Origin of the sequence: Herbaspirillum sp. CF444 (genome assembly GCF_000282135.1) — a bacterium.
GTDB lineage: Bacteria > Pseudomonadota > Gammaproteobacteria > Burkholderiales > Burkholderiaceae_D > Herbaspirillum.
This window is the reverse complement of the sequence record NZ_AKJW01000068.1, coordinates 1-57404: the sequence shown is the minus strand read 5'-3', so window position 1 is coordinate 57404 and position 57404 is coordinate 1. Positions and strand designations below refer to the sequence as shown.

55 protein-coding genes and 1 tRNA gene (1 of these 56 running past the window's edge) are annotated in these 57404 nt (G+C 59.6%); 20 read left to right on the top strand and 36 right to left on the bottom strand.

The window, feature by feature from the left end:
• The 13 genes from PMI16_RS16260 to PMI16_RS16205 all read right to left on the bottom strand — a co-directional run.
• A protein-coding gene (locus tag PMI16_RS16260) for a DegQ family serine endoprotease (RefSeq protein WP_034380908.1) crosses the window boundary here: on the bottom strand, window positions 1-363 show its beginning. The gene continues 1137 nt to the left of window position 1, outside the view; 363 of the gene's 1500 nt are visible here — the first part of the coding sequence; its start codon is at window positions 361-363; its stop codon lies off the left edge, out of view.
• Window positions 364-379: 16 nt separating this feature from the next.
• Entirely contained in the window at window positions 380-1405 is a 1026-nt protein-coding gene (locus PMI16_RS16255) for a MucB/RseB C-terminal domain-containing protein (protein ID WP_034380890.1), read from the bottom strand.
• 1 nt (window position 1406) lies between these two features.
• Window positions 1407-2054, bottom strand: coding sequence for a sigma-E factor negative regulatory protein (locus PMI16_RS16250; RefSeq protein WP_007881450.1), 648 nt, complete (start codon window positions 2052-2054; stop codon window positions 1407-1409).
• Between the two features lie 111 nt (window positions 2055-2165).
• Window positions 2166-2768 carry an RNA polymerase sigma factor RpoE gene (gene rpoE / locus PMI16_RS16245; RefSeq protein ID WP_007881448.1) on the bottom strand — a complete coding sequence of 201 codons (603 nt, stop codon included), beginning with the start codon at window positions 2766-2768 and terminating at the stop codon, window positions 2166-2168.
• Window positions 2769-2881: 113 nt separating this feature from the next.
• The gene (locus tag PMI16_RS16240; protein WP_007881447.1) at window positions 2882-3367 is read right to left on the bottom strand and encodes a protein YgfX; all 486 of its coding nucleotides are present in this window, start codon (window positions 3365-3367) and stop codon (window positions 2882-2884) included.
• A gap of 55 nt (window positions 3368-3422) precedes the next feature.
• Window positions 3423-4664 carry a beta-ketoacyl-ACP synthase II gene (fabF, locus tag PMI16_RS16235; protein WP_007881446.1) on the bottom strand — a complete coding sequence of 414 codons (1242 nt, stop codon included), beginning with the start codon at window positions 4662-4664 and terminating at the stop codon, window positions 3423-3425.
• Window positions 4665-4694: 30 nt separating this feature from the next.
• The gene (gene acpP / locus PMI16_RS16230; protein ID WP_007881445.1) at window positions 4695-4934 is read right to left on the bottom strand and encodes an acyl carrier protein; all 240 of its coding nucleotides are present in this window, start codon (window positions 4932-4934) and stop codon (window positions 4695-4697) included.
• A gap of 123 nt (window positions 4935-5057) precedes the next feature.
• Complete coding sequence (fabG, locus tag PMI16_RS16225; RefSeq protein WP_007881444.1) at window positions 5058-5831, bottom strand: 3-oxoacyl-ACP reductase FabG; 774 nt, start codon at window positions 5829-5831, stop codon at window positions 5058-5060.
• On the bottom strand, window positions 5828-6760 hold the full coding sequence (gene fabD / locus PMI16_RS16220) for an ACP S-malonyltransferase (protein WP_007881443.1): 933 nt from the start codon (window positions 6758-6760) through the stop codon (window positions 5828-5830). The genes fabG and fabD overlap by 4 nt, the downstream gene beginning before the upstream one ends.
• A 67-nt stretch (window positions 6761-6827) precedes the next feature.
• The gene (locus PMI16_RS16215) at window positions 6828-7814 is read right to left on the bottom strand and encodes a beta-ketoacyl-ACP synthase III (protein WP_007881442.1); all 987 of its coding nucleotides are present in this window, start codon (window positions 7812-7814) and stop codon (window positions 6828-6830) included.
• Window positions 7811-8902 carry a phosphate acyltransferase PlsX gene (gene plsX, locus PMI16_RS16210; RefSeq protein WP_034380886.1) on the bottom strand — a complete coding sequence of 364 codons (1092 nt, stop codon included), beginning with the start codon at window positions 8900-8902 and terminating at the stop codon, window positions 7811-7813. The genes PMI16_RS16215 and plsX overlap by 4 nt, the downstream gene beginning before the upstream one ends.
• A 144-nt stretch (window positions 8903-9046) precedes the next feature.
• The gene (gene rpmF / locus PMI16_RS25370) at window positions 9047-9229 is read right to left on the bottom strand and encodes a 50S ribosomal protein L32 (RefSeq protein WP_006463510.1); all 183 of its coding nucleotides are present in this window, start codon (window positions 9227-9229) and stop codon (window positions 9047-9049) included.
• 108 nt (window positions 9230-9337) lie between these two features.
• On the bottom strand, window positions 9338-9832 hold the full coding sequence (locus PMI16_RS16205; RefSeq protein WP_007881437.1) for a YceD family protein: 495 nt from the start codon (window positions 9830-9832) through the stop codon (window positions 9338-9340).
• Window positions 9833-9936: 104 nt separating this feature from the next.
• On the opposite strand from PMI16_RS16205, the gene PMI16_RS16200 reads away from it, so the two are divergent.
• Entirely contained in the window at window positions 9937-10572 is a 636-nt protein-coding gene (locus PMI16_RS16200; RefSeq protein ID WP_007881434.1) for a Maf-like protein, read from the top strand.
• Between the two features lie 62 nt (window positions 10573-10634).
• Here the strand turns inward: PMI16_RS16200 and PMI16_RS16195 are convergent, their stop codons facing one another.
• The 4 genes from PMI16_RS16195 to PMI16_RS16185 form a co-directional block, all read right to left on the bottom strand.
• Window positions 10635-11294, bottom strand: a complete 660-nt coding sequence (locus PMI16_RS16195) for a cysteine hydrolase family protein (RefSeq protein WP_007881433.1) — start codon at window positions 11292-11294, stop codon at window positions 10635-10637.
• Between the two features lie 59 nt (window positions 11295-11353).
• Window positions 11354-11545 carry a DUF1289 domain-containing protein gene (locus PMI16_RS25365; RefSeq protein ID WP_034380882.1) on the bottom strand — a complete coding sequence of 64 codons (192 nt, stop codon included), beginning with the start codon at window positions 11543-11545 and terminating at the stop codon, window positions 11354-11356.
• A 231-nt stretch (window positions 11546-11776) separates the two neighbouring features.
• Window positions 11777-11899 (bottom strand): hypothetical protein, encoded by a 123-nt coding sequence (locus PMI16_RS26685; protein WP_007881432.1) that lies wholly within the window; start codon window positions 11897-11899, stop codon window positions 11777-11779.
• 115 nt (window positions 11900-12014) lie between these two features.
• On the bottom strand, window positions 12015-13214 hold the full coding sequence (locus PMI16_RS16185; protein WP_007881429.1) for an HPP family protein: 1200 nt from the start codon (window positions 13212-13214) through the stop codon (window positions 12015-12017).
• Window positions 13215-13354: 140 nt separating this feature from the next.
• Between PMI16_RS16185 and PMI16_RS16180 the strand changes: the two genes are divergently transcribed.
• On the top strand, window positions 13355-13780 hold the full coding sequence (locus tag PMI16_RS16180; RefSeq protein ID WP_007881427.1) for a MarR family winged helix-turn-helix transcriptional regulator: 426 nt from the start codon (window positions 13355-13357) through the stop codon (window positions 13778-13780).
• A gap of 18 nt (window positions 13781-13798) precedes the next feature.
• On the opposite strand, the gene PMI16_RS16175 is transcribed toward PMI16_RS16180, so the two are convergent.
• Together PMI16_RS16175 and PMI16_RS16170 are read right to left on the bottom strand one after the other, a co-directional pair.
• Complete coding sequence (locus tag PMI16_RS16175; protein ID WP_007881425.1) at window positions 13799-15526, bottom strand: GGDEF domain-containing protein; 1728 nt, start codon at window positions 15524-15526, stop codon at window positions 13799-13801.
• A 268-nt stretch (window positions 15527-15794) separates the two neighbouring features.
• Window positions 15795-15884, bottom strand: a tRNA-Ser gene (locus PMI16_RS16170).
• Window positions 15885-16115: 231 nt separating this feature from the next.
• On the opposite strand from PMI16_RS16170, the gene PMI16_RS16165 reads away from it, so the two are divergent.
• Entirely contained in the window at window positions 16116-17999 is a 1884-nt protein-coding gene (locus tag PMI16_RS16165) for a GGDEF domain-containing protein (protein WP_237719878.1), read from the top strand.
• Window positions 18000-18098: 99 nt separating this feature from the next.
• Here the strand turns inward: PMI16_RS16165 and serS are convergent, their stop codons facing one another.
• Window positions 18099-19397, bottom strand: coding sequence for a serine--tRNA ligase (gene serS / locus PMI16_RS16160; protein WP_007881414.1), 1299 nt, complete (start codon window positions 19395-19397; stop codon window positions 18099-18101).
• 196 nt (window positions 19398-19593) lie between these two features.
• On the opposite strand from serS, the gene PMI16_RS16155 reads away from it, so the two are divergent.
• On the top strand, window positions 19594-20193 hold the full coding sequence (locus PMI16_RS16155) for a hypothetical protein (RefSeq protein ID WP_007881412.1): 600 nt from the start codon (window positions 19594-19596) through the stop codon (window positions 20191-20193).
• A 169-nt stretch (window positions 20194-20362) separates the two neighbouring features.
• On the opposite strand, the gene PMI16_RS16150 is transcribed toward PMI16_RS16155, so the two are convergent.
• The gene (locus PMI16_RS16150; protein WP_007881411.1) at window positions 20363-21658 is read right to left on the bottom strand and encodes a replication-associated recombination protein A; all 1296 of its coding nucleotides are present in this window, start codon (window positions 21656-21658) and stop codon (window positions 20363-20365) included.
• Window positions 21659-21851: 193 nt separating this feature from the next.
• On the opposite strand from PMI16_RS16150, the gene fdxA reads away from it, so the two are divergent.
• Window positions 21852-22187, top strand: a complete 336-nt coding sequence (gene fdxA, locus PMI16_RS16145; protein ID WP_007881409.1) for a ferredoxin FdxA — start codon at window positions 21852-21854, stop codon at window positions 22185-22187.
• A gap of 18 nt (window positions 22188-22205) precedes the next feature.
• Here fdxA and lolA read toward each other — a convergent pair whose 3' ends face one another.
• Both lolA and PMI16_RS16135 read right to left on the bottom strand, forming a co-directional pair.
• Window positions 22206-22868: an outer membrane lipoprotein chaperone LolA gene (gene lolA, locus PMI16_RS16140; protein WP_007881408.1), complete on the bottom strand. Its 663-nt coding sequence runs from the start codon at window positions 22866-22868 to the stop codon at window positions 22206-22208.
• A gap of 24 nt (window positions 22869-22892) precedes the next feature.
• Window positions 22893-25223: a DNA translocase FtsK gene (locus tag PMI16_RS16135; RefSeq protein ID WP_007881407.1), complete on the bottom strand. Its 2331-nt coding sequence runs from the start codon at window positions 25221-25223 to the stop codon at window positions 22893-22895.
• Window positions 25224-25570: 347 nt separating this feature from the next.
• On the opposite strand from PMI16_RS16135, the gene trxB reads away from it, so the two are divergent.
• Window positions 25571-26524: a thioredoxin-disulfide reductase gene (gene trxB, locus PMI16_RS16130; protein ID WP_007881406.1), complete on the top strand. Its 954-nt coding sequence runs from the start codon at window positions 25571-25573 to the stop codon at window positions 26522-26524.
• Window positions 26525-26595: 71 nt separating this feature from the next.
• Window positions 26596-27252, top strand: a complete 657-nt coding sequence (locus PMI16_RS16125; RefSeq protein ID WP_007881405.1) for a Smr/MutS family protein — start codon at window positions 26596-26598, stop codon at window positions 27250-27252.
• Between the two features lie 196 nt (window positions 27253-27448).
• Here the strand turns inward: PMI16_RS16125 and PMI16_RS16120 are convergent, their stop codons facing one another.
• Window positions 27449-28336, bottom strand: a complete 888-nt coding sequence (locus PMI16_RS16120) for a LysR family transcriptional regulator (RefSeq protein ID WP_034380879.1) — start codon at window positions 28334-28336, stop codon at window positions 27449-27451.
• A gap of 139 nt (window positions 28337-28475) precedes the next feature.
• On the opposite strand from PMI16_RS16120, the gene PMI16_RS16115 reads away from it, so the two are divergent.
• Window positions 28476-29480 carry an aldo/keto reductase gene (locus PMI16_RS16115; RefSeq protein WP_007881402.1) on the top strand — a complete coding sequence of 335 codons (1005 nt, stop codon included), beginning with the start codon at window positions 28476-28478 and terminating at the stop codon, window positions 29478-29480.
• A gap of 27 nt (window positions 29481-29507) precedes the next feature.
• Here PMI16_RS16115 and PMI16_RS16110 read toward each other — a convergent pair whose 3' ends face one another.
• From PMI16_RS16110 to PMI16_RS16095, 4 genes are all read right to left on the bottom strand, one after another.
• Complete coding sequence (locus tag PMI16_RS16110; protein WP_007881401.1) at window positions 29508-30683, bottom strand: PA0069 family radical SAM protein; 1176 nt, start codon at window positions 30681-30683, stop codon at window positions 29508-29510.
• 73 nt (window positions 30684-30756) lie between these two features.
• On the bottom strand, window positions 30757-31866 hold the full coding sequence (locus PMI16_RS16105; protein ID WP_272942490.1) for an ABC transporter substrate-binding protein: 1110 nt from the start codon (window positions 31864-31866) through the stop codon (window positions 30757-30759).
• 61 nt (window positions 31867-31927) lie between these two features.
• Window positions 31928-32266, bottom strand: a complete 339-nt coding sequence (locus PMI16_RS16100; RefSeq protein WP_007881397.1) for a P-II family nitrogen regulator — start codon at window positions 32264-32266, stop codon at window positions 31928-31930.
• 109 nt (window positions 32267-32375) lie between these two features.
• Window positions 32376-33989: an NAD+ synthase gene (locus PMI16_RS16095; protein ID WP_007881395.1), complete on the bottom strand. Its 1614-nt coding sequence runs from the start codon at window positions 33987-33989 to the stop codon at window positions 32376-32378.
• Window positions 33990-34064: 75 nt separating this feature from the next.
• Here PMI16_RS16095 and PMI16_RS16090 point away from each other — a divergent pair, with 75 nt between their 5' ends.
• Window positions 34065-35222 carry a GNAT family N-acetyltransferase gene (locus tag PMI16_RS16090; protein ID WP_007881394.1) on the top strand — a complete coding sequence of 386 codons (1158 nt, stop codon included), beginning with the start codon at window positions 34065-34067 and terminating at the stop codon, window positions 35220-35222.
• Between the two features lie 76 nt (window positions 35223-35298).
• Here the strand turns inward: PMI16_RS16090 and ppa are convergent, their stop codons facing one another.
• From ppa to hemC, 5 genes are all read right to left on the bottom strand, one after another.
• A complete protein-coding gene (gene ppa / locus PMI16_RS16085; RefSeq protein WP_007881393.1) occupies window positions 35299-35838 on the bottom strand; it encodes an inorganic diphosphatase in 540 nt (179 codons plus the stop codon).
• 169 nt (window positions 35839-36007) lie between these two features.
• Window positions 36008-37207: a heme biosynthesis protein HemY gene (locus tag PMI16_RS16080; RefSeq protein ID WP_007881390.1), complete on the bottom strand. Its 1200-nt coding sequence runs from the start codon at window positions 37205-37207 to the stop codon at window positions 36008-36010.
• 17 nt (window positions 37208-37224) lie between these two features.
• Window positions 37225-38403: a uroporphyrinogen-III C-methyltransferase gene (locus PMI16_RS16075; RefSeq protein WP_007881389.1), complete on the bottom strand. Its 1179-nt coding sequence runs from the start codon at window positions 38401-38403 to the stop codon at window positions 37225-37227.
• Complete coding sequence (locus PMI16_RS16070; RefSeq protein ID WP_007881388.1) at window positions 38400-39182, bottom strand: uroporphyrinogen-III synthase; 783 nt, start codon at window positions 39180-39182, stop codon at window positions 38400-38402. Before PMI16_RS16070 ends, PMI16_RS16075 begins: the two co-directional genes overlap by 4 nt.
• 38 nt (window positions 39183-39220) lie before the next feature.
• Window positions 39221-40174 carry a hydroxymethylbilane synthase gene (hemC, locus tag PMI16_RS16065; RefSeq protein WP_007881387.1) on the bottom strand — a complete coding sequence of 318 codons (954 nt, stop codon included), beginning with the start codon at window positions 40172-40174 and terminating at the stop codon, window positions 39221-39223.
• Between the two features lie 167 nt (window positions 40175-40341).
• Between hemC and ppc the strand changes: the two genes are divergently transcribed.
• The 3 genes from ppc (at window position 40342) to PMI16_RS16050 (ending at window position 45343) form a co-directional block, all read left to right on the top strand.
• Window positions 40342-43227, top strand: coding sequence for a phosphoenolpyruvate carboxylase (gene ppc / locus PMI16_RS16060; RefSeq protein ID WP_007881386.1), 2886 nt, complete (start codon window positions 40342-40344; stop codon window positions 43225-43227).
• Window positions 43228-43411: 184 nt separating this feature from the next.
• Window positions 43412-44341, top strand: coding sequence for a DMT family transporter (locus PMI16_RS16055; protein ID WP_007881385.1), 930 nt, complete (start codon window positions 43412-43414; stop codon window positions 44339-44341).
• Window positions 44342-44407: 66 nt separating this feature from the next.
• The gene (locus PMI16_RS16050; RefSeq protein ID WP_007881384.1) at window positions 44408-45343 is read left to right on the top strand and encodes a dienelactone hydrolase family protein; all 936 of its coding nucleotides are present in this window, start codon (window positions 44408-44410) and stop codon (window positions 45341-45343) included.
• A 134-nt stretch (window positions 45344-45477) separates the two neighbouring features.
• Here PMI16_RS16050 and PMI16_RS16045 read toward each other — a convergent pair whose 3' ends face one another.
• Complete coding sequence (locus tag PMI16_RS16045) at window positions 45478-46305, bottom strand: HDOD domain-containing protein (RefSeq protein ID WP_007881383.1); 828 nt, start codon at window positions 46303-46305, stop codon at window positions 45478-45480.
• Between the two features lie 331 nt (window positions 46306-46636).
• Here PMI16_RS16045 and argH point away from each other — a divergent pair, with 331 nt between their 5' ends.
• From argH to PMI16_RS16010, 7 genes are all read left to right on the top strand, one after another.
• Window positions 46637-48028 carry an argininosuccinate lyase gene (gene argH / locus PMI16_RS16040; protein WP_007881382.1) on the top strand — a complete coding sequence of 464 codons (1392 nt, stop codon included), beginning with the start codon at window positions 46637-46639 and terminating at the stop codon, window positions 48026-48028.
• Between the two features lie 409 nt (window positions 48029-48437).
• Window positions 48438-49604 (top strand): ABC transporter substrate-binding protein, encoded by a 1167-nt coding sequence (locus PMI16_RS16035; RefSeq protein ID WP_007881380.1) that lies wholly within the window; start codon window positions 48438-48440, stop codon window positions 49602-49604.
• Between the two features lie 242 nt (window positions 49605-49846).
• Entirely contained in the window at window positions 49847-50728 is an 882-nt protein-coding gene (locus PMI16_RS16030) for a branched-chain amino acid ABC transporter permease (protein WP_007881377.1), read from the top strand.
• Between the two features lie 4 nt (window positions 50729-50732).
• Window positions 50733-51623 (top strand): branched-chain amino acid ABC transporter permease, encoded by an 891-nt coding sequence (locus PMI16_RS16025; protein WP_007881372.1) that lies wholly within the window; start codon window positions 50733-50735, stop codon window positions 51621-51623.
• A complete protein-coding gene (locus tag PMI16_RS16020; RefSeq protein WP_007881370.1) occupies window positions 51623-52384 on the top strand; it encodes an ABC transporter ATP-binding protein in 762 nt (253 codons plus the stop codon). Before PMI16_RS16025 ends, PMI16_RS16020 begins: the two co-directional genes overlap by 1 nt.
• Complete coding sequence (locus tag PMI16_RS16015) at window positions 52381-53109, top strand: ABC transporter ATP-binding protein (protein WP_007881369.1); 729 nt, start codon at window positions 52381-52383, stop codon at window positions 53107-53109. Before PMI16_RS16020 ends, PMI16_RS16015 begins: the two co-directional genes overlap by 4 nt.
• 119 nt (window positions 53110-53228) lie before the next feature.
• Window positions 53229-54725: a cryptochrome/photolyase family protein gene (locus PMI16_RS16010; RefSeq protein ID WP_007881367.1), complete on the top strand. Its 1497-nt coding sequence runs from the start codon at window positions 53229-53231 to the stop codon at window positions 54723-54725.
• A 419-nt stretch (window positions 54726-55144) separates the two neighbouring features.
• On the opposite strand, the gene PMI16_RS16005 is transcribed toward PMI16_RS16010, so the two are convergent.
• Window positions 55145-56125 (bottom strand): SDR family NAD(P)-dependent oxidoreductase, encoded by a 981-nt coding sequence (locus tag PMI16_RS16005; protein ID WP_007881365.1) that lies wholly within the window; start codon window positions 56123-56125, stop codon window positions 55145-55147.
• A 155-nt stretch (window positions 56126-56280) separates the two neighbouring features.
• On the opposite strand from PMI16_RS16005, the gene PMI16_RS16000 reads away from it, so the two are divergent.
• On the top strand, window positions 56281-57177 hold the full coding sequence (locus PMI16_RS16000) for an AraC family transcriptional regulator (protein ID WP_007881364.1): 897 nt from the start codon (window positions 56281-56283) through the stop codon (window positions 57175-57177).
• A 5-nt stretch (window positions 57178-57182) separates the two neighbouring features.
• Here PMI16_RS16000 and PMI16_RS26500 read toward each other — a convergent pair.
• Window positions 57183-57404 (bottom strand): hypothetical protein (locus PMI16_RS26500; RefSeq protein WP_237719877.1); only part of this gene is annotated, 222 nt, incomplete at its 5' end.

Here is a 57404-nt window from a genome sequence, read left to right as displayed (position 1 = left end):
ACCGCGAGGCACTTCTTCCTGTGGCTGTGCATTTCCGCCCTTGCCCTTGTTGCGCGGAGCGTTGGGTGTATTGGGCGTATTCGGCTGCTGCTGGCGCGGAATCGGCACGCCGAAGAAACGGCGGAAAAATTCCTGCATCTCTTCGTCATCGGTGCCCGCCTGAGGCTGGCCGGTTTTGACGCGCTCCGTTGTGCGGATATTCACAACTCCCGGGCCGGTGCGATCAACGATATCGGCAAAATCGGGCAAACCCGCGACCGCGGGCGCAGCAACTGCTGCGCTCAGACCGAACAATGGCGGCGACAAAGCAAGAACAGACGCACTCAGCAGCGACGACAACAGAACTTTCTTTGCGGGGATCATCATGTGGATTTTTGTATTATTTGGATTTGAATTCTATTGAGTTTGACACTTGCCGAATCGCTGTGCCAGGCACTTCGCCAACGACGGTCAACCAGTAATCACCCTGGCGACGGCCGACGATGTTCATGGCGCCCTGCTGCATGGAGCCTTCAGTGCGGCTTTGCGAACCGGGTTCGATGAATACCGAAATCGCGGCAAGGCCGTCTGAAAACACGATCTGGGAGACTTCCCGCTGGGTTGTCACGCCATGCTGGGCCGTAGACGTGCCTGTGTTTTGCGTATCCGAAATCAGGCGTTTGACTTCCTGAATCTTCTTGAATCCCGGTGGCGGCGTTACCGACCAGCCGGACAGATTGACCTGGCTCATGACGGAGTTTTCAATGTGCCAGCCATTGGTGTTGGTAAAGCTTGGCTTGACGCGATTGTGATCAATATTGCCGATTTCAATTTGTGTAAAGGATATCTGCTCCACCACCTCATTCTTGGCGTCAAAGGTCTGGGCTCGCAACAACAGCCCGGTGGCCTTGTCGGCCCAGAGCTTGTAACCATAGCGCAATTTGTCTTTTGGCTCCAGAATCACCGCCTGGCAGTCATGGCCGGCAACGCGACCGGTTTCGCCCATTTTGACGCTGTAATAATCGACCAGGTCGGTGGGATTGGCAGCCAGAATCGCGGGGAAGACATCCCGGGTAATGCGCTTTTCGATCAGAACCGTTTTGGCCTCAGGCACATAACAGGCGACGTCGTCGTTGTTGCGGATATATTCGCGCGGCTTGCCGTCGAGGACTTCCAGCTTTTCAATCTCGTTCTTGCCGGACAGGATGTGCGTAATGCGCGAGGTGCGCATCTGATTGGACTGCTGATAAACGAAGGTACCGGAATAATTGAGCCGCTGAGCAGCGGACTGGATTTTCTTGAGTAAGACCTGCGCGTCCTGATTGTTGCTCACTTTTGCCGGCAGTGCATTCTCCGCCCGAGCGGAGAATGCCATGAATGCCGAAAGGAATAGAACTACCCGGAGCAAACCTTGTGTCTGCCGCATATTATTTATCTGAGTCAATTGCGAAGGCCGCCGAACGGGCATATTGGACCGAACTGTACATGGAAGGCGAGAAACGCTGGTGTGCCAGCAGATAGTCGTCGATACGCGGGTCGCGAGCGACTTCGCCTTGCTGCGCCAGACTGCTGACCTGCGCGGCGCTTTGCGGAGACGACGATGCCGCCACGGTCGTGATGCCCGATCCGGATGGAGCAACGATGGTAGACGTCGCCGCGCCGTTATTGGCCATCGTCACCGATTGCTGCGGAGCGGCCACGAAAACGACCGCCACCACGGCTGCTGCAACCGCGGCGCCCGGCATGGCAAACCGTCGCACGAAACGTCTGCGCGCCGATCCGCCATTTGCGGCCGCGGGCACAATAATCTGCTCCGCCGCCACAGTATTCAGCTGTGGGGCAATAATTGCCGGCTCGGCATCGAGACGCGCGCTCATCTTCGCCGCGAACCCCTCGCTCAGCGAGAAAGCCATTTCATCGGAGCGCAGAACGTCGCCAATCTGATGATACAAATCCCATGTGATCTGCTCTTCAGGCTGTCGCAACACGGCCAGCGCTACGTTGACATGTGCGTCAACAAGCTCGCCGTCGGCCAATGCCGAAATCTGTTCTCTGCTAATTTCTTTGGTATCCATAAGTAGTCACCCGGCCACAAAATTCAGTTCCATCACCCACTCTTATTTTTATGTCGCTTACCTGCAAAACTCATAACGCATTACAACGGCATTCTGCATCAACCACCGACCTTACCAACGTTTGTCGATTGCCGTGCCCAGCAATGGCCTCAGTTTTTCCGCAATCGCTTCGCGCGCCCGGAAAATCCGGCTGCGCACGGTGCCAATCGGACATCCCATGGCATCGGCGATTTCATCGTAACTCAGCCCTTCAATTTCACGCAGAGTGATTGCTGTTCGCAATTCCTCCGGCAACGCCTCCATTGCAACGTTGACGGTCTGGGCAATTTGCTTGGTCGCCAGCATCGACTCGGGAGTATTGATGTCTCTTAGGTGCTCCCCATCGTCAAAAGTTTCAGCTTCTTCAGCATCCGCCTCGGTCGACGTCGGCGCCCTGCGCCCCATGGTCACCAGGTAGTTTTTCGCCGTGTTGATGCCGATGCGATACAACCAGGTATAGAACGCGGAGTCGCCTCGAAACTGGGGCAGCGCGCGGTAGGCTTTGATGAACGCCTCCTGCACGACATCCTCGGCTTCCGCCTGATCGCGTACCAGGCGCGAAACGAGCCGCATCAGTTTCCGTTGATATTTGGCAACCAATAGCTCGAACGCCTTCTTATCGCCACGCTGCACACGCTCGACAAGCAGTTGATCAATTTCGCGTTCCGTCGTCAAATCCAGGTTCCTTGTTTTTTTATCATTTCTGCACAAACCGAGTCATTGACCAGTTGTGACGCAATAAATTCAGCAAGCGTACTATCTTTTTGCTTTTCTGGTGAGTCCGATGCCTAGCGGGCGTCGTTATTATGGCTTGCAACCCAGCGGCAAGCCACTTGCAGGGCCCGGAAAGTTTCTTTCGAGACAGAGTCCGGCAAGACAGGTATGGTGCGTACTTTGCCGTTTTCAAGTCTCAACCGCAGCAATAGCAGGTTCGGCCATACGGTAGAACCTGCCAGCAACTGCGCCAGACCGCCGCTCATGACCCGTGAACCGGCCTTCGCACGCACGACGGCATGATGTTCCACCAGACGAATCTGCCCCGTTCCGGAAATATGCAACCAGACGGCCTTGCGATTTTGCAACGCCAGCCAGAATGCCAGCAATGCAGCCGCAATGCATATTGCAGCAAGGGACATTCTGAAAATGAAAGACAATTGCCCTACCAGGGCAAAAGCAAAGATAACGCCGATGAGGGCGACGACGATAGCTGCGGCAGCCATCATGATCAATAGCATACGGGAAGGCTTGATATCCGCGGAAACTGCTATCGACATATAAATTGGAGTGGAGAAACGAACTCGGCTTTCACTTGAAAGCCGAGCCAGGCATTTATACCTTACCGAACACCAATGTGCCGTTGGTGCCACCGAATCCGAACGAATTCTTGACGGCGATATCGATTTTCATATCGCGCGCCTGGTTGGCACAGTAATCAAGGTCGCACTCCGGATCCTGATTAAAGATGTTCATGGTCGGAGGAGAGACCTGATTGTGCAGCGCCAACACGGTGAACACCGATTCCAGCCCGCCTGCACCGCCCAGCAAATGGCCGGTCATGGACTTGGTGGAATTGACGACCATCTTGTAGGCATGATCGCCGAAAGCCGCCTTGATTGCATCGGTTTCGTTCTTGTCGCCCAGCGGGGTCGACGTGCCGTGCGCGTTCAGGTACTGCACTTCGTCCGGATTGACGCCGGCATCGCGCAAGGCAGAAACCACGCAACGACGCGGACCATCCAGATTCGGCGCGGTCATGTGATAAGCATCGCCGCTCATCCCGAAACCGAGCACTTCAGCATAGATCTTGGCACCGCGCGCCTTGGCATGCTCGTACTCTTCCAGCACCATCACGCCTGCGCCTTCGCCGAGCACGAAACCGTCGCGATCCTTGTCCCACGGACGGGAAGCGGTCGCCGGATCGTCATTGCGAGTCGACAGTGCACGCGCGGAAGCGAAACCACCGATACCCAATGGCGAAACACTGGACTCCGCGCCCCCCGCAATCATCACGTCGGCGTCGCCGTACTGAATCATGCGACTGGCCGAGCCGATGCAATGCAGACCAGTCGTACAAGCAGTCACGATGGCCAGATTGGGGCCCTTCAGACCGTACTTGATCGACAAGTTACCGGAAATCATATTGATGATCGACGCCGGAATGAAGAACGGACTGATGCGGCGCGGGCCGCGGTTGGTCAGTTCTTCATGCGTTTGCTCGATCAGAGGCAAACCACCGATGCCGGAACCGATGATGACGCCGATACGTTCGGCATTTTCGTCGGTAACGACCAGGCCACTGTCCTGCATAGCCTGCATCCCGGCCGCCATGCCGAAATGGATGAAGGTATCCATGTGGCGAGCTTCTTTGGCGGGGATGTAATCTTCGATATTGAAGCCCTTCACTTCACCCGCAAAATGCGTGGTGAAAGGAGTGGCATCAAACTTCGTGATGGTGGCAATGCCCGACTTACCTTCCTTGACTGCACCCCATGCATCGGCAATGGTATTGCCAACAGGCGAAATGCATCCCAGACCGGTAATGACTACACGACGTTCACGTGAGCGGCTCAAGCAATTCTCCTAGAGTCGTTCAAAACCAGCTTAGGCCTTGACGTGTGCCTTGGCGTAATCGATCGCCTGTTGCACGGTTGTAATTTTTTCAGCTTGTTCGTCAGGGATTTCCATTTCGAACTCATCTTCCAGCGCCATGACCAGTTCGACCGTGTCGAGCGAGTCAGCGCCCAGATCGTCCACGAACGACGATTCTGTCTTGATGTCAGCTTCAGCGACGCCCAGTTGCTCAGCGACGATCTTTTTAACGCGTTGTTCGATATCGGACATAAGTGCCTCCAGTGGATAGGTTACAAAAGTGCGCGCATTTTATCAGGTTTGCACGCCAAAAATTTACTTTTAAGTATTCTTAGCAAGAATACTTAAATTGCTGCCAACTGCGTCCAAAGACGCTTAATTCATATACATGCCGCCATTGACGTGCAAGGTCGTGCCGGTGATGTAGCCGGCCTGCGCCGACGCCAGGAACGCTACTGCTGCAGCGATATCCTCAGGAGCGCCGAGACGACCCAGCGGAATCTGCTGCAACAAAGCGGCAGTTTGCTGCTCGCCCAGCACTTTGGTCATGTCGGTGTCGATAAAGCCCGGCGCAATGCAATTGACCGTGATGTTGCGACTGCCGATTTCACGCGCCAGCGCGCGGCTCATGCCGGCAACACCGGCCTTGGCGGCTGCGTAGTTCATCTGCCCCGGATTACCGGCCGAACCAACCACGGAGGTGATGTTGATGATGCGTCCATGCTTGGCCTTCATCATGCCGCGCAACACGGCGCGCGACAGGCGCCCCACTGCCGTCAGATTCGTGGAAATGACATTATCCCACTCCTCTTCTTTCATGCGCATGGCGAGCTGATCTTGCGTGATGCCGGCGTTGTTGACCAGGATGGAGAGGCCGCCGAATTCTTTTTGAATCGTATCGATGACGGCGTTGCAGGCAGCAACGTCCGTCACATTGAGAACGACGCCCTTGCCGCAACCCGGCTGCAATTGCTCGAGGTATTCGCTGATGGCGGCAGCACCGGCTTCAGACGTCGCCGTGCCGATCACTTTGGCGCCCTGGCGAACCAGTTCCTGAGCAATGGCGCGACCGATGCCGCGGGATGCGCCGGTCACCAGCGCGACTTGATTTTGCAGGTTTTGCGAATTTTGCGAAATTTGATCACTCACTTCAGCAACTCCAATACTTTGTCCAGAGAAGCCTGATCGACGATGGCTTCGCCGGTCAGGTCGCCATTGATACGCTTGGTCAAGCCGGCCAGCACTTTGCCGGGACCGCATTCGACCACATGAGTAATGCCTTCAGCCGACATCTTTTGCACGGTCTCGACCCAACGCACGGCGCTGGCAGCCTGGCGCACCAATGCATCCTTGATGGCGGCAGGATCATTGACGATGGCGACATCGACGTTGTTGATCAGCGGCAGTTGTGGCGCAGAGAACGGCACGTTCGCCAGATACGCCTGCAGACGATCCGACGCCGGCTTGAGCAGCGAAGAATGGAACGGCGCGGAAACCGGCAACACCAGCGCACGCTTGGCGCCCTTGGCCTTGGCGATTTCGCAGGCGCGTTCGACTGCCGCCTTGCTGCCGGCAATCACCACTTGCGCCGGCGAATTGTAATTGACGGCTTCGACCACTTCACCCTGCGCTGCTTCGGCACAGGCAGCGCGCACGTCGTCGTCCGACAAACCGAGAATCGCCGCCATGCCGCCCTGGCCGACAGGAACCGCCTCCTGCATTGCCTGCGCACGGAAGCGGACCAGCGGCACCGCATCCTTGAAGGCGATCACGCCGGCTGCAACCAGCGCGGAATACTCGCCCAGACTATGACCGGCGACCAGCGCCGGCGCCTTGCCGCCCGCGGCCAGCCAGGCGCGATAAAACGCCACGGCGGCAGTCAGCATGACTGGCTGAGTATTGGTGGTCAGGTCGAGATCTTCCTTGGGGCCTTCGGCAATCAGTTTGCCAAGATCGAATTGCAGCGCATCGGAAGCTTCCGCAACAGTCGCCTTGACGACTTCGTTGTCGGCAAATCCGTTCAACATGCCGATGGCTTGCGATCCCTGACCCGGAAAAACAAAAGCAAATTTTGTCATGCTCTATTTTGTCGTTAGTAAATCAATTCATATCAGAACAGGCGCTTGAACTGCCCTCTGCGCCTGCTTACATGCGAACCAGCACGGCGCCCCAGGTGAAGCCGCCGCCAACGCCTTCCATCATGACGTTGTGACCCGGCTTGACGCGACCATCGCGCACCGCCTGATCCAAAGCCAGCGGAATCGACGCTGCGGAGGTATTGCCGTGCTCATCCACGGTCACCACCATTTTTTCCAGCGGCAGACCGAGTTTCTTGGCGGTGCCTTGCATGATGCGGATATTGGCCTGATGCGGAATCAGCCAGTCGACTTCTTTCGCATCGACCTGGGCAATTGCCAGCACTTCACGCGCCACCTTGTCCAGCACGGAAACCGCCAGCTTGAATACAGCAGGACCATCCATGTAGAGATACGCATTGCCGGCAACTGCGCCATCGTTGACGTTGCCGGGTACGCACAGAATGTGACCATGGCTGCCGTCGGCATGCAATTTCGAAGCGAGAATGCCGGGTTCTTTTGACGCCGTCATGACAATGGCGCCGGCACCGTCGCCGAACAGCACGCAGGTGGTGCGATCTTCAAAATTCAGAATGCGCGAAAACACTTCCGCGCCGATCACCAGCACGTTCTTGTGCGCGCCGGATTTGATGAAGCTGTCCGCCACCGACATCGCGTAGACGAAGCCGCTGCACACCGCCTGCACGTCCATCGCGGCGGCACCGTTGGTGATGCCCAGCTTGCGCTGAACGACACAGGCCGTACTCGGGAAACCACCCAGATGATCCGGCGTCGATGTCGCCATGATGATGAGATCGATATCATCAGGCTGCAACTTGGCCATCTCAAGGGCGCGCTGCGCTGCCTCTATGGCGAGGTCGCTCGACAACACGTCCGATTCGGCATAGTGGCGCGCGGAAATGCCGCTGCGCGATACGATCCATTCGTCGGAAGTCTCGATCCCCTTTTCCGCCAACTGCTTTGCCAACTCGTCATTGGTCACGCGCTTGGGCGGCAGATAGCTGCCGGTGCCGACAATTTTGCTATAGAGAGTCATACCGTTTTCTGTTCTGTTGTTTCGGTTGATGTGGCGGCGCGATCTGCGACATGCAAGGCCTCCACCTGCGGAATCAATTCCGCCATCGTTGTCGTGATGCGCGACAACACATCATATTTGGCCGCATCGTAGGCACGACGGATCGCCCATTCGAACGCGTACACATCGGCGCCGCCGTGGCTTTTGAAAACCAGCCCGCGCAAGCCCAGCAAACTGGCGCCATTGTAACGGGATGGGTTCAACCGACGCGACAAGGCCTTGATGGCGCCGTAAGCGATCAGGGCGCCCAGCTTGTTGAAGAAGCCTTTTTTGAATTCCGTGGTCAGAACGATCTTGACGAAACGCCCCAATCCTTCGGAAGCCTTCAACGTCACATTGCCGACAAAACCGTCGCACACCACGATATCCGTAGTGCCTTCGAAAATATCATTGCCTTCGACATTGCCGTAAAAATTAAGTATGCCCTTTTCATGGTCGGCGTGCAGCAACTCGGCGGTCTGCTTGACCACTTCATTGCCTTTGATTTCTTCTTCGCCAACATTGAGCAGACCGATGGACGGCTTGGGCTTGCCTTCCATGGCGGAAACCAAGGCGGAGCCCATCAATGCAAATTGATGTAAATGCTGCGGTTCGCAATCTACATTGGCGCCCAGATCGAGCATGTAGGTCGGACCGTCTTTTTGATTCGGGAGAATAGTGCAGATAGCCGGGCGATCGACGCCTGGTATCGTTTTGAGTACATAGCGGGAAACCGCCATGAGCGCGCCGGTGTTGCCGGCGGAAACCGCCGCATTCGCCTGGCCGTCCTTGACCAGGTTCACGGCGACACGCATGGACGAATCCTTTTTGCGCCGCAGGGCGACTTCAATCGGATCATCCATGGTGACGACCTCGGAAGCATGCTGGATGCGGATCCGAGCGGCATCTGCCTGCTTGTGCTTGCGCAAGACCGCGCGCAACAACTCTTCCTGACCGACCAAGATCAACTCGGCCTCAGGTTCGCGCTGCAGAAAAGAAATGGCGGCTGGGATAGTAACTGACGGGCCGTGATCGCCGCCCATGCAGTCAATGGAAATTTTGATGGTCATTGTTTTGATTCAGAGCCTTGCCAACCCGCATTATGGGGCAGATTTGGCGCGATTCAAAATGACGCGCTACGCTGATTAAGCATATAAAAAGCGGCGCCAATTAAAAAATCATTGCGCCGCGTTCCGCCTTAACAGCAATCCCGATTACTCGTCGTTCTTAGTCTTCAGAACTTTGCGACCACGGTAGAAACCGTTCGGGCTGATGTGGTGACGCAGGTGTGTTTCACCAGTTGTCGGCTCGACTGCCAGCGGCGGCGCTGTCAGGAAATCGTGTGCACGATGCATACCGCGCTTCGATGGGGTCTTTTTGTTTTGCTGAACAGCCATGATAACTCCTAAACCTTAAGTTCTAAAATTTTAACATATCCGGCTAGCAAATTGACTGACCAACCGAGAATCCGTACTTTGGCAAACCCGAAAGCCCGCCACCAACAATTACTGCTTTAAATTCTTTAACACCGAAAACGGAGATACTTTCTCTGCCGCAACTGCCTCAGCCGCCACATGACCGGGACACACATCGTGCTTTGGAGCCACCGGCAACGCCAGCAACGCCTCATCCTCAACCAGAACGCCGACGTCAAAAGCTGCATCACCGACAATGACATCAATCTCTTCATCATCGAGCAACTCTTCGATGGCGTCCGCAGCATCTTCATCCCTGGCCAGCACCAGCGTCGAATCGGACGACACCTGAAACGGCATCGACGTCAAACAACGCTGACAGACCAGATTGACCTGACCGGAAATAGAGAGACGCAATTGCGGATGTCCGAGCTTGTCGGCACCGCCGCTCAACGACCACTTGATGGCGCCGGAGCGATCAACCGTTTCACCGGCAAGACGCGCCAGATCGGCTACCGATAACTCGCCCTCGGCCTGCTCTTTGAGCCGACAAAATTCAAATGCGTCGATCACAAAAGTGCCCATGGCGAAAGCAGAATCCGGAAAACCTGCGATAATAACAGCGTTTTCCCTTATTCGTCAAAGTGTTAGCGTATTTTTAGCCAGCACTTCTTACCTGTTGTCGCATAATGCACAATTCCACGCCCCCTCCCCGCCTGATTCTGGCCTCCAGCTCGATCTATCGGAAAGAACTCTTGTCCAGAATACAACTGCCTTTCGAGGCGATCTCGCCCGATATCGACGAGACGCCCTCAGCGGGAGAAAGCCCCGAGGCGACAGCGCTGCGCCTGGCCCGACAAAAGGCCGAGGCCATCGCAAAACACCACCCGAATTCACTTGTTATCGGCTCCGACCAGGTTGCCACGCTCGACGGCGAGCAAATCGGCAAACCCGGCAACCACGAGAATGCACTGAAGCAACTTATCCGCATGCGCGGCCGACGCGTGATCTTCCATACCGCGCTATGCCTGCTGGACAACCGCAATCCCGGCGAGCCGGCCATACAAATCGAAAATATCCAGACCTTCGTCACCTTCCGCGACCTGCCCGATGCCGAGCTCGACGCCTATTTGCGCATTGAACAACCCTACGACTGCGCCGGCAGCGCCAAGAACGAAGGCCTCGGCATCGCCATCCTCGAAAGAATCGACAGCACCGACCCCTCCGCCCTGACCGGCCTGCCCATGATTGCGCTGACCGGCATGCTGCGTAATGCGGGCATGCCGTTTTTCGGCGTCACGGACATGAGCCACACAATGCAATAAGGGGCGAAAGCCCCTTATTGTCGATGCGTGCCCAGAGGCCTCCTCACCCAATCATGCGGGTCCTATTTGAACGTAATCAAATCGCCACGACTCAGCGTGACCTTCTTGTCCGCCAGCGGCGTGTTGTTTGCATTGATGAAACCAGGCTGGTTCAGCACCTGATAACGCGCCAGCTGCGTATTGATGGGAACCGGGCTGGAAATACCGTCCTCCGCCACCACTACCGTGAAACCGCGCGTGTTGGCGTGAAAGGACGTGTACATCACCGCGCCATTGGCGGCGCTGCCCACGATCACCAGCGTTTCCGCCTTGACCTGCTTCAACAGTTCTTCCAGGTTGGTGCCGGTAAATTTGTTGGCACGCGTCGAAACGACAGGTTCGCCCGGCTGCGGCGCGACTGCGGACAGCATCGGCGGCGGACCTGATGGGCTGACGGTCGTCGAATAGAAAACAGGCACCTTGGCCGCGCGCGCCTTGTTGATCAGCGAAACAATCGCCGGCACCGTGCCGAGGCAAGCTGGATTCGGCTGGCACACGGCCGAATTGATGTCCAGCACCAGCAAGGCCGTCGTCCCGGCAGCCAGCGTCACCGGCGCCGGCGCAGGGATCTCCGGAAGCGTGTTGACGCCAACGGGTGCAGGGGCCGGTACCGTGCTGCACGCAGTCAACGCCACGAGCAGCAATGCCGACGCGGCCTGACAGACAAAACGTGGTTGAATCATGTTTTCGACTCCTTAGTGGGGACGTACTTCATCATCAATAGGTTTAGGTGCCGGGCGCGCTATTTCTGGCGCCGCGGATACCCCTCGGCGGTAATGCGCTTCCAGACCACGTCCTTTTCTTCCTCCGTCATGAATACCCAGTGCGCCACTTCGGACACGGTGCGCCCGCAACCGCGACAGACATCGTCAAAAGTCGTTGAGCAGACTGCAACACAAGGGGTATCGGGTCGTTCCGGGGGAATTTGGGACATGAATATCTTTACGAGGACTACGTGGCAACTGGCGACATCTTACCAAGAAGCACGCGCGCAGTCTTTTGGGCAAAAAAAAGCCCGCGAACCGGAGGTTGCGGGCTGAATCCAATTTCTTTAAGGAGGAAAATTGGAGGAGACAGGTGTAACTATAGCGATCGTCTCCGCCCTCGTCTGCTTTATTGTTCCAATAGCAGACATTCACAAACTCGATAACTCACGACTGAAACGCTAGACCACGCTATCCACAACCGGCGCCATCGACACGGTCGGCTTGGGCGGGTCGCCTTTGCGCTGGCACGCCGCGGTCAGCAGCACGGCAAGAATGACTGAAATCAGAGCTGTTTGGCGCATGGCGGTCTCCTGTTTCCATTCAGATTTTTATCCGGATCTTTGCTTCGCATGTCCTCGCTATTTTAGACGCCATCAGATCAAATCGTTCGATGCCGCCGACAAACAAGTCAGTGCATCAGGATGCCGCTACGCGCAGACCGGCCGAAGCACGGGACAGATTGTTGACGTACAACGCAGCCACCATGTCCGCCTGCGTCACCACGCCTGCCAGGCGCCTCTCGTCATCGATCACCGGAATCTGATGCAGGCCCTCATCCGCCATCAGCGGCACCAGTTGCACGATAGGCAAATGCACCGAAGCCGTCCTGACCTTGGCGCTCATGATCTGCCCGACCACTTCCGGCTTGATCGAATGCGTATGCGGCGTGCGCTGCAGGAACGCGCGCAGCTTCTCTCCAAGCTGCCGGTATTCGTGCGGACCGGCATGATGCAGAAAATCGGTCTTGGTGACGATGCCGATCACGCGACGCGCCCTGTCGAGCACCGGCAAAGCCTGCACCCGATGCTCCCGCATCAGGCGCCACGCTTCGGCCAGTTCGGTCGAAAATTCGACAGCCACCACATCGCTCGACATGATGTCCGCACACACGGTTTCGCCGAAGCGGCGACGATATGCCTCCATCTCCGTCTGCAGGAAAATTTCTTCGAGGTCGTCGCGGCTGATGTCCAGCACCTGGTTGTAACGCCGCAGCACCGCATCCAGATCGTCATGCGAAAAACCCAGGCGCGCAGTCGGCGCCGCGTCCGCGGTGCCGTGCGTGTTGTTGCGATGCTCGTTCTGCTGCGCATGCGGATAACGGCGCCGCGTCGCGTTATTGAAAAACAGGGCCGTCGCCAGCAGCAGAAACGAATTGAGCAATACCGGCGTCAGCACGAATCCGTATCCCATGGCGTGCACCGCCGGCCCGCCGAGCACGGCCGTCAACGCCACCGCGCCGCTGGGCGGATGAATGCAACGCAGCGCAAACATGAACGCGATCGCCAGCGCAATCGCCAGCGCCGCCGCCAATGCAGGCTCAGCCACCAGCCTGGCGCACGAGACGCCTACCAACGCCGACACCAGATTGCCGCCGATAATCGACCACGGCTGCGCCAGCGGACTGGACGGTACCGCAAACAGCAGCACCGCCGACGCCCCCATCGGCGCAATCAGCCACACGGTCGCCGCCCCATGCGGCAAGACCGACAGACTCAGCAAACCCGTCAACAAAATCCCGAACAAGGCACCCATGCTGGCGCGCATGCGCTCAAAGCGATCCACCGCAGATCGTTGCGGAATAAAACTCCTCAGCCATTGCAGGATAGAATCGCGCATGCTCCAACCCATTCTTGGAAATAATCAAAAAACCCGAAGGCGCAATTACATCACAAGATGATATATTTTGCTGCAACAAGGCATTACCATGCAGGATTGCCGGGATTTCACGCCCGCTCCATCGCCTCCTCTCGCCATCAATGAAAACACCCTCAAGCCTGCAAAAAGACGATTTCGAAGCACTGTCGGAATTTCGCTACCAGTTGCGCCGCTTCATCCGCTTCAGCGAAGACGCCGCACAAAGCGAAGGACTCACGCCGCTGCAATATTTGCTCATGCTGCACATCAAGGGATTTCCGGGGCGCGACTGGGCCAGCATCAGCGAGCTGGCCGAGCGCCTGCAATCACAGCACCACGGCGTGGTGGCATTGGTGACGCGCTGCGAAAAAGCAGGATTGGTGACGCGCACCCAGGACGACAAGGACAAGCGCCTGGTGCAGGTAAGACTGACGGCAATCGGGGAACAGTACCTGCATCGCCTGGCGGAACTGCATCGCAACGAGCTGCACTCATTGTCCAGCGTCTTCCAGGTGTCGCACATCTCGGCCTTCAACGACCGCGACTAAATCCATCTCACACCCATATCAGCTTGCGCGCACGACCTGATTGCGGCCGCCGTTCTTTGCTTTGTAGAGCGCCTCGTCGGCCAGGCGAATCATGTAATCCAGGGTTGCGGCGCCGGCAAGCGCACTCACGCCAAAACTGGCGGTAATCGATATCTGCGCCACGTCGTCGATGGCAAAAGTCTGTTGCGACAAGGTTGAACGCAGCTTTTCCGCCACGACCAGCGCCTGCTCCATGTCAGCCTCGGGCAACAGAATGATGAATTCCTCGCCGCCATAGCGCGCAAGGATATCCACCTTGCGCAACAGTTGTGCAATCAGTTGCACCGCGCTGCGAAGAATGCTGTCCCCGGCAAGATGGCCGTAGTTGTCGTTGATGCGCTTGAAATGATCGACATCCAGGAGGATGAGTGCGAGGTTGCGCTTGTAGCGCTGGGCAACCGCCAGTTGCTGCTGACTGTGCGCAAAGAACGCGCGCCGGTTCATCACCCCGGTCAGGAAATCGGTATTCGACGACACCTGCAATTGCTGAATCAGCGTCTCGCGTTCGCCGGCCAGGCCGATGCGTTCGAAACTGCGCGCCTTGAGCACCTGCAATGCGCGCAGCATATCGCCGATTTCGTCCCGATAGCGCGCCGTCGGAATCTCCACCTCGAGATTGTCGACCGCCAGTCCCGTCACCAGCGTCGTTGCCCGCAACACTGGCGCCAGCACGCGCTGCCGCACCAGATACATCAGCACGAAGAAAAAGGCAAAGGCGACAAGCGCCATCACGACCGTCGCGACCAGGTAATTGCGCGCCTGGCGATTGCGAATTTCGGCATCGCGAACCAGATCCGCCTGGATGACATCGCGCAAGCGCAGTATCGACGACATGGGAGGCACATAGCGCGCCGCCAGCTCGGCCGTCGTCAGTTCATAGCTGCCGGAAACCAGCCCTATCTGCAGCAACTCGCCCAAAAACGGCAAGCCCTTGCCGAAGTATTGCGCATCGAGATCGGACAAGGCGGCATTGTAGGCAACATTGTCCCGGTAAGCCCTCATCTGGATATTGAGCAAGGAACGCAACTGCTCGATGCGGCCGTAGAGCTTGCCGATCTCGATCACCTCATTCTTGGTCAACGGCCGTTGCGTGATGACGGGCGCAGTGAATTTGGAGCCGACCTGACCGGCATACTCGCGCAGGCTCGATGCCACGCGCATGCCGGTCAAGCCGTCCAACAGCTGCGGATCGGATTGAATGGCGATGCTCGTCAAATCGGCAACGGCCGTCACGAACGGAGGGATCAGATCGATCATGCCGCTCACCGCTGCCGAGACATCGTCCGAAGAGCGCTGGGAACGCGGCACGCCGACCTGGCGATCGACATTAAGACGCGCCGGCTCCAGCGCAGCCTTGACCGATTCGATCTTGCGAATGACCGGCGCGTAGCGCACATCCGCGTCGGCACGCAAGACGTCAAGCAGCGTTGCAATCGACGCATCGGTTTGCTCGCGCGCAACCTGAAGTTTTTTGGAAAGCTGCGGCAAATCGGCGGGCTCGCCTCCCATCAGCGCATTGGACGGACCGCGCTCGATGGACGTTTTTTCCATGGCAATCATGGTGAGCTGCACCACCTGCACGGCCTCGACGCTGCGCGTGCCGCGACGGTACTCGCCCCATTCGCTGGAGACGATCCTCGCGGTCAACGCAAGAAAGATCAGCATCAGTGCAACTGAAATTAACCAGAACAAGCGATTCAGCGACATCTTATTACCTTCGAAATACCCGCAGAACGACGAAATTGCAAAACAGACAATTTCAGCGACCGCAATGACGGCGCAGCAGTCCGCAATTGCGCATTCTTCAGGTAAAAAGCAACAAACCCGGCCTTGGGGCACAGGGGGCAAGCCAGGCAAAATCGGGCGCAATCAACAACGAGAATCAACTTTTCTGGAAACGACAAAGACCATGTCGGATATGCCAATGCCCGTCTGGATAGCAAAACGCCCGCATGACGCGGGCGTTGCTTGTATCTGGCGGAGAGGGTGGGATTCGAACCCACGGTACGGGAAACCGTACGCCTGATTTCGAGTCAGGTACATTCGACCACTCTGCCACCTCTCCGGTTAACCTAGTCGAAATTACTGCCCTGAGGCAGCAAAGCAAAAGATTATAGCAGAATCGTTTTAGAGAAGGAAATAGCTCGCAACTAATTTTCAATAAAATTTCTTTGTCCAGAAGAGCCGAAAATAATTTACGCATCATCATCTTGTCACAAATCTCTACTAGGATCAGATGTTGCCCAGCGCCCGGGCGCTACATTTCTACTTTCGGTTGGACCCACTGGACCTGACAATGGCACCTTTTGCTGCACATGATTTCGACAGCAACGTCCCGCCCTTTCCCACCGCACAGGCAGGGGAAGCCGGCACTGCTCGCCAGAGCGAAGAGCAACAGGATTCGCAGCTGCTGTCCCATCTTCACGAGATCATTGCGCAACGCAGCCTGACGGCGCTGTTCCAACCGATCATCCGCATGCGCAGCGGCGAAATCATCGGCTACGAAGGCCTGATCCGCGGCCCCTCCAACAGCCCCCTGCATTCGCCGCTCAATCTGTTCAAGGTCGCACGCGCCAACAAGCTGTCGGTGCAGGTCGAACACCTGTGCCGCCACATCGTCATGGCGCAGTTCGCGCAATCCGGCCTGCCGGGCAATTTGTTTCTCAACGTCAGTCCGGGCGCGTTGGTGCAACCGGAAGCGATCCAGGGCGAAACCCTGCGCCATCTGGAAAAGCTCGGCATCAATCCGCAGCGCATCATCATCGAACTGACCGAGAACGAGCCGACTTACGACTACCAGTTGCTGCGCAACGCCGCCATGCACTACCGCGACATGGGATTCCAGATCGCCATCGACGATCTCGGCGAGGGCTTCTCCAGCCTGCGCCTGTGGTCCGAATTGCAGCCGGAATACGTCAAGGTCGACATGCATTTCATCCAGGGCATCAACAACGACCCGATGAAACTGCAGTTCGTGCGCTCCATCCAGGAGATCGCCGAAAAATCCGGCTCCATCGTCATCGCAGAAGGCATTGAAACCCAGGCTGAGTTGCTGACCATCCGCGACCTCGGCATCGCCTGCGGCCAGGGTTATCACATCGCGCGTCCGCACGCCAATCCGAAAACCGTGGTCGGCGACGACATCAGCAAGATCCTGCGGCGCGACAAGGTGCCGCTGGCCACACAGAAATACGGCCCGACCAAGAAGAGCGCGACCGTTTTCAAGCTCTTGCGCGAAAGCCAATACGTCTCGCCCAACGTGTCCAACGACGAAGTCTACAATCTGTTCGTCAACGATCCGCAGCTGCAAGCCTTGCCGGTGGTCAGCAACGGCATCCCGGTCGGGCTGATCAATCGCTACAGCATGGTGGAGCGCTTCGCCCGCCTGTATGGCCGCGAACTCTACGGCAAGAAGTCCTGCACCTTTTTCATGGATCCCAATCCGCTGCTGACCGAACAGGACACCAGCCTGCAAGACCTCAGCCATGTGCTGGTGCAGGCCGAGTCGCATCACTTGTCGAACGGCTTCATCATCGTCGACCAGGGCCAGTATGTCGGCATGGGCACCGGGCACGACCTGCTGCGTGAAATCACCCAGATGCAGATCGAAGCCGCGCGCTACGCCAATCCGCTGACACAGTTGCCGGGCAACGTGCCGATCAACGAACACATCGATTTCCTGCTGCAGAGCGGCGTGGAATTCTGCATCTGCTACTGCGACCTCGACAACTTCAAACCCTTCAACGATGTCTACGGCTATCGCAAGGGCGACGACATGATCCAGCTGACCGGTCGCACGCTGAGCCAGTATTGCGACCCGCAACTCGACTTCATCGGCCACATCGGCGGCGACGACTTCCTGATTATGTTCCAGAGCGAGAATTGGGAACACCGCTGCAAGGCGATCCTGGATGCCTTCAATGGCGCGTCGCAGAGCTTTTACTATGTGGAAGACAAGGAGCGCGGCGGCTATTACAGCGAAGACCGCCAGGGCAATCGCGTGCTCCATCCGCTGGTCAGCCTGTCGCTGGGCGCGGTCAAGATCGAGCCTTCTCAATATTCCTCGCCGCACCAGATCGCCTCTGCCGCCACCAAGGCCAAGAAGCAGGCCAAGAAGACGCCCGGCAACAGCCTGTTCATCGAACGGCGCGTGCCGGCGACTTTCGCGTGGGCAATGTAAACGATAACAAACCTGATCGGACATAAAAAAGGCTGACGATGTTGAATCGTCAGCCTTTTTTCATCGCGGCGGCTTGTTGCCAATGCCTGCCTGCGATGCTTATGGCGCCAGCTTTTCCAGTCCGCCCATGTAAGGACGCAGCGCTTCCGGAATCACCACGCTGCCGTCGGCCTGCTGACCGTTTTCCAGCACTGCCACCAGCGTACGACCGACCGCCAGGCCGGAGCCGTTGAGCGTATGGACCAGTTCCGGCTTGCCCTGGGCATTGCGGAAACGCGCCTGCATGCGACGCGCCTGGAAGGCTTCGCAATTCGACACCGACGAAATTTCACGATAGGTATTCTGCGCCGGCAGCCACACTTCGATGTCGTACGTCTTGGCGGCGCCGAAGCCCATGTCGCCGGTGCACAGCGTGATAACGCGGTAAGGCAAGCCGAGCTTCTTCAGGATATTTTCGGCGTGACCGAGCATCTCTTCCAGCGCTTCGTAGGATTTTTCCGGATGCACGATCTGGACCATTTCGACCTTGTCGAACTGGTGCTGGCGAATCATGCCGCGCGTGTCGCGGCCATAGCTGCCGGCTTCGGAACGGAAGCATGGCGAATGCGCCGTCATCTTCAGCGGCAACGTGTCGCCGGCGACGATCTCGTCACGTACCAGATTCGTCAACGGCACTTCGGCGGTCGGGATCAGGTACAAGGCCGTGTTGTCGCTGGTGTCGCCTTCCTGGCCGCCCTTCCTGGCCGCAAACAGATCGGCTTCGAACTTCGGCAACTGGCCGGTGCCGCGCAGCGAATCGGCATTGACGATGTAAGGCGTGTAGCACTCGGTGTAGCCGTGTTCCAGCGTATGCGTGTCGAGCATGAACTGCGCCAGCGCGCGATGCAGGCGGGCGATGCCGCCCTTCATGACGGCGAAGCGCGAGCCGGTCAGCTTGGCGGCGACGTCGAAATCCAGACCGAGCGCGGCGCCGACGTCGACGTGGTCCTTGATCTCGAAATCGAAATTGCGCGGCGTACCGACCTTGCGCACTTCAACGTTGCCGCTTTCATCGGCACCGGCAGGCACCGACTCGTGCGGCAGGTTCGGCACCGTCAGCAGGAAGTCGCTCAGTTGCGCCTGCACTTCTTCGAGACGCGCAGCCGACGCCTTGAGTTCGTCGCCGATACCGGACACTTCCGCCATCGCCGCCGAAGCGTCTTCACCCTTGCCCTTGAGCATGCCGACTTGCTTGGACAGGCTGTTGCGCTTGCCCTGCAATTCCTCGGTACGGGTCTGAATCTGCTTGCGCTCGCCTTCGAGCGCATTGAAAGCGGCGACATCGAGCTGGAATTTGCGCGCGGCCAGACGGGCGGCGACATTGTCGATGTCTTTACGAAGAAGTTGGATGTCGATCATGGAATGCCAAATAAATGTATGAAATGCCGTAAAACCCAGATTGTACCAAGGACATTGCTTGTCCTCGCCATCAAGCGGGTTATTGCGGAAAATAATGCGGCAAAAATAGCTTCGCCTGTACTCAACGCCGCTCCGGCTTGCGTTACCATTGCCGCCATCGCTCCATAACGCCACAGAAACATCACAGGAACGCGCCATGTCCGACACGCCTTCGCAACCGCCGCTGTTCGCCTACATCGTCGGCTTCGCCCTTGCCGCCTGCTGCGCCGCCTGGGCCGGTTCGCAATTCGCCCTGACCGGCTCCAGCCTCGGCTACGGCGTACTGACCGGGCTCAGTTTCGGCGCCATGTTCGCCTTCGGCCAGCGCGTCAAGAATCGCCTCTTCCCGACGCCGGCATCGACCAAATGGAAAATCAACGCGGGCCCGAGCGCCGCCGACATGCGCCCGGCCCGCCGCGCCGCCGCGCGCGCCAAACCTGTGACGGTCGCGTTCGATGACGAGTTCATCAAGACTTCGCGCGGCGACGCCGAACTGGAAAGCATCGCCTGGCAAGACATCAATCGCATCGTCATCACCATCGGCGACGATTTCCTGCCGATGCCTTACTGGATGCTTGCCACCACCAAGGGCGGCATCCGCCTGCCCAACGACACGCCGGGACTGGAAAGCCTGATGGAAGAGTTCAAGGTGAAGCTGGCCGGCTACGACAACGACGCCACCTATGATGCGGTGATCGCCGCCATGGGCGCGATGGAAGGCACATTTGAGGTGTGGAAGAAGGCTAGCTCAGCGTAACACCGTTATTGCCACTGCTGTCGTCCCAGCGAACGCTGGGACCCAGTGTCGTGAGGACCGCCCATACGACGCTGGGTCCTGACTTTCGTCAGGACGACAGTTTTAGCATCCGTAATGAATGCGAACATTTTTCGGTTCTACTGAACGGCGTTACTGCTTAGATCCGGTTCTATCCTTTGTTATTTTTCTTGTATTCACGATCCAGATCGCGCAGATGCGCCATCTTGTCGCCGATCTTGGCCTCAAGGCCGCGCGGCACCGGCTGGTACCAGTGCGGATCGGGCATGCCGTCCGGCAGATAGGTTTCTCCCGCTGCATATCCTTCGGGCTCATCATGGGCATAGCGATACAGCTTGCCGTAACCCAGTTCCTTCATCAACTTGGTCGGCGCATTGCGCAGATGTTCCGGGACGCCGCGCGACTTGTCCTTGGCGACGAAAGCGCGCGCCTGGTTGTACGCCATGTAACCGGCATTGCTCTTGGCTGCAATCGCCAGATAGATCACCGCCTGCGCCAGCGCCAGCTCGCCTTCCGGCGAGCCGAGGCGTTCATAAGTAGCGGCTGCGTCGTTGGCGATCGTCATGGCGCGCGGATCGGCCAGGCCGATGTCTTCCCACGCCATGCGCACGATGCGGCGCGCCAGATAGCGCGGATCGGTGCCGCCGTCGAGCATGCGCGTCAACCAGTACAAGGCGCCGTCGGGACTGGAGCCGCGCACCGATTTATGCAGCGCGGAGATCTGATCATAGAAGGCATCGCCGCCCTTGTCGAAACGGCGCAGGGCGTCGCCCAGGCATTCGGCCAGCACTTCGGAGCCGACGATGGCGACGTGCTTCGCCTGCGCCGCGCGCGCCACGATTTCGAGATTGTTGAGCAGCTTGCGGCCGTCGCCGTCGGCGCTGGCGATCAGCATTTCCTTCGCTTCCGGCTCGAATTGCAGGCCGTCGAGTTCTTCGCGGCAGGCGCGATCGATCAGCGCGCCGAGGTCATCTTCAGTCAGCGACTTGAGCACGTAGACGGCCGCGCGCGACAACAACGCGCCGTTGACTTCGAAGGAAGGATTTTCAGTCGTCGCGCCGATGAAAGTGAACAAGCCGCTTTCCACGTGCGGCAGGAAGGCGTCCTGCTGGCTCTTGTTGAAGCGATGGACTTCGTCGACGAACAGGATCGTGCGGCGACCGGAATTGGCGCGGATGAATTGCGCGCGCTCCACCGCTTCGCGGATGTCCTTGACGCCCGACAGCACCGCCGACAAGGCGATGAATTCGGCATTGAAACTGTCCGCCATGATGCGCGCCAGCGTGGTCTTGCCGACGCCCGGCGGCCCCCACAGGATCATCGAATGCGGCTCGCCCGATTCAAACGCCACGCGCAGCGGCTTGCCCGCGCCGAGCAGATGCTGCTGGCCGATGACATCGTCAAAGGAGTGCGGGCGGAGACGTTCGGCTAACGGCGCAGAATTCATGCGGTTGTAAAAATGGAGAGTTAAGATTGGACGGATTGCAGGACCGCTAGTCTACCCGATCCGACAGCAGCACATCGGCTCAGATGCTAGAATCCTGCCGGGTTCCCCAGGTATGAGTCGATTCAAGACCGATTCCCTGCCCCGGACTTGCCATTCTGCTTACATCACTTCACGCCTCAGGGCGTTTCTGCTCATGCCTTTTGTTGTCACCGATTCCTGCATCGCCTGCAAATACACCGACTGCGTCAGCGTCTGCCCAATGGATTGTTTCGTCGAAGGACCGAACTTCCTGGCGATCGATCCGGACGGCTGCATCGATTGCTCGATGTGCGTGCCGGAATGCCCGGTCGGCGCGATCTACAACGAAACCGACCTGCCCGAAGCGCTGAAGCATTTCACCGACCTGAACGCCAAACTGTCCAGGCATCCGGGCTGGAAACCGATTACCCAGGCGCAGGCGCCGATGCCCGGTCACGAGCAATGGCGCGACGTGGAAGGCAAGATCGACATGCTCAAGATGTCGACCTGAGACAGCAACCCGACCTGATCAGTTGTTGAACACGTCGGCGCCCTTGGGCACGACGAAAGTAAAACTGGTGGCCTTCAGCGGCGGGTTCTTTTCAAAGTTCGTGAACGACAGCAGCGAAGTCTGACCGAACGAATCGCGCAGCTCCATCGCTTGCGGCACGCCGTCCTTCAAACCGATGCCGATACGATCGAAGGTCGTATCCTTGCTCTTGGGCGTGGCTTCCAGCCATTCCATGCCATCCTTGGCGCCGCCTTCTTTCAGCGTGAAATTCTTTTCCAGGTCGTTGCTGCCGAACAGGATCGCGGCAGGCGACGAACCCAGCGCGTTGCCCAGCTTCTTGGTGGTGACCTGATTCAGATCCTTGTCGTAGATGAACAGCTTGTCGCCGTCGGCCTGCAAGACTTGCTCATACGGCTTCTGATAGGTCCAGATGAATTTTCCCGGCCGCGAAAACACGAAGGTGCCGCTGGACGTGTTGGAGACCTTGACGGTGCCGCTGTCGGTCTTGACCAGACGCTGCACGAACTGGCCTTTGGCCGATTGCGTCGACGCCACGAATTGCTTGAACTGCTCCAGCGCACTGGCCGAAGCCTGTGCGGAAAACAGCGCCGCGCTCAAACCCAATGCAGAGAGGGCAAGAGGCCATTTGTTGAGACGAGGTAATGCCGGTTTTACTTGCATTGCTGGTATTTTTCTTTGCATGGATTATTCCGAGGTATTTCCTGCCGGCACGAGGATTTCCCGGTTGCCGTTCGATTGCATGGTCGACACCAGACCGCTCTGCTCCATCTGCTCCAGCAGACGCGCCGCGCGGTTGTAGCCGATGCGCAAATGACGTTGCACCAGAGAAATCGAGGCCCGGCGATTTTTCAGCACGACAGCAACAGCCTGATCGTAGAGCTCATCGCCTTCACTGCCGCCCGCAGCGCCACCGCCGATTGCCCCTTCGGCATCGTCGGCCACGCCTCCTTCTAGGATGCCCTCGATGTAATTCGGTTCCCCCTGCGCTTTCAGATGGTCGACCACGCGATGGACTTCTTCATCGGAAACGAAGGCGCCATGCACGCGGATCGGCAAACCGGTGCCGGGCGGCATGTACAGCATGTCGCCCATGCCGAGCAGCGCTTCCGCGCCCATCTGGTCGAGAATCGTGCGCGAGTCGATCTTGCTGCTGACCTGGAAGGCAATCCGCGTCGGCACGTTGGCCTTGATCAGGCCGGTGATGACGTCGACCGAAGGACGCTGGGTCGCGAGGATCAGATGGATGCCGGCGGCACGCGCCTTTTGCGCGATACGGGCGATCAGTTCTTCCACCTTCTTGCCGACCACCATCATCAGGTCGGCCAGTTCGTCGATGATGATGACGATGGTTTCGAGCTGCTCCAGCGGTTCCGGCGCGTCCGGCGTCAGGCTGAACGGATTCGGGATCTTCTCGCCGCGCTTGTCGGCGTCGGCGATCTTCTGGTTGTAGCCGGCCAGGTTGCGCACGCCCAGCTTGGACATGCGCTTGTAGCGGCGCTCCATCTCGGCCACGGCCCAGTTCAGCGCATGTCCGGCCTGGCGCATGTCGGTCACGACCGGTGCCAGCAGATGCGGGATGCCTTCGTAGATCGACAGCTCCAGCATCTTCGGATCGATCAGGATCAGACGCACCTGTTTCGGCGTCGATTTGTACAGCAGCGACAGGATGGTGGCGTTGATGCCGACCGATTTGCCGGAACCCGTGGTGCCGGCCACCAGCAAGTGCGGCATCTTGGCGAGGTCGGCCACTACCGGATTGCCGGCGATGTCTTTGCCGAGCGCCACCGTCAGGCTGGAATGGCTGTCGTTATAAACCTTGGAGCCGAGAATCTCGGTCAGGCGCACGATCTGGCGCTTGGGGTTAGGCAGTTCCAGACCCATGAAATTTTTGCCCTGGATGACTTCCACCACGCGGATCGATGTCAGCGACAGCGAACGCGCCAGGTCGCGCGCCAGGCCGACGATCTGGCTGCCTTTGACGCCGGTGGCCGGTTCGATTTCGTAACGCGTGATCACCGGGCCGGGGTAGGCCGCGACCACCTTCACTTCGACGCCGAAGTCGGAAAGCTTCTTCTCGATCAGGCGGCTGGTGAATTCCAGCGTCTCGACCGTGACCGTCTGCTGCGCCGGCGGCGCTTCATCGAGCAGCGACAGCGGCGGCAGGCTGGAGTCGATGTCCTGGAACAGGCTGGTCTGGCGTTCCTTCTCGATGCGCTCCGATTTCGGCACGGCCACGACTTGCGGCTCAATGCGGATCGGCGGCGCTTCGACGATCTTGGCGCGTTCCTGCACCACCACTTCTTCGCGCTTGACGGCCGCAACGTGGCCGACCTTGCGGTCTTCGCGCGCAGAGTAAAAATTCCTGACCCAGAAAATACCGTCCTCGATGACCCCGCCGATACGCTCCACCGTGGCCAGCCACGATACATGGAAGAACAGGCTGAAGCCGAGTCCGAACAACAGCAGCAGCAACAAGGTCGCACCGGTAAAACCCAGCGACGATTGCGCCCCGCTGCCGATCATCTCGCCCAGCACGCCGCCCGGCGCGCGCGGCATGGGCGTTTTCATCGAATACATGCGCATGTATTCGATGCCGAGACTGCCGGCCAGCAGGAAGACAAAACCGATGGCGCGGATCAGGCCTTCCTGGTGATGCTCAGGCTCGGCCTGCTTTTGCACCAGAAAGCGGTTCGCCAGTTTCCGGTAACTGCGCCAGATGGAATGCGCCAGCAACACACACCACCACCACGCCGACATGCCGAAGATGTACAGCATCAAATCCGCCAGCCAGGCGCCGATGCGGCCGCCCCAATTGTGCAGGTGCGGTACGGTGTTGGCCACCGACCAGCCGGGATCGTTGCGCGAATAAGTCAGCAGGATGATGGCGAGGTAAGCAAGCAGGGTCGCCATCGCCAGCCAGCGTGCTTCGTAGAGCAGGCGCACCAGTCTGCTGGGCAGCGGCGGCGCTTCGGCGGCTTTGGTGGTACGGGTGTAGGCTTGGCTGGTTTTGGTCATAAATCTTTATCTGGCGCACTGCTAATGCATGTTTGAAACTCAGGCGACATTGTAACGGCGATTGCCGGCCAGAAAACCGGCTGCCGGAAATCGCCCGCAGATTGCGTCGCTCCGGCCCTATTGAACGGATAGTGTAATTCCATCAGGCCGCTCCGGCGGTTCGTCTATAATCTTAACCGTTTTGCAGCGCAATATAAGGTAAACGGCAACATAAGCCGTTCATGGTGGCCATCATCGGCCGCCGGCCTCCTTGCGCACGCATTGAAATTCAGCAGACCGGCATCATGTGCTTCATATCTTCACGTTGCCGCTGCGCCCACTTCTGTTCAGTTCACTAAGACTATTTTATGACCACGTCCAAACACGCCAAGGTTTTGATTCTCGGTTCCGGCCCTGCCGGTTACAGCGCCGCCGTGTACGCCGCGCGCGCCAACCTCAATCCGGTGCTGATCACCGGCGTCGAGCAAGGCGGCCAGCTGATGACCACCACCGATGTCGAAAACTGGCCGGGCGACCCGATGGGCGTGCAAGGCCCCGAACTGATGCAACGCCTGCTGCAACATGCGGAACGTTTCAATACCGAAATCATTTTCGACCATATCCACACCACCAAATTGTCGGAAAAGCCATTCCGCCTGATCGGCGACTCCGGCGAATATACCTGCGACGCACTCATCATCGCCACCGGCGCATCGGCGCAATACCTCGGCCTGCCGTCGGAAGAAGCCTTCATGGGCAAGGGCGTGTCGGCTTGCGCAACCTGCGACGGTTTCTTCTATCGCGGCAAGGAAGTCGCCGTGGTCGGCGGCGGCAATACCGCCGTGGAAGAAGCGCTGTACCTGTCGAACATCGCCAGCAAGGTCACCATCATCCATCGCCGCGACAAGTTCCGCGCCGAACCCATCCTGATCGACCGCCTGCTGCACAAGGTCACCGAAGGCAAGATCGAGATCAAATGGCACCACACACTTGACGAAGTCACCGGCGACGACAGCGGCGTGACCGGCATCAGGATCAAGTCGACGCAAGACGGCAGCATCACGCCGATCACCTTGCACGGCCTGTTCATCGCCATCGGCCACAAACCGAACACCGGCATTTTCGACGGCCAGCTCGACATGCACAACGGCTATATCAAGACCCGCACCGGTCTCGAAGGTTTTGCCACCGCCACCAACGTCAATGGCGTGTTCGCCGCCGGCGACGTGCAGGACCATATCTACCGCCAGGCCATTACCAGCGCCGGCACCGGCTGCATGGCCGCGCTGGACGCCCAGCGTTACCTGGAAGGCCTGGAGTAACATCCATGGTGCTCTCCCGCCGGCTTGTTTAGCGCGGGAGGGCATGTTCATCTCTCACCGGTTCGCGAATCATGGCGACTATCAAGGATTTTTCCGCGCTCAAGTCGTTGCGCAAGGATCTCAAGGCGCAGGAAGAAGCGCGCCTGGCCGCTGAACGGCAACGCATCGCCGACGAAAAACGCCTGCGCGAAGAGGCCGACATCTTCCGCAACAGCGTCGGCAACGTAGCGCCGCTGCGCAACAACGACAAAGCCCCCCTCATGCCGCCGCAACCGTTGCCGATTGCGCGCCAGCATATCGCCGACGAACAGGCCGCGCTGATGGAATCGCTGTCCGACGAATTCACCTTCGACACCCTGCTCGACACCGACGAGAACCTGAGCTTCACACGTCCCGGCGTGGGCAGCGACGTGCTCAGCAAACTGCGCCGCGGCCATTGGGTGATCCAGAATCAGCTCGACCTGCACGGCCTGCGTCGCGACGAGGCGCGGGAAGCGCTCGGCGAATTCTTGCGCCAGGCGCGCCGTCGTGGCCAGCGCTGCGTGCGCATCATCCACGGCAAAGGGCTGGGTTCGGTCAACAAAGAGCCGGTGCTGAAACAGAAAGTCCGCAACTGGCTGTCGCAAAAGGATGAAGTCATCGCCTTCTGCCAGGCGCGTCCGGCCGACGGCGGCTCGGGCGCACTGGTCGTACTGCTGCAATCGAGCACGCCGTCCAACGCCGGCTAGTGTACTGTCCCGTAAATTCGCAGCATAAAAGATGTTGAAAATCGGGGCGAATACGGCGTCAAAAATGCTCGCAAGGCCCCGGCCTTGCTGCGCTTTTTTCCTTGTCTCGCCCCGATTTCACCACTTTTATCATGCTACAAATTTACGGGACAGTACACTAGCGAAAGCGCTGCTTCTGCTTTGACGCTGGACAGGCTCAGCGTATTTCCAGTATTTCCGCCAGCCAATCGACGAAAGCCCGCACGCGCGGCGACAGATGCCGGTTGTGCGAATATACGATCGACACCGGCAACGGCGGCGGCTTGAACGCCGGCAGCACTTCTTCCAGCACGCCCTGCTCCAGCAAATCTTCCACGCCGAAGCGCGGCGCCTGCACGATGCCCAGCCCCGCCAGACAGCACGCCATATAGGCCTCCGAGCTGGCCACCGACACCTGGCCAGGCAGCTTGAGCGTCTTGAGCTCGCCGTTCTGCATGTACTCCCACGGCAAATCGCGGCCGGTACGACTGGAAAAATAATTGATCATCACGTGCTTCTCCAGCTCCGCCAAGGTGCGCGGACGGCCGTGGCGGTCCAGATATTCTTTGGACGCGTAGGTGATCTGCTCCATCGCGCCGATGCTGCGCGCGATCAGCGTGGAGTCGCTGAGGATGCCGACACGCACCACGCAATCGACGCCCTCGCCGACCAGATCGACGAAGCGGTCGCTGGCGTTGAGCTTCACGCGGATATCCGGATAACGGGCAAAGAACGCCGGCAATTGCGGAATCACCACCTTGTGCGCCAATCGCTCCGGCAAGTCCACACGGACAACGCCCTGGGGCTGTTCACGGTCGAACAGGTTTTCCACGTCCTGGAATTCCGCCAGCAGGCGCTGGCAGCGCTCCAGATAGGCAGCGCCGTCGTCGGTCAGCGCGACCTTGCGCGTGGTCCGTTGCAGCAGGCGCACGCCGACGCGCTTCTCCACAGCCTGGATCGCGTTGGTCACGGTCGCCGCCGGCAAACCCATCTGCTCGGCGGTCTTGCTGAAACTGCCCAGTTCGGCGACGCGCACGAACACTTCCATTGCCTGGAGTCGGTCCATTTTAATAATTATCGATTTTCGAACAAAGAAATCATTTTAACGCCATTTATTCGAAAACAGATAAGCCCAATAATACGATCCAAGCGCTCGGGCACTCCCGCCAGGCAAGCGCATCACTGATTGACTGGAAGGAAACATCATGGAAAACCGCACACTCGGCCGCAACGGCCTCGTCTCATCGGCCATCGGCCTGGGCTGCATGGGCATGTCCGATCTCTACGGCCCGGCCAACGAGCAAGACGGCATCGCCACCATCCACGCCGCGCTGGAAGCCGGCATCACCCTGCTCGACACCGGCGACTTCTATGGCATGGGCCACAATGAGATGCTAATCCGCGACGCGCTGCGCAGTGCTAACGGCAGCAACCGCGCCAATGCGCTCATCAGCGTGAAGTTCGGCGCCATGCGCGACGCCGGCGGCAACTGGGTCGGCATGGACAACCGTCCGGCTGCGGTCAAGAATTTCCTCGCCTACACGCTGCGCCGCCTCGGCGCCGACCACATCGACATCTACCGCCCTGCGCGCCTCGATCCCAACGTGCCGATCGAAGAAACCGTCGGCGCCATCGCGGAGGAAGTCAAAGCAGGCCGCGTGCGCCACATCGGTCTCTCGGAAGTCGGCGCCGAGACGCTGCGCCGCGCCCATGCCGTGCATCCCATCGCCGACCTGCAGATCGAATATTCGCTGATCTCGCGCGGCATCGAAAAAGACATCCTGCCGACCTGCCGCGAACTGGGCATCGGCATCACCGCCTACGGCGTGCTGTCGCGCGGCCTGATCAGCGGCCACTGGGATCCGTCGCGCCAGTTGGCGGCGAACGACTTCCGCAGCACCAATCCGCGCTTTTCCGGCGACAACCTCAAGCACAACCTGTCGCTGATCGACGTGCTGCGTACGGTCGCCGCCGGCAAGCAAGCCACGCCGGCGCAGGTCGCCATCGCCTGGGTGCTGGCGCAAGGCAAGGACATCGTGCCGCTGGTCGGCGCGCGTCGCCCGGAACGTCTTGCGGAATCACTCGGCGCACTGAAGCTCACGCTGACCGCACAGGATCTGACCCGCATTGAAGAAGCCATTCCATCCGGCGCCGCAGCGGGCGATCGCTATGCCGCCTACGCGATGGCGCATCTGGACAGCGAGAAATAACAGGCAAGGCATTCGCGTGCAGCCGGATCAGAACAGATCGAACTGGCCGGATACCGATATCTTCGGCGGACGCGCGGGCGGGACGAATTGCGAGGCATCGAGCATGTCGAACCAGCCCCGCTGATGCATGGCGCTGCGCTGCACCGCCTTGTCGAAACGCTGGCGAATCAGATCGGCCCACACGCCCTCGCCGCGCATGCGTGTCGCAAAATCCGAATCGTTGTCCTTGCCGCCGCGCATCTCGCGGATGCGATTCATGACGCGATTGGCGCGCTCGGGAAAATGCGTCAGCAGCCATTGCTGAAATAGCGGATTGACCTCCCACGGCAAGCGCAGCACGGTATAGCCGGCACGGCGCGCGCCTGCTTCGGCGGCGGCCGCGACGATGCTTTCCAGTTCCGGCTCATTGACGAAGGGAATGATAGGCGCAATGCTGACGCTGACAGGGATGCCGGCGTCGGCCAGCGTGCGGATCACGCGCAAACGCCGTGTCGGCGTCGCCGCGCGCGGCTCCAGTTTGCGCGCCAGCGCCGGATCCAGCGTGGCGATGGTCACTGCCGCGATCACTTGTCGTCGTGATGCCATGGCGGCAAGGATGTCGACGTCGCGCTCTATCAGCGAAGACTTGGTGATCAGCGCCGCAGGATGGCGGCACTCGTCGAGCACCTGCAACACGCGGCGCGTGATCTGCAACTCGCGCTCGCAGGGCTGGTAGGCATCGGTGTTGATGCCGACGGTGATGGTTTCCGCAATGTAGGAAGGCTTGGCCAACTCCTTGCGCAACAGCTCCGGCGCATTCATCTTGGCGAAAATCCTGCTCTCGAAATCCAAGCCCGGCGACAAACCCAGGTAGGCATGCGTAGGACGGGCAAAGCAGTAGACGCAGCCATGCTCGCAGCCGCGATAGGGATTAAGCGACACATTGAACGGCAGGTCCGGAGACTTGTTGCGGCTGATGATGGACTTGGCGACTTCTTCCGTGACGATGGTGTGCAGCGCAGCCGGCTCGCCATTCTCCTCCTCTTCGCCGGCACCCCAGCCGTCGTCGAAAGCGACGCGCCGATCGGTTTCATAACGTCCCTGGATATTGCTGACGGCGCCGCGCCCCTTGCGGGCGTCGAACACCTGTGAAAAAGTCTCGCCGGCCGTCTCCAGCGTACGTGTAGTCTGCAGCGGCACCGGTCGATAGCTTGACTTTGCCATGGCAATCCTTCAATATACTGTATAAATATACAGTATATATCATCGATGAAATGCCATGCGCAATTCAGTCGTTTCAGTTCAGAAAGCGTGCCCCGCCGGTCATGGCAGCCATATCCACATACTGGGAGGCGTTGTGATTGTGCGGCGAAAAATTGATCACGTAGCCGCCGTCGCTGTAGTTGCGCGCATTGATGCTTTCGAGCGCGCGGATCAGTTTTTCACGCGTGAGATCGCGTTGCGCGCGCCGCAAGCCTTCGACCAGCACGCGCGCCGCGATATATCCTTCAAGGCTGCTGAAAGTGAGATTCTCGTAGCCGGCTTCGGACATGCGTTTGCGATATTCCGCAACCAGCGGCATCGACACGCGCCAGGGAAACGGCACCACCTGCGTCACCAGAATGCCGCGCGCAAGGTCGCCCAGTTCTTCCGCAAGCGCTTTCTGTCCGACGAACGAGATAGCGAAGAATTGCCCCTGATATCCCCTGCTGCGCAGGGCTCTGACGATGCGCGCGCTGGCGAGGTAATCCCCGGTGAGCAGCATCGCCACCTCGCTGCGCGCATCCAATATTTTGGCGATGACCGGCTCGACGTTCCTGCCGTCCACGTCGATGTCGATGCTGACCAGATCAATCGCCTCGGTCCTGGCCTGGTCTTCCACCGCCTGCTTGATCGACACACCGGACTGATCCTGCTGATACACCAGGGCAAATCTGCGCAGCCCCATGCTGCTCAGATTATGCAAGGCGTAAGCGTACTCCTCGGCATAGCTGGCGCGCAGCGTAAAAACGTAGCGATTGAACGGTGCGTGAAGAGAAGGCCCCCCGGTCAGCGGAGCAAAGAAAGGAACGCGCGCTTTGGTGGCGATCGGAACCGCAGCCCGGCTGGTCGGCAAGCCGACGAAGCCGAACAAGGCGAATACTTTGTCGCTTTCGATGAGTTGACGCGTGTTGTAGGCGGCAAGGGAGGCGGTGTACTTGTCGTCCCGGATAACCAGCTCAATACGCCGGCCATGCACGCCGCCTTGCTTATTGATCTTGTCGAAGTACGCCCTGGCGCCGATGAGCAGTTGACGCGACATCTGCGCCGTGGGTCCGGACAATCCGACGGACTGCCCAAGCAGAATACGGGTATTGGTGACACCCGTTTCAGCATGTACCGGAGAGAATGACCACGCTAACAGCATCGGAAGAATTCGAAACAGCCAGCCTCGATGCCGTTCCTGCATGCGCTCTCCCCTTCATGTTTTAGACCGCTTCCGCTCCTGTCTCACCGGTACGGATCCGAATGACCTGCTCGACTTCCTGGACGAAAATCTTGCCGTCGCCGATCTTGCCTGTGCGCGCCGCCTTGATGATGGCGTCGACAACCGGCTCGACCACGCTGTTGTCGACGACAACTTCGATCTTCACCTTCGGCAGGAAATCGACCACATATTCCGCGCCGCGATACAGTTCGGTGTGGCCCTTCTGACGACCGAAACCCTTGACTTCGGTCACCGTAAGACCGGTGACGCCGACCTCAGCCAGCGACTCGCGCACTTCGTCCAACTTGAACGGTTTGATGATAGCAGTGACTTGCTTCATGACAACTCCCTCCTTATAAAATGCCGCAAAAAATCGAATTAAATCTATCAAGGTTTTCAGCGCATGCGCCTCAATGCCCACCCTGAAATCCTACGCATTGAAATACTCATTACTCACGAAATCTTGATGTGATCGGATAACGCCAGTCACGTCCGAACGCGCGATGCGTAACGCGAATGCCCACCGGCGCCTGACGGCGCTTGTACTCGTTGATCTTGATCAGGCGCGTGATGCGCTCGATGTCTTCCAGGCGATAACCGGCTGCTTCGATCTCGCCGATGCTGCGATTTTCTTCCATGTACATCTGCATGATGCCGTCCAGGACTTCGTAAGGCGGCAGCGAATCCTGGTCCTTCTGGTCCGGGCGCAACTCGGCCGAAGGCGGGCGCGTCAGGATGCGCTCGGGAATCACCGGCGATACGCTGTTGCGGTAGGCGCACAAGCGATAGACCAGCGTCTTGGCGATATCCTTGATCACCGCAAAACCGCCGGCCATGTCGCCGTACAAGGTGCAGTAGCCGACTGCCATCTCGCTCTTGTTGCCGGTGGTGAGGACGATGGAACCGTACTTGTTGGACATCGCCATGAGCAGCGTGCCGCGGATGCGCGCCTGGATGTTTTCTTCGGTGGTGTCTTCCTTGAGTCCCTTGAATTCTTCGGACAAGGTATTGCGGAAGGCGGTGAAGCAGTCGTTGATGGAAATCTCGTCGTAGCGCACCTTGATGCGCTCGACCATGTCGCGCGAATCAAGCCAGGAAATATCGGCCGTATAAGGCGACGGCATCATGATCGCGCGCACCTTGTCGGCACCCAGCGCATCGACGGCGATGGCCAGCGTCAGCGCCGAATCGACGCCGCCAGACAAGCCGATCAGCACGCTCGGGAAACCGTTCTTGCCGACATAGTCGCGCACGCCCAGCACCAGCGCCTGATATACCTGCGCTTCGATGGACAGCGCCGGCGCCATCTTCGGATTGCGGATCTGCACGCCGTCGAACTCGATCAGCTGCAGATCTTCCTCCGCGTGCGCCAGACTCGCGACCAGTTCGCCGGCCACGTCCATAGCGAAGGAATTGCCGTCGAAAATCAATTCATCCTGGCCGCCCACCAGATTGGCAAACACCAGCGGCATGCCTTGTCTGGTCACGTTGGCGCGCATCACGTCCAGGCGCAGCAATTGCTTGTTCATGTGGTACGGCGACCCGTTCAGGATCAGCAACACCTGTGCGCCGGCCTGTTTTGCCAGCGCGGGCGCGCGCGGGAACCAGGTGTCTTCGCAGATGTTGATGCCGAATTTGGTACCCTTGACGTCGAAAACGAGCGCCTGTTCCGACGAAGTGAAATAGCGCTTTTCGTCGAACACGCTGTCGTTGGGCAGCTCCAGTTTGCTGTAGACGCCGGCGATCTTGCCGTTGAGCAGAACCGAAGCAGCGTTGAAGCGTGCACCATCTTTGAGCATCGGATGACCGACCACGACGTGCACGTCTTTCAGTGGAGCCAGTTCGGCGGCGAGCGCCTGCAACGCTTCTTCGGTTTTTGCGTAGAATGCCTGGCGCAGCAAGAGATCTTCCGGCGGGTAACCCACCAGCGACAATTCAGGCGTAAGCACGATATCGGCGCCCTGCCCAGCGGCACGGCGCGAAAATTCGGCGATTTTGTTGCGATTGCCCGAAATATCCCCAACTGTGCTGTTGATCTGGGCGATGGCGACTTTGACTGACATGATGGCGACGAGTAAGAAAATGACGATGATGATGAAGACGAAAGGCCGGACACCGATGCCAGGGAGCTGCACGCAGTGAACGCAGAAGTCCATTATCGCACGCGAATCATTTCTTCTCTGGCCGAAATTGGCCAAAGCCGGTGGGATTCGCTGGTCGCCGCGCAGCCCGATGCGACACCCTTTTTGTCCTACGCCTTCCTGCACGCGCTGCATGAAAGCGGCTCCGCCGCCAAGGAGTCCGGTTGGGAACCGCAATACCTGACGCTGTGGCAAGGAGAGCAGCTGAAGGCTGCATTGCCGCTTTACCTCAAATACCATTCTTACGGCGAATATGTGTTCGACTGGGCCTGGGCAGAGGCTTACGAACGCCACGGCCTGCCCTACTATCCGAAGCTGCTGTCGGCGATCCCCTTCACGCCGGTGACCGGCGGACGTCTGCTGGCCCACGATGACCTGGCCCGGCAGGCGCTGGTGCAAGCCTTAAGCGAATTGCAGAGCGCTGCACAGACATCCTCCACCCACATCCTTTACCCGCCCGAGGCCGAAGCGCAGACGCTGGCGCAAGCCGGCTTCATGCTCCGCAGCGGCGTGCAGTTCCACTGGCATAACGAAGGCTATCGCGACTTTGAGGAATTCCTGTCGACGCTGGAACGCAAGAAGCGCAAGAACATTCTCGCCGAACGGCGCAAGGTGGCCGACGCCGGTGTGAGCTTCCGCCATCTCGGCGGCGCCGAAGCGACCGAAAAGGACTGGCGCTTTTTCCACCGCTGCTACCGCCACACGTATTCCGCACACTACTCCACGCCTTATCTGAATCTGGATTTCTTCCTGCGCATTGCCGCCGACATGCCGCAACACCTGCTGCTGACGATCGCCTGTCGCGACGGCAAGGCGATCGCCTCGTCGCTGGTGGTGCATGATGCACAATCGCTGTACGGCCGCTATTGGGGCGCGCTCGAAGAAGTGCCCTGCCTGCATTTCGAAACCGCCTACTACCAGCCGCTGGAATTCTGCATCGCCAACAAGATCGCCTGGTTCGAAGGCGGCGCCCAGGGCGAGCACAAGATGGCGCGCGGCTTCCTGCCGCAAAAAACCTGGTCGGCGCACTGGCTCGCGCATCCCTCGTTTGCCGATGCGGTGGAACGCTTCCTCGAACGCGAAGGCGGCGGCATCAACGACTACCTGAGCGAACTCAATGAACGCAATCCGTTCCGCACGTCGTCTCAGTCGTAGACACGCCCTCTAAAACGCCGGCGATGACGTAAAAAAAGCGCACTCTTGAGTGCGCTTTTTTTCGGCAAGGCCGGAATTACTTGGCTTGTTGCTTCTTGTAGGCTTCGACGCCCGCCAGGATTTCGGCCTTGGCGGATTCAGGACCTTCCCAGCCGTCGACCTTGACCCATTTGCCTTTTTCCAGGTCCTTGTAGTGCTCAAAGAAATGCTGGATCTGCTTCAGGCGCAGTTCGTTCATGTCTTCCGGCTTTTGCCAGTGCGTGTAGATCGGCAGCACCTTGTCGACCGGCACGGCCAGCAACTTGGCGTCAACGCCGGATTCGTCGGTCATCTTGAGCACGCCGATAGGACGGCAGCGCACCACGACGCCCGGGAACAGCGGGAACGGCGTGATCACCAGCACGTCGACCGGGTCGCCGTCTTCGGACAGCGTTTGCGGGATGTAGCCGTAGTTGCACGGATAGTGCATGGCGGTACCCATGAAACGGTCGACGAAAATCGCGCCGGTATCCTTGTCCACTTCATACTTGATCGGATCGGCGTTCATCGGGATCTCGATGATCACATTGAAGTCGTTGGGCAGGTCGCGGCCGGACGGGACGTTATTCAGGCTCATGGTGCTTTCTCGCAAAGAAATGAAGGAATCGGAAACCCGAGATTATAACGGCTTTCATGCCGGAAGCCGGAATCTGCACGATCTTGAGCGGTGGCAATATGAGAATCGCCGCTGGGCCCCGGGAGGAACGCAGCGGCGATTTCAGAGAAAATTCACGAAGGCAGCGAGATCAGCGGATCGCAGTCGCCAGCGCGCATTGCTTGTAATGCGCCGCAGCCTGTTCATGCTGATCCAGCGCGTCGTGCAATTGCGCCAGGCTCAGATGCGATTCACGCACGGTGCGCGGTTCAAGCGCATCGGACAGCGCCTGCTCCAGATGGCGCTGGGCCTTGCCCCACAGCTTCTGGCGCAAACAGAACATGCCCAGCGTCAGCGCCAGTTCGGCATCGGTGGGACGCTTGGCCAGCCAGGATTCGCAACGCTCGATCTGCGCCAGCAAAGCCGGCGAACCCGCTTCCGCAGTGGATTCGCGATAGGCGCGGATCAGACGGTCGTCCCAGTCGGCTGCCAGTGCGCGCTCCAGCAAGGTGCGCGCTTCGTCGTGCAGGCCGCGGCTGCTGAACGCCTGCGCAGCGCGTGCGGCGATGAAAGGCTTGAGACGATCGGCATTCGGCACCTCGGCCCACAGGCGGCGGATCGATTCGGCGTCGTGCGAACGATCCGACAACAAGGCGTCATAGGACATTTCGCGCAGGCGGTTGGACAAGGCCGGATGCAAGGCATTGCGCTTGTCCAGCGTCTGCACCAGACGCAGCACTTCGGGCCAGTTCTTGGCTTGCTGGTTTGCCTTGAGCGCCCATTGCAGCGCCTGGATGTGGCGCGTGCCGTTGGCGTTGAGTTCTTCGACGGTTTCCAGCGCTGCCTTGAACTGGTGATCGTCGACCAGCAGTTCCAGACTGGTCATCAGTCGCGCCGCCTTGAGTCCGTTGTCGCCGTCGGTGCTGGCCAGCCAGATGTCGCGGCGCTCGGTCTGACGCATGCGATGCGCGGCGCGGGCGCCGACCAGGGCCGCGATGCCGGCGTTTTCAGGCAATTCGGCAGCGCGCGTGGCGGCCTTTTCGGCGTGGCCGAAGCGACCTTCGAAAAAAGCTTTCAGAGAATCGCGCAAGGCCTTGTTGCCGTCGTTTTCGCGCTTCTGGCGCCGATAGGCGATCACGCGGCCTGGCAGTTTCTGCGTCAGGCGCACGGCGCGGATCAACACGTACAGAGCGATGAACAGGACGATGACCGCGAACAGGAAGAAGTTCAGCGACAGGTCAACCCGATAAGGAGGATAAAACAGCACCACGTTGCCGGGATTGAAGCGCGCCAACACCGCCAGGCCGATGGCGGAGGCAAACAGGGTAAGAAGCCAGAGGAGAATTCGCATATAACTGTTCTGCCGCTTTAATTGACGCGCCGGCTTTTGTAATTACGCACCGCGTTGATGCTTTCGCTGAGCGTCGGCATCTGGATCGACAGGTTGCTGCCCTGAACTTGCTTCAACAGCGCCTGCGTGGTCTGCACTTGCTTGGCGCGGGTGTCGAAGTATTTGGCTATCGTGTCCTGTGCTGCGCTCAGGTCGTTGCGGAAAGCGAATTCGTTGCGCGACAACAAAGCCAAGCGTGCATTGAGCAGGCGCAGCTTGAGGTTTTCGCGCGCATAGTAGGCTTGCGTCGGCGACAGCAGCAGCGCGTCGGGCGTGTCGACGCTGCGGATGCGGACCAGCTGCTTCAGTTCCGTCCACATTTCCGAACTGATGCTTTGCCACTTGTCCTGGGCGTTGGCCAGCCAGTCGTTGGCAGGCTCGGCATCGGCAGCTTGGCCCTTGCCGTTCGGCTTGGCAGCCACTTTGGGCGCCTGGCGGACGGGTTGCTTCTTCGGTTCGGTCACGGAAACGACCGGCTTTTCATCCGACAGCAAAGGCATGTTGTCGATCTGGCCGATGATGCTGTCGAGACGCACGGCGATGCCGGGCACGTCCACCGTCGGCAAGGCCTTCAGGCGATCCTGGTCGCGCGCGATGGCGCGGCGGATGGCGATGAACTGCGGCTTGTCCGAGCGCGACAGGCTCTTGTCGGCGTTTTGCAGCGCGATCAGCGCGCCCTGCACGTTGCCGGCCAGTTCCAGTTGCTGGCTTGCGGTCGACAGCACTTCTTCGATTTCGGACAAGGCCCAGTCGTCGCGATTCTTGGAAAGGTCCTGATAGAGCTGTTCCAGCGCCAGTTGCTGGCTTTGCGATTCGGCCTGCTTGCTGTCGAGCACGGTGACCTTGGCCTGCAATTCCTTGGTGCTTTCCTGCACGGTCTTCAGCACGCTTTTGACTTCGGTGTTGGCGACGTCGCCGGTTTGCAGACGGCGCGCGACTTCTTCGCGCAGGCCGCGGATCTCGGCATGCGACATCCACCATTGCGCCACCAGCACGATGGCCAGCACGACAATGAGGAAAGTCAGCAGCCGCAGGCGTTTTTTCAGCACGCCGTTGTCCGAAGGTGTGAAGGAAGGGAGCACCATGCTCGCCTGCAGTCCGGGATCCGCTTTCGCGTCCGGCTGGTTCTGGTCGGGGGAGGATTGCAGTTCGTTCATGGTCGGGATTGTAACGCGGCAAGCAGTCGTTCGTCGCCTGATCCGGTCATGGTCACATGGGAGAAAGCCAGCGATCGCGCTGTTTCAGCGATCCTCTGGTGCGAAACGATGATTTCGTTGCGTTGTAGTTTTACCACATAGTCCTTGCCGAGAGCGTCCAGGGTGATCTGGAGTAGGTTGCGCAAGGCCTCGGAACTGGTGACTACCCAGTCGCTGCCGGCATCGATCAAGGTGCGCAAATGCGCCTTCTTCGGTTCGTCGATCACCGGCAAAAGACGCTGATAAGCCGTCACGTGATCGACCTCGATTTGCCCGGCGCGCAGCATGTCGGTCAAAAAGTCGCGACCGGCCTGGCCGCGCACGATCAGCACGCGCTTGCCGCGCAGGATGTCGAGATCCAGCGCCTTGAACAATTCTTCCGAATCCATGCGTTCGCTGTTGCGCGGCGCATGGATGACCGCGTTGCCGTCATCGACGCCGTGGCGCTGCAAGGCCAGCCGGCTTCCTTCGCCGACGATGCCGATGGCGACCTGCCGCGGCCACGCAGGGATGAATTGGAAAGCGGCGTCGATGGCATTCGGACTGACGAACACCGCCATCGCATAGCGATCAAGCACCGACAACACGCCTTGCAGCTCGGCACTGTCGGCCACCGGCGCGATCTCCAGCAAGGGAAAAATCACCGGCACGCGGCCAATCTGCGCCACTTGCTCCGCAAACGCGCCGGCCTGCGCCAATGGGCGCGTGATGACGACCGGCCTGGCACCGCGTTCTTTCATCGCACTCCCTTCAGAAGTGGCAAAGCAACAGGAGATGGCTAGTCCGCACCGGCAGCGTCCGCCTTGCATGCCGCCAGAATCGCTTCGGCGCCCTGCGCCTGCAGCAGATCGGCGACCTGCCGGCCCAGTGCTTCGGGTGCATCGGCCGGGCCGCTGGCTTCGGCGGCGGCAATCTGCTTGCCGTCGGGCGTGGCGACCATCGCGCGCATGTGCATCTTGTCGCCCTCAATGGTGGCGAACGCCGCCAATGGAATCTGGCAACTGCCGCCGAAAGTGCGCGACAGCGTGCGTTCAGCCGTCACCGCGCGATCGGTCGGCAGATGATTGATCGGCGCCAGCACGCGTTGCAGATCGGTGCGATCGGCGAGGATTTCGATCGCCATCGCGCCTTGCCCCGGCGCCGGCAGGCTTTGTTCCGGCGCGATCGCCGAGCGGATGCGCGATTCCAGGCCGAGGCGCTTCAGCCCCGCCACGGCAAGAATGATGGCGGCATACTCGCCGCGGTCGAGCTTGGCCAGACGCGTATCGAGATTGCCGCGCAAGGGCTTGATGACCAGGTGCGGATAGCGCGCCGCGATCAATGCCTGGCGACGCAGGCTGCTGGTGCCGACCACCGCGCCGTGCGGCAGATCGTCGAGTCCGGCATAGTCGTTGGAGACGAAGGCGTCGCGCGGATCTTCGCGCTCCAGAATGCCGCCCAGCACAAAACCTTGCGGCAGCTCCATCGGCACGTCCTTGAGCGAGTGCACGGCAAAATCGGCGCGTCCCTCCGCCATGGCGACTTCCAGCTCCTTCACAAACAGCCCCTTGCCGCCGACCTTGGACAGCGTGCGATCGAGAATCTGATCGCCGCGCGTCGTCATTCCGAGAATGATTATGCTGCACTGCGGATATAATGCTGCCAACCGGTCGCGTACATGCTCGGCTTGCCACATGGCGAGACGGCTTTCGCGCGAAGCGATGACCAGCCTGGAGGGAGGAAATTCTTTCAAGAGGGCTCTTCCGGTAGTCGCCGAGTCATCTGTGAAGGTGCCCGGCGCATCAAAAATATAAAAATAGTGGAGGCAAACAAGTGAGCCAAATTCTAGCACGCAGCACCACTGACAGTTCGACCAGCACGCCCGACTTTCTCCTCTGAAAACCGTAGCAATTGTTGATCATGCCAATCAAACCACAAACTAAAACTTCTGCTCGCAACACCCCCGGCTCCACCGAAAAACGCCCCGTCAAGTCCGCAGACAAGGACGCTCCGCTCAAAGAAGACATCCGCCTGCTCGGCCGTCTGCTCGGCGAAGTGCTGCGCGACCAGGAAGGCGACGCCGTCTTCGAAGTGGTCGAGACCATACGCCAGACCGCCGTGCGCTTTCGCCGCGAATCCGACGCCAAGGCCGGCGCCGAACTCGACAAGCTGCTCAAGAAACTGACGCGCGACCAGACCAATTCGGTGGTGCGCGCGTTCTCGTATTTCTCGCACCTGGCCAATATCGCCGAAGACCAGCACCACAACCGCCGCCGCCGCGCCCACTTGCTGGCCGGCTCGGCGCCGCAACCGAGCAGCGTGGCCTACGCCCTGTCGCGCCTGGACAATGCCGGCGTCTCCGGCAACACCGTGCGCAACTTCCTGTCGGAGTCGCTGATCTCGCCGGTGCTGACCGCGCACCCGACCGAAGTGCAGCGCAAGAGCATCCTCGATGCGGAGCGCGAAATCGCCCGCCTGCTGGCGCTGCGCGACCATCCGCTGACGCCGAAGGAACTGCGCGACAACACCGAACTGCTGCGCGCGCGCATCGCCACGCTGTGGCAAACCCGCATGCTGCGCTATACCAAGCTGACCGTTGCCGATGAAATCGAAAACGCGCTGTCCTACTACCGCATCACCTTCCTGCGTGAGCTGCCGGCGCTGTACGACGACATCGAAGAAGAGATCAACGCACAGTTTCCATCGCGCTCGCGTTCCCGCACCACCCCGGCGGAACTGCCGCCTTTCGTGCAGATGGGCAGCTGGATCGGCGGCGACCGCGACGGCAATCCCAACGTCAACGCCGGCACCATGCAACGCGCGCTGCAACGCCAGTCGACCACGATCTTCGATTTCTACCTCGACGAAGTCCACGCACTTGGTGCCGAGTTGTCGATCTCGACCCTGATGGTCGACGCCAGCGCTGACTTGCTGGCGCTGGCCGACACCTCGCCCGACACCTCCAACCATCGCGCCGACGAACCCTACCGCCGGGCGCTGATCGGCGTGTATGCGCGCCTGGCGGCGACGGCCCGCAATCTCGGCGTGGTCAACATCCTGCGTCAGGAAGTCGGCGCCGCCGCCCACTACGACGCTCCCGAAGAATGCATCAGGGAACTGCAGGTACTGATCGACTCGCTCAACGCCAATCACGGCGCTGCCCTGGTCAAACCGCGCCTGGCGGTGCTCAAGCGTTCAATTGAAATTTTCGGTTTCCACCTCGCCACGCTGGACATGCGCCAAAGCTCCGACGTGCACGAACGCGTGCTCGGCGAATTGTTCGCCAGCGCGCAAGTGGAGACATCCTATGCGGGCCTGAGCGAAGAAAAGAAGATCGCGCTGCTGCTGGCCGAGCTGTCCAAGCCGCGCCTGCTGTACTCGCCCTACCTGACCTATTCGGATGAAACCAATTCCGAGCTGACCATCCTGCGCACCGCGCGCGAGATCCGCCAGCGTTACGGCGCGCGCGCGATTCGCAACTACATCATCTCGCACACGGAGACGGCCTCCGACTTGCTGGAAGTCTTGCTGCTGCAAAAGGAAACCGGCCTGCTGCACGCCGACGCCAAGGATCCGTCCAAGCTGGTCGAACTCGAACTGATGGTGATCCCGCTATTCGAAACCATCCCCGACTTGCGCTGCGCCGCCGACATCATGGAGCAATGGCTGTCATTCCCGCTGGTGGCGCCGCTGATCGCCAAACAAGGCAAGTTGCAGGAAGTGATGTTGGGTTATTCCGACTCCAACAAGGACGGCGGCTTCCTCACGTCCAACTGGGAGCTCTACAAATCCGAAAACCGCCTGGTGGAATTGTTCAACCGCGCCGGCGTCAAGCTGCGTCTGTTCCACGGCCGCGGCGGCACCGTCGGCCGCGGCGGCGGTCCGAGCTACCAGGCCATCCTGGCGCAACCGCCGGGCACGGTCAACGGCCAGATCCGCCTGACCGAACAAGGCGAGATCATCGCGTCCAAGTTCTCCAATCCGGAAATCGGTCGCCGCAATCTGGAACTGCTGGTCGCCGCGACGCTGGAAGCCAGCCTCATGCCGGAAACCACCGATGCGAAAGAGACCCGCAAGCTGGCCGAGTTCGAGCACGTCATGGAAGACCTGTCGGAACGCGCCTATCAGGCCTACCGCAACCTGGTCTACGAAACACCGGGCTTCACCGACTACTTCTTCGCCTCGACGCCGATCGCCGAAATCGCCGAACTCAACATCGGCTCGCGCCCCGCTTCGCGCAAATCGACGCGCCGCATCGAAGACTTGCGCGCGATTCCATGGGGCTTCTCGTGGGGTCAGTGCCGCCTGCTGTTCCCGGGCTGGTACGGCTTCGGCAGCGCGGTGTCGGGATGGCTGCAGGAAGGCGGCGCCAAAGAAAGCGCCAAAAAACTGGCGACGCTGCGCGCCATGTGCAAGGAGTGGCCGTTCTTTGCCGCCCTGCTGTCGAACATGGACATGGTCTTGTCCAAGACCGACCTCGCCGTGGCCTCGCGCTACGCCGGACTGGTCGCCGACCGCAAACTGCGCACGGCGATCTTCGGGCGTATCGTCAGCGAGCATGAGCGCACCAGCCAGTTGCTCGGTTCGATCACCGGCAACAAGGATCGCCTGGCCGGCAATCCGCTGCTGGCGCGCTCGATCAAGAACCGTTTCGCCTATCTCGATCCGCTGAACCACTTGCAGGTCGAACTGATCAGGCGCCATCGCAGCACGGCGGCAGCAGGCAAAAAGGTCGAAGAGCGCGTGCAGCGCGGCATCCACCTGACCATCAACGGCGTCGCCGCCGGCCTGCGCAATACTGGCTGACGCAGTAGCGGTTCTGCGCGTACATCGGCTTGCAGCACGCCGATGTACGCAGACGCCGTCCTGATTTGCCGTACACATTTCGTTTCCTGCACACCATCAGGAAAAACACGATAGCAAGTTTCGGAGTGCCCGGGCATCATTCTTCCTCAAGAATGATGCCCCTCCTTCTTTTGCCGGACCGCCGATGAAATCCGCCGACCTGTTCCGCCTGCTCGCTCTGTCCGCCATCTGGGGCGCAAGCTTTCTGTTCATGCGCATCGTCGTGCCGGAACTGGGCGCCCTGAATACGGCGTTTTTCCGCGTGCTGTTCGGCGCGGCCGGCCTGCTGCTCATCTTGGCGGCGCTGCGCGTAAAATGGCGGTTTGAGGGAAAACTGCGCGCGGCGATGCTGCTGGGCGCCATCAATTCCGGCATCCCTTTCGTGCTGTACAGCCTGGCGGCGAAGGTGCTGCCGGCGGGATACTCCGCCATTCTGAACGCAACGACGCCGTTGATGGGCGTGGTCATCGGGGCGTTATTTTTCGGTGACACACTGACCGGCCGCAAAGTGGCAGGCGTCGTGCTCGGGTTGGCCGGCGTTGCCGTGCTGACCAGGACCGGCCCGGTAGCCTTCGACACCGCGACTGTTTTCGGTGCGCTGGCCTGCCTGCTGGCCACCAGCTGTTACGGCCTGGCGGGTTTCCTGACCAAGCGCTGGATCACCGATCGCGGCGGACTGGACAGCAAACTGGTGGCGTTTGGCAGCCAGTTGGGCGCGGTTGGGCTGTTGTTGCCGTTTTTTGCGATAAGCACCGGCATGCAAGGCACGCCCTTGCACGGCAGCGCTGGTACGTGGTTTGCTTTGCTGGCATTGGGATTTGTGTGTTCGGCGCTGGCCTATATTTTATTTTTCCGATTAATTGCCGATATAGGACCTGTGAAGTCGTTAACCGTTACTTTTTTGATACCGCTTTTCGGCGTATTGTGGGGGTGGCTGTTTCTCAATGAACAATTGTCCTGGGCTTACGCCGTGGGAGGCGCATTGATCGGGGCGGCGCTGCTGCTGGTGTTGAAGCCGGCAACCGCGAAAGCAACATCGCAAGACAGAATCGACAGCAAACCAACGTCGGCCTGAAGGCTCGCCCGCCCGACCGCCTGACCGACCGATGGTTGCACACATAAATATTTGGGGAAGTTCGCCATGAATATCCGGGGTAAAACCATTGCATCGCTCTGCCTGACTGGGCTGTGCGTACAACTCGCCGCTACTTCCTTTGCTGCAGCGCCCGCCGCCAAGCCGGCTCCGCTGCCGCCTTTGCGCACCGACCGCGTGTTCCTGACCAGCGTCGAATCGCCGGGCGGCAAAGCGACCGCCTTGTTCGGCTTCTGGTTCAAGGGCAAAGGCAAGGCGGACAAGAAACCGACCATCATTGCCATGCACGGCTGCGGCGGCCTCTACAGCAGCGTCAACAAAGAGAAAATCGAATTCACCCCGCGCCACATCGCCATGGCGCGCGCGTTGACCGACGCCGGCTACAACGTGCTGTTCCCGGACAGCTTCACGCCGCGCGGCCGCCGTTCCATCTGCCAGGAAAGCCAGGCCCAGCGCGAAGCCAGCAGCGCCAACCGCCGCCTCGACGTGCAGATCGCCCTGCGTTGGCTGGCCACGCAGGAAGACGTCGACTACGCACACGTCGGCATGGTCGGCTGGTCGCACGGCGCCACGACGATCCTGGCAGCCATGAATCTGGCCCAGACGGATGTCGCGGTCCGCAAGGTGCAACCCAAAGCCGCCGTTGCCTTCTATCCGACCTGCACGCCTTACGCCGGCAGCCGCACGCCCTACAAACCGGCTGCGCCGATGCTGATCCTCATGGGCGAAAACGACGACTGGACGCCGCCGGAAGCGTGTGAATCGCTGGAAAAGAAAACCGAAGGCAGCGACACCGGAATCACCCTGCGTCTCTACCCAGACACTTACCACGACTTCGATGCCCCGGGCCTGCCCATGCATGTCCGCATGGACATCCCCGGCGCCGGCAAACGCGGCGAAGGCGTCACCAGCGGAGGCAATGCCGATTCGCGCGCGGAAGCCTATCGCGAAATGCTGAAGTTCCTGAAAGACAAGCTGGAGTAGACGCGCGGGGACATGTTCCCGCCAGTAAAAAAGCGGATGAGGCGCAAGCCCCATCCGCTTTTTTTATCGACCCACGCGTCCGGCACGATTCGCGCCGCGGTCCGATCAGAGATTGGAGGACAGAAAAATTCCCCTCAGGAAATCAACTCTTCCATTCCGGCGCCCAATTCCGCCAACGGAGGCAATTCATCAAGCAGCACCTCCGGCTTCACGCCCAGCTTGGCGGCGACTTCCTCCGGGAAAGTCGACTCCATTTCCTCGCGGGAATACTTATTCTCTTCCGCACGTGCGCGCCATGCCGCGATATGGATAACGGCAGCGATCTTGTTGAATGGAATGACTTCCAGCGGCCTCGGGAACGACTTGATGGCCTCGGAAAACTCGTTGGGGAAACGCCAGCGCTTCGCCAGCTCCGCGCCGACGTCGGCAAAGTCGTAGCCGAACGACGTGTGCTCGACATCGAGACGGCGCGCATCGATAGTGCTGGCGATCTTGTCGACCTGCAAGGTTTGCTCGGGCATTGCCGCATGCATGACCAACTGGCCGATGGCGTGCATCAGGCCGACGGTGAAGCCCAGGTCGGAGTTGAGCCCCTGCTTCTTCGCCAGCCATTTGGCGACGATCGCGGTATGCAGGCTGTAGCGCCAGAACAGCTTGAGATCCACGCCCGACATCGACTTGAAACTGCCGGTCAGGCCGGTGCTGACCACCAGCGTGCGCACGGTCATGAAACCCAGCATCAGCACGGCGTCGTCGACGGTGCCGATACTGCGCGAGACATGATAGTAGGAGGAATTCGCCAGACGCAGCAGCTTGGCGCTCAACACCTGATCGGCGCTCAGTTTCCTGGCGATGTCTTCGATCGACACATTGTCGTTGTTGAAGCTCTCGATGACTTCCTGCACGACTTTGGGAATGCTGGGCAATGCTGCTTGCTGTTGAAACAATGCTTCAAAATTCATGAGACCTCTCCCCGGATGAGACCACTGGAGCCTGTCAGATAATTCTTGTTAACAAGCCCGAAAAAATCGAATTGCTTGGATTTACAAACAGCAATTCGAGTATCTTCAAGATTTGGCAAGAGTGCAATGTTTTTTATGCCACGTCCTCTTGATAGTCCATGGATGTTGCCATCATGCCGACGTCGGCGCCACGCAGAAAATCCCTATTGACTTGCACCGGCACTGCCGCCAATTTACATCCCGCCAAGGTCTGCGCCAAGCCCGGGCGCGCCGTGGCGTGGCTCAAATGTCATCGACTTGCTATAATCGCGTATTCTCCGGGACCCCCACTATGACCGCTCAATTATCGAAAAAAGGCGAAGCCTGGTCGGCTCGCTTTTCCGAACCCGTTTCCGATCTGGTGAAACGTTACACCGCCTCTGTCTTCTTCGACAATCGCCTGGCGCAATTCGACATTCAAGGCTCGCTTGCCCATGCAGAAATGCTGGCGCATCAGCAGATCATCAGCGCGCAAGACTACACCGACATCCAGCGCGGCATGACGCAGATCAAAGGTGAAATCGACGCCGGCAAGTTCGAATGGCTGCTCGACCTCGAAGACGTCCACCTGAACATCGAAAAGCGCCTGACCGAACTGGTCGGCGACGCCGGCAAACGCCTGCACACCGGCCGCTCGCGCAACGACCAGGTCGCCACCGACATCCGCCTGTACATGCGCGCCGCCATCGACGACATCAACGGCCTGCTGCGCGACCTGCGCGCGGCGCTGGTGGATCTGGCCGAGCAACACGCCGACACCATCCTGCCCGGCTTCACCCACATGCAAGTAGCCCAGCCGATCACCTTCGGCCACCACGTGCTGGCGTATGTTGAAATGTTCGGCCGCGATGCCGAGCGCATGGCCGATGCCCGCAAGCGCGTCAACCGCCTGCCGCTGGGCGCCGCCGCGCTGGCCGGCACGACCTTCCCGATCGATCGCCTGCGCGTGGCCAAGACGCTGGGCTTCGACGACGTCTGCCGCAATTCGCTCGACGCCGTCTCGGATCGCGACTTCGCCATCGAATTCTGCGCCGCCGCCGCCCTGGTCATGACCCACATTTCGCGCATGTCGGAAGAACTGGTGATTTGGATGAGCCCGCGCGTCGGCTTCATCGACATCGCCGACCGCTTCTGCACCGGTTCGTCGATCATGCCGCAAAAGAAAAACCCCGACGTGCCGGAACTGGCGCGCGGCAAGACCGGCCGCGTCAACGGCCACCTGATCGCGCTGCTGACCCTGATGAAAGGCCAGCCGCTGGCCTACAACAAGGACAACCAGGAAGACAAGGAACCGCTGTTCGACACCGTCGACACGCTGACCGACACGCTGCGTATTTTCGCCGACATGGCGCGCGGCATCACCGTCAAGCCGGACGCCATGCGCGCCGCCGCCCTGCAGGGTTACGCCACCGCCACCGACCTGGCCGACTATCTGGTGAAGAAGGGCCTGCCCTTCCGCGACGCCCACGAAGCCGTCGCGCACGCGGTACGCACCTGCGTCGACCGCAACTGCGACCTGTCGGATCTGACGCTGGACGAACTGCGCACCTATTCGCCATTGATCGAAAACGACATCTTCGGCGTCCTGACGCTGGAAGGCTCCGTCGCCGCGCGCGACCACATCGGCGGCACTGCACCGAACCAGGTGCGCCTGGCGATCGCGGAACTCCGCAAATCGCTGTAAAGCATAAAGAAATAAAGCAATAAAGAAATACCAGCGGCATCCGAACCGCCAACGCGCCCCGGATGCCGCTGTACTGAGTCTGTACCAAAAGTAGCAGTGCGAGGTAATCGGCAGGACCGCTCCGTCTTCGAATGGAGCAGCATCAAATCCGTCATCAATGTTATCAGTGTCATCTCCGCCTCGGCGGAGCCAGCAGACCGCCGCAAGGCAACTTACCAGGTTGCAGTGCAGCAGTGTGTTTAAACCGGTTTACGGTATTCTTGACCGGTTGTATCCCAAAGGCCGCACGACGGCCTACAGAGGATGGAGCAAAATAAGGGAGTCCCATCAAAGACTGCCTGCGTCGGTTACCCCCGGCTCATATTTCGCATCATCCTCTATAAGAATATCTAACCAAGGAGAGAACCCGATGCGATTCAACATGCTTAAAACCGCTTTAAAGACCTTGCCTGCGCTGATGATCGGCGCCACCCTGGCAAATGCAGCATTGGCCGCCGACGTCAAGCTGGGCCTCGCCGCCGCGCTGACCGGCCCTGCCGCCAAGTACGGCGTCGCCATCAAGAACGGCTTCACGCTGGCCGCCGACGAAATCAACGCCAAGGGCGGCGTCAACGGCAACAAACTGGTCCTGATTGCAGAAGACGAACAAGGCAAGAAAGAAGAAGCCATCAACGTCTTCAAAAAACTGATTTTCCAGGACAAGGTACTGATGGTCTTCGGCCCGACCCTGTCCAATTCCGCATTCGCTGCTGACCCGATCGCCAACGCCGCCAAGGTCGTCGCTTTCGGCACCAGCAACACCGCCGACGGCATCACCGCCATGGGCCCGTTCACCTTCCGCAACTCCGTCATGGAAGCCGACGTGCTGCCGGTTACCGTCAAGGCTGCCGTCAAGCATTTCGGCATCAAGAAGGTCGCCGTGATCTACGGTAACGACGATGCGTTCACCAAGTCCGGCTACGACGTCTTCAAGGCGACGCTGGAACAGCAAAAGATCCCGACCACCACGACCGAAGCGTATGCCAAGGGCGACGTCGACTTCAAGGCCCAGCTGACCAAGATCAAGGCCGGCAATCCCGACGCCATCGTCTGCTCCTGTCTGGCGGAAGAAGCTGCGAACATCATCCTGCAAACCCGCGCGCTGGGCATGAAGCAACCGTTCATCGGCGGCAACGGCCTGAACTCGCCGAAGCTGTTTGAAATCGCCAAGGATGCAGGCGACAACACTCTGATGGGCAGCCCATGGTCTTCGGAAAACCTGACCCCGGCCAACAAGGCGTTCATCGCTGCGTACAAGGCCAAGTTCGGTTCCGAGCCTGACCAGTTCTCCGCCCAAGCCTACGATGCACTGCACGTGGTTGCCGAAGCGCTCAAGAACGTCAAGCTGTCCGGCGCACTGGACAAGGACCGTGACGCGCTGCGCGTTGCCCTGCCTGCCGTCAAGATCGACGGCGCGACCGGCAAGTTCGCCTTCCGCCCTGCTCCTGCCGTCGCCGGCAAGCAAGTCGGTTTCGATGCGCAGCAAGAAGCCATCGTCAACATCGCCAAAGGCGGCAAGTTCGTTCTGTTGAAGTAAGTCTCGGCGGAAAGAACAAGCTCAAAGACTCCGGTATTTTTTACCGGAGTCTTTTTGTTCCCGCTGCTCAGTTAGCGTCACACGTTTTACCCAATCGCGAAAAAGAACAGGCTAGCCAAAAGCCGCTTTTCTGATGTAACGAGGGATACATCGCCAGCCTGCCAGCGCATGCATGTTCATGCATAACTGACGGATGAGACCGGCGCTCCTCACTATTCGTCACCACTCTATTCGCAGGTCCTATGTTAGAACAACAACTTATCAACGCCCTTTCGCTGGGCAGCGTCTATGCGCTCTTTGCGCTTGGGTTCACGCTGGTGTTCGGCGTGCTCGGCGTCATCAACCTGTCGCACGGCGCGATCTTCATGCTGGGCAGCTACGCCGCCCTGCTGCTGGTCGAAAAAATGTCATTGCCGCTGTGGCTGGCGATGCTTGCCGCAATGGTCGCCACCGGACTGATCGGCCTGATCGTCGACTTCCTGGTGCTGAAACCATTGCGCCGCCGCAATGCGCCCCACCTGATTCCCATGATCGCCACCATCGGCGTGGCGATCATGCTGACCAATCTCGCGCAAGGCCTGTTCGGCGCCGAGAACAAACGCTTCCCGGTCGGCACCATTCCGGAAGACAGCGTCACCATCGGCAACCTGCACGTCACCGCGGTGCAAGTCGGCATCGTGGTCATCGCCTTCGTGCTAATGATCGTGCTGCTGGCCGTGATGCGCCGCACGCAACTGGGCCGCGCGCTGCGCGCCATTGCCGAGTCTCCGAAAGCCGCTTACCTGCTGGGCATCAACGTCGAGGGCCTGTTCTACCTGACTTCGTTCGCGGCAGCAGCCCTGGGCGGCGCGGCGGGCGTGCTGGTCGGCCTGTCGTTCAACGCCATCTCGCCCTTCATGGGCCAGCCGATGCTGCACAAGGGCATCGCCGTCATCATCCTGGGCGGCATGGGCGACATCCGCGGCGCGATGATCGGCGGCCTGTTCCTGGGCTTTGCCGAGGTGCTGACCGTGGCTTACATTTCGAGCGACTTCCGCGATGCGGTGGCGTTCGGTCTGCTGTTTTTGATTTTGTTGGTCAAGCCTTCCGGCATGTTCGGCAAAGTGCTGGAAAGAAAGGCTTAATCCCATGAACATGATGGAATGGTGGGATGGATTCTGGGCGACGTACAACACCGTCATCTTCAGCGTCGGCGTCAACGCCATGCTGGCCCTGTCAATCTACGTCACGCTGTCGTGCGGCCTGCTGTCGCTGGCCAACGCAGCGTTCATGGGGATCGGCGCTTACGTCGCGTCCCTGATTACCATGCAGGCAGGCCTGCCCTTCCCGGTCGCGCTTGCGGCCGGCGGGATCCTGCCGGCGCTGGTGGCGCTGGTGATCGGCATCCCGACGCTGCGCCTGTCCGGCGTCTACCTCGCGATGGCGACGCTGGGCTTCGGCGAAGTGGTACGCGTGGTGGTGCTGAACATGGAAATCACCGGCGGGCCGATGGGTCTGAACGGCGTGCCGCCGGTCACCGAATGGTGGCACATCGTGCTGCTGCTGGGCGTGACCGTGTATTTCCTCGCCCGCGTACGCCGCTCCAAGATCGGCCGTGCGTTTGAAGCGATCAAGGAAGACGAAGTCGCCGCCCGCCTGATGGGCGTCAACGTGGCCGGCTACAAGCTGCTGGCCTTCGTTATCGGTGCCGCCATTGCGGGCGTTGCCGGTGCCTTGAATGCGCACTACACCTTCACCATCGGCCCCAACAACTACGGTTTCGAAAACGCCGTGGATATCCTGACCATGGCCGTGTTCGGCGGCACCAGCAACCTGATCGGCCCGATGATAGGCTCGACCATCCTGTCGCTGCTGCCGGAAGTGCTGCGCCATTTCAAGGACTTCCGCCTGGCCGCCAACGGCCTGATCCTGATCCTCGTCGTGCTGTATCTGCCGAAGGGTATCTGGGATCCGCGTCGTATCCGCGCATTTATGCAACGCCGTAACAGCAACAACTCTGCAAGCAAGAAGGTGAACTGATGCTTTTACAATTCAACCAGATCAGTAAAAACTTCGGCGGTTTGCAGGTCCTGCAAGGCGTCCAGTTCCACGTGCCGGAAGGCGGCATCTTCGGCCTGATCGGCCCCAACGGCGCCGGCAAGACCACTGTCTTCAACCTGATCACCGGCCTGCTGCGCGCCTCCTCCGGCAACATCGTGTTCGACGGCCAGGACATCGGCAACGTCGCCCCGCACAAGATCACCGAGCGCGGCATTGCGCGCACCTTCCAGAACATCCGCGTGTTCAAGGAAATGACACTGCTCGAAAACGTCGTGGTCGGCATGCACGATCATCTTGACTATGGTTTCGGTAGCCTGCTGCTCAATCTCGGCTCGTTCCGCAAGATCGAAAAGGAAGCCCGCGAACGCGCGCTGGAACTGCTGTCGTGGGTGCGCCTGGACCACAAGGCCGAGATGCTGGCCGACAGCCTCTCCTACGGCGAACAGCGCAAGCTGGAATTCGCCCGCGCGCTGGCGACCAGGCCCAAGCTGCTGCTGCTGGACGAACCGGTGGCCGGCATGAACCCGGCGGAAAAAACCGAGCTCATGGCGGAAATCGTCAACATCAAGCAGCGCGGTTTCTCGATCTTCATGATCGAGCACGACATGCGTTTCGTGATGGGCCTGTGCGACCGCGTCGCCGTGCTCAACTTCGGCAAGATCATCGCCGAAGGCACACCGGATGAGATCAAGAACAATCAGGAAGTGATCGAGGCCTACCTCGGCAAGGAAGAAGCATGAGTCAAACCGTCCCCAAAGTCATTCTGCAAGTCCAGGACCTGGCGGTTTCCTACGGCCACATCGAAGCCGTAAAAGGCATCAGCCTGACCCTCAACGAAGGCGAAATCACCGCGCTGGTCGGCGCCAACGGCGCCGGCAAGAGCACCTCGCTGCTGGCGATCTCCGGCCTGGTCAAGGCCTCGCGCGGCAAGGTGCTGTTCAACGGCGCCGACATCACGCAACAGTCGCCGCACCGCATCGTCGGCAGCGGCGTGGTGCAAGTCGCCGAAGGCCGCGCCACGCTGACCACCCTGACCATCGAAGAAAACCTCGCCCTGGGCGCCTACACGCGCAAGGACAAGGCCGCGGTGGCCGGCGACCTGGAATGGGTCTACTCGCTGTTCCCGGTCCTCAAGCAACGCGCCAAAGGCCTGGCCGGCAACCTCTCCGGCGGCGAACAGCAAATGCTCGCCATCGGCCGCGCGCTGATGGCCAAGCCCAAGGTCTTGCTGCTGGACGAACCGTCGATGGGCCTGGCGCCGTTGATCATCCAGGAAATCTTCCGCATCGTGCAAGAGATCAACAAGACCGGCATGACGGTCCTGCTGGTCGAACAGAACGTGCGCCAGGCGCTGCGCATCGCGCAACGCGGCTACGTGCTCGAAACCGGCAAGATCGTGCTGGAAGATACCGGCGCCAACCTGCTGCACAATCCGAAGGTGGTCGAAGCCTATCTGGGCGGTTGATCGCTGCAGTGTTGCAAGACGCATTGCGACGATAAACACAGCGGCCTGACGGCCGCTGTTTTTGTTTGTATCGCCCGGATGCTTTACCATCGGACGTTATTGCTTTCACCAACTCCTCCATGCCGACTTTCAATTCCGCCCTCGTGTGGTTCCGCCGCGACCTGCGCATCAGCGATCACGCCGCCTTGTACTACGCGCTCAGGCAAAGCAAGCAGGTGTATTGCGTCTTCGTCTACGACCGCGACATCCTCGACGCGCTGCTCACCGATGGCCTGCAGGCCGATCGCCGCATCGAATTCATCCTGGCCTGCATCGCCGAACTCGACGCCGCCTTGCGCGCTGCCGGCGGCGCGCTGATCGTGCGCCATGCCCCGGCGCAGCAAGACATCCCGGCGCTGGCGGCGGAACTCGGTGCCGATGCCGTCTTCGCCAACCACGACTACGAACCGCAAGCAATCAAACGCGACGCCGCCGTCAAGAAACAATTGGAGCAAGACGGCCGCCAGTTGCTGACTTACAAAGATCAGGTCATCTTCGAAAAAGACGAAGTACTGTCGCTGGCTAGCCGCCCTTTCTCCGTTTTCACGCCGTACAAAAATGCATGGATGAACAAGCTGTCCGGTCCCGGCGGCGACTTCTATCTCAAGCCTTATCCGGTGGATGCCTATTTCGCACAACTCGCGCCGCCGTCCAAGCAGCATCACAAGGCTCTGCCGACGCTGGATGACCTCGGATTCCTGCCGACCAATCTGAAGGACCTGCGTATCCCGACCGGCATGTCCGGCGCGGCGCAATTGCTTGAAGACTTCCTGCCGCGTCTGGGCAAATACGGCGACACGCGCGACTTCCCCGCTGTCAAAGGACCGTCGTATCTGTCGGTGCATCTGCGCTTCGGCACGATCGCCATCCGCACATTGGTGCGTGCCGCGGTCGACGCCATGCGCATCGGCGCAGGCCGCCGCGGTGCGCCGGTGTGGTTGTCCGAGCTGGTGTGGCGCGATTTCTATTTCATGATCCTGTTCCATCATCCGCGCGTTGTTGAACGTTCCTTCAAGTCGGACTACGACGCGATTCAATGGGAGGGCGGCAAGCGCGCCCGCGAGAGTTTCGCGGCGTGGTGCGAGGGACGCACCGGTTATCCGCTGGTGGATGCGGCGATGCTGCAATTGAACCAGACCGGTTACATGCACAATCGTCTGCGCATGGTGACGGCGAGTTTTTTGACCAAGGATTTGGGGATAGACTGGCGTTGGGGGGAGAAATATTTTGCGGATCAGCTTAATGACTTCGATCTGTCTGCCAACAATGGCGGGTGGCAGTGGGCGTCTTCTTCGGGGTGCGATGCGCAGCCTTATTTTCGTATCTTCAATCCGATTACGCAGTCGGAGAGGTTTGATGCGGAGGGGAAATTCATCCGGCGGTATTTGCCGCAGCTGGCTGGTTTGCCGGACAAATATATTCATGCGCCCTGGTTGTGTCCGGCGGATTTGTTGAAGGCTGCAGGGGTGACGTTGGGAAAGGATTATCCGTTGCCTTTGGTGGACCATGCTGAGGCGAGGAAGAGGACGTTGTTGCGTTATGCGGTGGTGAAGAAGGATTTGGGGGAAGAGGCGTGAGTGTTTGCCTTCTCTGGTGTTTTGTTCCGACTTTCTTTTTTGGTAGCTGATTCTTTTCTTTCTTCGGACGACCGTGCCGGGGGTAGCCCGGCGGCTACTCACTTTTCTTGTCTCGCCAAGAAAAGTAAGCAAAAGAAGCGACCGCTGGGTCGTAGCCCCTTCGGGGTCCCCGGCGTCGTCAGGCGCAAATCGGGAGAAAAAATAAACTCGCTGCGCTCAGACAGATTTTTTCTCTTTATCCGATTTGCACCCGCCGACACCGGCTACTCTCAAGCGGACTTCTAGACTGGCTCGCTTCGCATCGCCAGTCTTGTTGAGACCATTGATGCATCAACTTCTTCCGCCTCGTTTGTGTCGTCCCAGCGAACGCTGGAACCCAGTGGCGTCAGCGCTCACCTGATGTCGGCGTTACCGATGCTTTAAAACTTCTCCCCCACGAGCTCCCCCGCCTTGACCCACAACGCATCAGCCCGCTTAGCATCAATTGCATAGGGACGCACGCCGGCACTGAATGCGCTGACGACCGCATCATCCGACAAGATTTCCCCAACATGACAATCCTCGCAATAGCGTCCGCCGATCATTTCTGCATCAGCGACGATGCCGGCCCACAGGGTTGTCGCCGCTCCTTGCGCGACGGTTTTCACTTCAAACGGCTGATGTCCTTGCGCCAGATGCTGTTCATTCATCGCCGCGAATGCCGCCTGGAAGGCTTCCGGTTCCATGTTGCGGATCAGTTCCGTCAGAATCACGCCGGGATGGATGCTCGCTGCGCGCACGCCGCGATGACGATGGCGCGCGTCGAACGCGACGGCCAGCAACGCGTCGCCGGTCTTGGAACGGCCGTAGGCAACCCATTGATCGTAGGGCGTATTCGCAAAGTTCGGATCCTCAAGATCAACGTCGGCGAAACGATGACCATTGGAGGACAGTACGATCAAGCGAGCCCCCTCCCTCATCAAGGGTGCAAGACGGTTAGCTAATACATAGTGCCCCAGCACGTTGGTGCCGAACTGAAGTTCGAATCCGTCTTTAGTGTGCTCAAACGGCGTGGCCATGATGCCGGCGTTGGCGACCACCAGATCGAAGGGTTTCTGGGCCGCGACCATTGCATCGCTGACTGCTCGCACCGACGCCAGGTCGGCCAGATCCATCTGGACGATTTCAAAACAGCCGCCGCTTTGTTCCGCCGCATCGCGCACGACTTTCGTGGCGGTGTGTGCTTTGTCGAGATCGCGCACCGTGCCGATCACTTCAGCGCCGCGCGCCACCAGGGCACGTGCCGTTTCCACGCCCAGACCGGCCGAGACCCCGGTGATGAAGGCGCGTTTGCCGTGCAGATCGATATTGCCCAGCACGTCGTCTGTTGTCGATTTCGCATCGAAGTGTTTGATAGTCAAGATTTTCTCCTGTGAAGTTAAGGGCGCGCAGTGACCGCGCCCGTCTTGCCCAAGATACGCTCCCGACCCCGTGCTTACTCGCCGAAACTGCGCAAATTCTTGCCTGATCCGCTCATTTCCTTGATCTCGCACTCAAGCCCTGTCAGACTGGCTTCATGAAAGACTTACTTGATCAGATGTGCCGCCGGGTGCTGCGCCACGCCGACGACAAGCAGCTGGAGACCGCCATTCCGCGGCTTGCCATCGGCGCTTTCCGGCAACCGGAGCCGACCTTCACGGCCGTTGCCGCCGGGGTCTGCATGGTGCTTCAGGGCGCCAAACAGATGATGGTCGGCAAGAAGATGCTGCGCTACGGCGCGGGCACTTGTTTCGCCTCGCTGATCGAATTGCCGACGACCTGCTGCATTTTCGAGATGGACGGCGACCAGCCCTATCTCGGGACCGGCTTGACGCTCGATCACGCGCTCTTCACCGCACTGATCGCCGACATGCCCGAAGAGCCGTCGAAGAAGGAGTTCCTGGGATTCCACATCGGCATGGTTTCGCGCGAAGTGCTGGAAGCGTGGGATCACCTGCTGGCCCTGCTCGACACACCGAAAGACATTCCCATTCTGGCGCCGTCGAGAGAGCGCGAGTTGCTGTACCGCCTGCTGCAGAGTCCGCATGGACCGCTGTTGCGACAGATAGCGCGCGAAGAAGGCAAGCTGGCACAAGTCAGAAGAGCCATCGACTGGATGCGCAACCACTACGATGAATCATTCCCCATCGAAACCGTGGCGGAAATCGCCGGCATGAGCGTCGCCTCCTTCAACAGACACTTCCGCGTGGCGACATCGACGAGTCCTCTGCAATATCAAAAGACGCTCAGGCTTCAGGCTGCACGACGCCTGCTGGCATCCGACGTCGACGCCACCCGCACCGCCTACGCCGTGGGCTACGAAAGCCCGTCGCAATTCAGTCGCGAGTACTCACGGCTGTTCGGACGGCCCCCAAAACAAGACGCTTCGCGATTGCGAGAGAACATCAGCGATATTTCCAGCGTGGTAGTTTGAAACCTTCATACGCCGTCGTCCCAGCGAACGCTGAGACCCAGTGGAGTCAATGCGTCGCCCAACCGTCGACACGACACTGGGTTCCAACTTACGTTGGAACGACGAAATAAATAAGGACAAAGAAGTGAAAACCATCGCAGTCCCCTGGCGATGCGCAGCGAGCCAGTCTCGAAGTCCGCTTGAGAGTAGCCGGTGACGGCAGGGGGAAAACGGATAAAGAGAAAAAA

Coding starts and splice junctions, on each gene's coding strand:
- PMI16_RS16255 (WP_034380890.1), bottom strand. CDS start 1,405: ATGCGGCAGACACAAGGTTTGCTCCGGGTAGTTCTATTCCTTTCGGCA.
- PMI16_RS16250 (WP_007881450.1), bottom strand. CDS start 2,054: ATGGATACCAAAGAAATTAGCAGAGAACAGATTTCGGCATTGGCCGAC.
- PMI16_RS16240 (WP_007881447.1), bottom strand. CDS start 3,367: ATGTCGATAGCAGTTTCCGCGGATATCAAGCCTTCCCGTATGCTATTG.
- acpP (WP_007881445.1), bottom strand. CDS start 4,934: ATGTCCGATATCGAACAACGCGTTAAAAAGATCGTCGCTGAGCAACTG.
- fabD (WP_007881443.1), bottom strand. CDS start 6,760: ATGACAAAATTTGCTTTTGTTTTTCCGGGTCAGGGATCGCAAGCCATC.
- PMI16_RS16215 (WP_007881442.1), bottom strand. CDS start 7,814: ATGACTCTCTATAGCAAAATTGTCGGCACCGGCAGCTATCTGCCGCCC.
- plsX (WP_034380886.1), bottom strand. CDS start 8,902: ATGACCATCAAAATTTCCATTGACTGCATGGGCGGCGATCACGGCCCG.
- rpmF (WP_006463510.1), bottom strand. CDS start 9,229: ATGGCTGTTCAGCAAAACAAAAAGACCCCATCGAAGCGCGGTATGCAT.
- PMI16_RS16205 (WP_007881437.1), bottom strand. CDS start 9,832: ATGGGCACTTTTGTGATCGACGCATTTGAATTTTGTCGGCTCAAAGAG.
- PMI16_RS16200 (WP_007881434.1), top strand. CDS start 9,937: ATGCACAATTCCACGCCCCCTCCCCGCCTGATTCTGGCCTCCAGCTCG.
- PMI16_RS16195 (WP_007881433.1), bottom strand. CDS start 11,294: ATGATTCAACCACGTTTTGTCTGTCAGGCCGCGTCGGCATTGCTGCTC.
- PMI16_RS25365 (WP_034380882.1), bottom strand. CDS start 11,545: ATGTCCCAAATTCCCCCGGAACGACCCGATACCCCTTGTGTTGCAGTC.
- PMI16_RS26685 (WP_007881432.1), bottom strand. CDS start 11,899: ATGCGCCAAACAGCTCTGATTTCAGTCATTCTTGCCGTGCTGCTGACC.
- PMI16_RS16185 (WP_007881429.1), bottom strand. CDS start 13,214: ATGCGCGATTCTATCCTGCAATGGCTGAGGAGTTTTATTCCGCAACGA.
- PMI16_RS16180 (WP_007881427.1), top strand. CDS start 13,355: ATGAAAACACCCTCAAGCCTGCAAAAAGACGATTTCGAAGCACTGTCG.
- PMI16_RS16175 (WP_007881425.1), bottom strand. CDS start 15,526: ATGTCGCTGAATCGCTTGTTCTGGTTAATTTCAGTTGCACTGATGCTG.
- PMI16_RS16165 (WP_237719878.1), top strand. CDS start 16,116: ATGGCACCTTTTGCTGCACATGATTTCGACAGCAACGTCCCGCCCTTT.
- serS (WP_007881414.1), bottom strand. CDS start 19,397: ATGATCGACATCCAACTTCTTCGTAAAGACATCGACAATGTCGCCGCC.
- PMI16_RS16155 (WP_007881412.1), top strand. CDS start 19,594: ATGTCCGACACGCCTTCGCAACCGCCGCTGTTCGCCTACATCGTCGGC.
- PMI16_RS16150 (WP_007881411.1), bottom strand. CDS start 21,658: ATGAATTCTGCGCCGTTAGCCGAACGTCTCCGCCCGCACTCCTTTGAC.
- fdxA (WP_007881409.1), top strand. CDS start 21,852: ATGCCTTTTGTTGTCACCGATTCCTGCATCGCCTGCAAATACACCGAC.
- lolA (WP_007881408.1), bottom strand. CDS start 22,868: ATGCAAGTAAAACCGGCATTACCTCGTCTCAACAAATGGCCTCTTGCC.
- PMI16_RS16135 (WP_007881407.1), bottom strand. CDS start 25,223: ATGACCAAAACCAGCCAAGCCTACACCCGTACCACCAAAGCCGCCGAA.
- trxB (WP_007881406.1), top strand. CDS start 25,571: ATGACCACGTCCAAACACGCCAAGGTTTTGATTCTCGGTTCCGGCCCT.
- PMI16_RS16125 (WP_007881405.1), top strand. CDS start 26,596: ATGGCGACTATCAAGGATTTTTCCGCGCTCAAGTCGTTGCGCAAGGAT.
- PMI16_RS16120 (WP_034380879.1), bottom strand. CDS start 28,336: ATGGACCGACTCCAGGCAATGGAAGTGTTCGTGCGCGTCGCCGAACTG.
- PMI16_RS16115 (WP_007881402.1), top strand. CDS start 28,476: ATGGAAAACCGCACACTCGGCCGCAACGGCCTCGTCTCATCGGCCATC.
- PMI16_RS16110 (WP_007881401.1), bottom strand. CDS start 30,683: ATGGCAAAGTCAAGCTATCGACCGGTGCCGCTGCAGACTACACGTACG.
- PMI16_RS16105 (WP_272942490.1), bottom strand. CDS start 31,866: ATGCTGTTAGCGTGGTCATTCTCTCCGGTACATGCTGAAACGGGTGTC.
- PMI16_RS16100 (WP_007881397.1), bottom strand. CDS start 32,266: ATGAAGCAAGTCACTGCTATCATCAAACCGTTCAAGTTGGACGAAGTG.
- PMI16_RS16095 (WP_007881395.1), bottom strand. CDS start 33,989: ATGTCAGTCAAAGTCGCCATCGCCCAGATCAACAGCACAGTTGGGGAT.
- ppa (WP_007881393.1), bottom strand. CDS start 35,838: ATGAGCCTGAATAACGTCCCGTCCGGCCGCGACCTGCCCAACGACTTC.
- PMI16_RS16080 (WP_007881390.1), bottom strand. CDS start 37,207: ATGCGAATTCTCCTCTGGCTTCTTACCCTGTTTGCCTCCGCCATCGGC.
- PMI16_RS16075 (WP_007881389.1), bottom strand. CDS start 38,403: ATGAACGAACTGCAATCCTCCCCCGACCAGAACCAGCCGGACGCGAAA.
- PMI16_RS16070 (WP_007881388.1), bottom strand. CDS start 39,182: ATGAAAGAACGCGGTGCCAGGCCGGTCGTCATCACGCGCCCATTGGCG.
- ppc (WP_007881386.1), top strand. CDS start 40,342: ATGCCAATCAAACCACAAACTAAAACTTCTGCTCGCAACACCCCCGGC.
- PMI16_RS16055 (WP_007881385.1), top strand. CDS start 43,412: ATGAAATCCGCCGACCTGTTCCGCCTGCTCGCTCTGTCCGCCATCTGG.
- PMI16_RS16050 (WP_007881384.1), top strand. CDS start 44,408: ATGAATATCCGGGGTAAAACCATTGCATCGCTCTGCCTGACTGGGCTG.
- PMI16_RS16045 (WP_007881383.1), bottom strand. CDS start 46,305: ATGAATTTTGAAGCATTGTTTCAACAGCAAGCAGCATTGCCCAGCATT.
- argH (WP_007881382.1), top strand. CDS start 46,637: ATGACCGCTCAATTATCGAAAAAAGGCGAAGCCTGGTCGGCTCGCTTT.
- PMI16_RS16035 (WP_007881380.1), top strand. CDS start 48,438: ATGCGATTCAACATGCTTAAAACCGCTTTAAAGACCTTGCCTGCGCTG.
- PMI16_RS16030 (WP_007881377.1), top strand. CDS start 49,847: ATGTTAGAACAACAACTTATCAACGCCCTTTCGCTGGGCAGCGTCTAT.
- PMI16_RS16025 (WP_007881372.1), top strand. CDS start 50,733: ATGAACATGATGGAATGGTGGGATGGATTCTGGGCGACGTACAACACC.
- PMI16_RS16020 (WP_007881370.1), top strand. CDS start 51,623: ATGCTTTTACAATTCAACCAGATCAGTAAAAACTTCGGCGGTTTGCAG.
- PMI16_RS16015 (WP_007881369.1), top strand. CDS start 52,381: ATGAGTCAAACCGTCCCCAAAGTCATTCTGCAAGTCCAGGACCTGGCG.
- PMI16_RS16010 (WP_007881367.1), top strand. CDS start 53,229: ATGCCGACTTTCAATTCCGCCCTCGTGTGGTTCCGCCGCGACCTGCGC.
- PMI16_RS16000 (WP_007881364.1), top strand. CDS start 56,281: ATGAAAGACTTACTTGATCAGATGTGCCGCCGGGTGCTGCGCCACGCC.